General features: G+C 30.2%; 71 protein-coding genes, 3 tRNA genes, 1 rRNA gene and 2 other annotated features (1 of these 77 running past the window's edge). Of the genes, 6 read left to right on the top strand and 69 right to left on the bottom strand.

Annotated elements, in window-relative coordinates; translation table 11 throughout:
* From rpsK to KYD98_RS09645, 52 genes are all read right to left on the bottom strand, one after another.
* Window positions 1-394 carry the 5' portion of a 30S ribosomal protein S11 gene (rpsK, locus tag KYD98_RS09900; protein ID WP_169105922.1) on the bottom strand. Its footprint begins 2 nt before the window's first position, so the window shows 394 of its 396 coding nt (coding positions 1-394); its start codon is at window positions 392-394; its stop codon straddles the left edge of the window (only 1 of its three bases is visible, at window position 1).
* 19 nt (window positions 395-413) lie between these two features.
* Window positions 414-782: a 30S ribosomal protein S13 gene (rpsM, locus tag KYD98_RS09895; protein ID WP_090090837.1), complete on the bottom strand. Its 369-nt coding sequence runs from the start codon at window positions 780-782 to the stop codon at window positions 414-416.
* Between the two features lie 207 nt (window positions 783-989).
* Entirely contained in the window at window positions 990-1,103 is a 114-nt protein-coding gene (gene rpmJ, locus KYD98_RS09890) for a 50S ribosomal protein L36 (RefSeq protein ID WP_039312872.1), read from the bottom strand.
* A 54-nt stretch (window positions 1,104-1,157) separates the two neighbouring features.
* Window positions 1,158-1,376 carry a translation initiation factor IF-1 gene (gene infA / locus KYD98_RS09885; protein ID WP_002582630.1) on the bottom strand — a complete coding sequence of 73 codons (219 nt, stop codon included), beginning with the start codon at window positions 1,374-1,376 and terminating at the stop codon, window positions 1,158-1,160.
* A 7-nt stretch (window positions 1,377-1,383) separates the two neighbouring features.
* Window positions 1,384-1,665, bottom strand: a complete 282-nt coding sequence (locus tag KYD98_RS09880; protein WP_219779690.1) for a KOW domain-containing RNA-binding protein — start codon at window positions 1,663-1,665, stop codon at window positions 1,384-1,386.
* A gap of 88 nt (window positions 1,666-1,753) precedes the next feature.
* Window positions 1,754-2,503, bottom strand: coding sequence for a type I methionyl aminopeptidase (map, locus tag KYD98_RS09875; RefSeq protein WP_219779688.1), 750 nt, complete (start codon window positions 2,501-2,503; stop codon window positions 1,754-1,756).
* A 3-nt stretch (window positions 2,504-2,506) separates the two neighbouring features.
* Window positions 2,507-3,154 carry an adenylate kinase gene (locus tag KYD98_RS09870; protein ID WP_219779686.1) on the bottom strand — a complete coding sequence of 216 codons (648 nt, stop codon included), beginning with the start codon at window positions 3,152-3,154 and terminating at the stop codon, window positions 2,507-2,509.
* 24 nt (window positions 3,155-3,178) lie between these two features.
* Entirely contained in the window at window positions 3,179-4,459 is a 1,281-nt protein-coding gene (secY, locus tag KYD98_RS09865) for a preprotein translocase subunit SecY (protein WP_219779684.1), read from the bottom strand.
* A gap of 2 nt (window positions 4,460-4,461) precedes the next feature.
* Window positions 4,462-4,902 carry a 50S ribosomal protein L15 gene (gene rplO / locus KYD98_RS09860; protein ID WP_219779681.1) on the bottom strand — a complete coding sequence of 147 codons (441 nt, stop codon included), beginning with the start codon at window positions 4,900-4,902 and terminating at the stop codon, window positions 4,462-4,464.
* A gap of 21 nt (window positions 4,903-4,923) precedes the next feature.
* Window positions 4,924-5,103: a 50S ribosomal protein L30 gene (gene rpmD, locus KYD98_RS09855; RefSeq protein WP_219779679.1), complete on the bottom strand. Its 180-nt coding sequence runs from the start codon at window positions 5,101-5,103 to the stop codon at window positions 4,924-4,926.
* Between the two features lie 11 nt (window positions 5,104-5,114).
* On the bottom strand, window positions 5,115-5,612 hold the full coding sequence (gene rpsE, locus KYD98_RS09850) for a 30S ribosomal protein S5 (RefSeq protein ID WP_219779677.1): 498 nt from the start codon (window positions 5,610-5,612) through the stop codon (window positions 5,115-5,117).
* Window positions 5,613-5,631: 19 nt separating this feature from the next.
* On the bottom strand, window positions 5,632-5,991 hold the full coding sequence (rplR, locus tag KYD98_RS09845) for a 50S ribosomal protein L18 (protein ID WP_219779674.1): 360 nt from the start codon (window positions 5,989-5,991) through the stop codon (window positions 5,632-5,634).
* Between the two features lie 18 nt (window positions 5,992-6,009).
* A complete protein-coding gene (gene rplF, locus KYD98_RS09840; protein WP_219779672.1) occupies window positions 6,010-6,552 on the bottom strand; it encodes a 50S ribosomal protein L6 in 543 nt (180 codons plus the stop codon).
* Between the two features lie 78 nt (window positions 6,553-6,630).
* The gene (rpsH, locus tag KYD98_RS09835; protein ID WP_219779669.1) at window positions 6,631-7,029 is read right to left on the bottom strand and encodes a 30S ribosomal protein S8; all 399 of its coding nucleotides are present in this window, start codon (window positions 7,027-7,029) and stop codon (window positions 6,631-6,633) included.
* A 32-nt stretch (window positions 7,030-7,061) separates the two neighbouring features.
* Window positions 7,062-7,247, bottom strand: a complete 186-nt coding sequence (locus KYD98_RS09830) for a type Z 30S ribosomal protein S14 (protein WP_219779667.1) — start codon at window positions 7,245-7,247, stop codon at window positions 7,062-7,064.
* 16 nt (window positions 7,248-7,263) lie between these two features.
* On the bottom strand, window positions 7,264-7,803 hold the full coding sequence (rplE, locus tag KYD98_RS09825; RefSeq protein ID WP_219779665.1) for a 50S ribosomal protein L5: 540 nt from the start codon (window positions 7,801-7,803) through the stop codon (window positions 7,264-7,266).
* Between the two features lie 22 nt (window positions 7,804-7,825).
* Window positions 7,826-8,140: a 50S ribosomal protein L24 gene (rplX, locus tag KYD98_RS09820; RefSeq protein ID WP_219779663.1), complete on the bottom strand. Its 315-nt coding sequence runs from the start codon at window positions 8,138-8,140 to the stop codon at window positions 7,826-7,828.
* 15 nt (window positions 8,141-8,155) lie between these two features.
* Window positions 8,156-8,524 carry a 50S ribosomal protein L14 gene (gene rplN, locus KYD98_RS09815; RefSeq protein WP_090090813.1) on the bottom strand — a complete coding sequence of 123 codons (369 nt, stop codon included), beginning with the start codon at window positions 8,522-8,524 and terminating at the stop codon, window positions 8,156-8,158.
* A gap of 29 nt (window positions 8,525-8,553) precedes the next feature.
* Complete coding sequence (gene rpsQ, locus KYD98_RS09810; RefSeq protein WP_219779661.1) at window positions 8,554-8,808, bottom strand: 30S ribosomal protein S17; 255 nt, start codon at window positions 8,806-8,808, stop codon at window positions 8,554-8,556.
* Between the two features lie 21 nt (window positions 8,809-8,829).
* Window positions 8,830-9,042: a 50S ribosomal protein L29 gene (gene rpmC / locus KYD98_RS09805; RefSeq protein WP_219779659.1), complete on the bottom strand. Its 213-nt coding sequence runs from the start codon at window positions 9,040-9,042 to the stop codon at window positions 8,830-8,832.
* Window positions 9,042-9,476: a 50S ribosomal protein L16 gene (gene rplP / locus KYD98_RS09800; RefSeq protein ID WP_219779657.1), complete on the bottom strand. Its 435-nt coding sequence runs from the start codon at window positions 9,474-9,476 to the stop codon at window positions 9,042-9,044. The genes rpmC and rplP overlap by 1 nt, the downstream gene beginning before the upstream one ends.
* 17 nt (window positions 9,477-9,493) lie before the next feature.
* Complete coding sequence (rpsC, locus tag KYD98_RS09795) at window positions 9,494-10,159, bottom strand: 30S ribosomal protein S3 (protein WP_219779655.1); 666 nt, start codon at window positions 10,157-10,159, stop codon at window positions 9,494-9,496.
* A 21-nt stretch (window positions 10,160-10,180) separates the two neighbouring features.
* The gene (rplV, locus tag KYD98_RS09790) at window positions 10,181-10,516 is read right to left on the bottom strand and encodes a 50S ribosomal protein L22 (RefSeq protein WP_219779653.1); all 336 of its coding nucleotides are present in this window, start codon (window positions 10,514-10,516) and stop codon (window positions 10,181-10,183) included.
* Window positions 10,517-10,536: 20 nt separating this feature from the next.
* A complete protein-coding gene (rpsS, locus tag KYD98_RS09785) occupies window positions 10,537-10,815 on the bottom strand; it encodes a 30S ribosomal protein S19 (RefSeq protein WP_219779651.1) in 279 nt (92 codons plus the stop codon).
* 66 nt (window positions 10,816-10,881) lie between these two features.
* Window positions 10,882-11,715, bottom strand: a complete 834-nt coding sequence (gene rplB / locus KYD98_RS09780; RefSeq protein WP_219779649.1) for a 50S ribosomal protein L2 — start codon at window positions 11,713-11,715, stop codon at window positions 10,882-10,884.
* 60 nt (window positions 11,716-11,775) lie between these two features.
* The gene (gene rplW / locus KYD98_RS09775) at window positions 11,776-12,072 is read right to left on the bottom strand and encodes a 50S ribosomal protein L23 (protein WP_219779648.1); all 297 of its coding nucleotides are present in this window, start codon (window positions 12,070-12,072) and stop codon (window positions 11,776-11,778) included.
* Window positions 12,072-12,692 (bottom strand): 50S ribosomal protein L4, encoded by a 621-nt coding sequence (rplD, locus tag KYD98_RS09770; protein ID WP_219779646.1) that lies wholly within the window; start codon window positions 12,690-12,692, stop codon window positions 12,072-12,074. The genes rplW and rplD overlap by 1 nt, the downstream gene beginning before the upstream one ends.
* Before the next feature lie 25 nt (window positions 12,693-12,717).
* A complete protein-coding gene (gene rplC, locus KYD98_RS09765; RefSeq protein WP_219779644.1) occupies window positions 12,718-13,347 on the bottom strand; it encodes a 50S ribosomal protein L3 in 630 nt (209 codons plus the stop codon).
* A gap of 73 nt (window positions 13,348-13,420) precedes the next feature.
* Window positions 13,421-13,729: a 30S ribosomal protein S10 gene (gene rpsJ, locus KYD98_RS09760; RefSeq protein ID WP_002582605.1), complete on the bottom strand. Its 309-nt coding sequence runs from the start codon at window positions 13,727-13,729 to the stop codon at window positions 13,421-13,423.
* Window positions 13,730-14,211: 482 nt separating this feature from the next.
* On the bottom strand, window positions 14,212-15,405 hold the full coding sequence (tuf, locus tag KYD98_RS09755; protein WP_219779620.1) for an elongation factor Tu: 1,194 nt from the start codon (window positions 15,403-15,405) through the stop codon (window positions 14,212-14,214).
* Window positions 15,406-15,497: 92 nt separating this feature from the next.
* Entirely contained in the window at window positions 15,498-17,564 is a 2,067-nt protein-coding gene (fusA, locus tag KYD98_RS09750; RefSeq protein WP_219779642.1) for an elongation factor G, read from the bottom strand.
* A gap of 77 nt (window positions 17,565-17,641) precedes the next feature.
* Window positions 17,642-18,112 (bottom strand): 30S ribosomal protein S7, encoded by a 471-nt coding sequence (gene rpsG, locus KYD98_RS09745; protein WP_219779639.1) that lies wholly within the window; start codon window positions 18,110-18,112, stop codon window positions 17,642-17,644.
* Window positions 18,113-18,262: 150 nt separating this feature from the next.
* Window positions 18,263-18,640 (bottom strand): 30S ribosomal protein S12, encoded by a 378-nt coding sequence (gene rpsL / locus KYD98_RS09740; protein WP_219779637.1) that lies wholly within the window; start codon window positions 18,638-18,640, stop codon window positions 18,263-18,265.
* A 281-nt stretch (window positions 18,641-18,921) separates the two neighbouring features.
* Window positions 18,922-22,452, bottom strand: coding sequence for a DNA-directed RNA polymerase subunit beta' (rpoC, locus tag KYD98_RS09735; protein WP_219779635.1), 3,531 nt, complete (start codon window positions 22,450-22,452; stop codon window positions 18,922-18,924).
* 21 nt (window positions 22,453-22,473) lie between these two features.
* Window positions 22,474-26,175: a DNA-directed RNA polymerase subunit beta gene (gene rpoB, locus KYD98_RS09730; protein WP_219779634.1), complete on the bottom strand. Its 3,702-nt coding sequence runs from the start codon at window positions 26,173-26,175 to the stop codon at window positions 22,474-22,476.
* Window positions 26,176-26,528: 353 nt separating this feature from the next.
* Window positions 26,529-26,894, bottom strand: coding sequence for a 50S ribosomal protein L7/L12 (rplL, locus tag KYD98_RS09725; protein ID WP_219779632.1), 366 nt, complete (start codon window positions 26,892-26,894; stop codon window positions 26,529-26,531).
* Window positions 26,895-26,939: 45 nt separating this feature from the next.
* The gene (gene rplJ / locus KYD98_RS09720; protein ID WP_219779630.1) at window positions 26,940-27,443 is read right to left on the bottom strand and encodes a 50S ribosomal protein L10; all 504 of its coding nucleotides are present in this window, start codon (window positions 27,441-27,443) and stop codon (window positions 26,940-26,942) included.
* A gap of 37 nt (window positions 27,444-27,480) precedes the next feature.
* Window positions 27,481-27,610: a sequence feature (ribosomal protein L10 leader region), on the bottom strand.
* Between the two features lie 44 nt (window positions 27,611-27,654).
* Window positions 27,655-28,344 carry a 50S ribosomal protein L1 gene (rplA, locus tag KYD98_RS09715; RefSeq protein WP_219779627.1) on the bottom strand — a complete coding sequence of 230 codons (690 nt, stop codon included), beginning with the start codon at window positions 28,342-28,344 and terminating at the stop codon, window positions 27,655-27,657.
* A gap of 55 nt (window positions 28,345-28,399) precedes the next feature.
* The gene (gene rplK, locus KYD98_RS09710; RefSeq protein WP_219779625.1) at window positions 28,400-28,825 is read right to left on the bottom strand and encodes a 50S ribosomal protein L11; all 426 of its coding nucleotides are present in this window, start codon (window positions 28,823-28,825) and stop codon (window positions 28,400-28,402) included.
* A gap of 71 nt (window positions 28,826-28,896) precedes the next feature.
* Window positions 28,897-29,418: a transcription termination/antitermination protein NusG gene (gene nusG / locus KYD98_RS09705; protein ID WP_219779623.1), complete on the bottom strand. Its 522-nt coding sequence runs from the start codon at window positions 29,416-29,418 to the stop codon at window positions 28,897-28,899.
* A gap of 37 nt (window positions 29,419-29,455) precedes the next feature.
* On the bottom strand, window positions 29,456-29,686 hold the full coding sequence (gene secE, locus KYD98_RS09700; RefSeq protein WP_219779622.1) for a preprotein translocase subunit SecE: 231 nt from the start codon (window positions 29,684-29,686) through the stop codon (window positions 29,456-29,458).
* Window positions 29,687-29,735: 49 nt separating this feature from the next.
* On the bottom strand, window positions 29,736-29,885 hold the full coding sequence (gene rpmG / locus KYD98_RS09695; protein WP_219779621.1) for a 50S ribosomal protein L33: 150 nt from the start codon (window positions 29,883-29,885) through the stop codon (window positions 29,736-29,738).
* A gap of 178 nt (window positions 29,886-30,063) precedes the next feature.
* Window positions 30,064-31,257, bottom strand: coding sequence for an elongation factor Tu (gene tuf / locus KYD98_RS09690; protein ID WP_219779620.1), 1,194 nt, complete (start codon window positions 31,255-31,257; stop codon window positions 30,064-30,066).
* A 60-nt stretch (window positions 31,258-31,317) separates the two neighbouring features.
* Window positions 31,318-31,393 (bottom strand) — tRNA-Thr (locus tag KYD98_RS09685).
* 76 nt (window positions 31,394-31,469) lie between these two features.
* Window positions 31,470-32,090, bottom strand: a complete 621-nt coding sequence (gene sigH / locus KYD98_RS09680) for an RNA polymerase sporulation sigma factor SigH (RefSeq protein ID WP_219779619.1) — start codon at window positions 32,088-32,090, stop codon at window positions 31,470-31,472.
* A gap of 88 nt (window positions 32,091-32,178) precedes the next feature.
* Window positions 32,179-32,691 carry an NYN domain-containing protein gene (locus KYD98_RS09675; RefSeq protein WP_219779618.1) on the bottom strand — a complete coding sequence of 171 codons (513 nt, stop codon included), beginning with the start codon at window positions 32,689-32,691 and terminating at the stop codon, window positions 32,179-32,181.
* A gap of 15 nt (window positions 32,692-32,706) precedes the next feature.
* A complete protein-coding gene (gene rlmB / locus KYD98_RS09670; RefSeq protein WP_219779617.1) occupies window positions 32,707-33,516 on the bottom strand; it encodes a 23S rRNA (guanosine(2251)-2'-O)-methyltransferase RlmB in 810 nt (269 codons plus the stop codon).
* Window positions 33,517-33,521: 5 nt separating this feature from the next.
* Complete coding sequence (locus KYD98_RS09665) at window positions 33,522-33,947, bottom strand: Mini-ribonuclease 3 (protein WP_219779616.1); 426 nt, start codon at window positions 33,945-33,947, stop codon at window positions 33,522-33,524.
* A gap of 47 nt (window positions 33,948-33,994) precedes the next feature.
* Window positions 33,995-35,395: a cysteine--tRNA ligase gene (gene cysS / locus KYD98_RS09660; RefSeq protein WP_219779615.1), complete on the bottom strand. Its 1,401-nt coding sequence runs from the start codon at window positions 35,393-35,395 to the stop codon at window positions 33,995-33,997.
* 18 nt (window positions 35,396-35,413) lie between these two features.
* Window positions 35,414-37,126 carry a proline--tRNA ligase gene (locus KYD98_RS09655; protein ID WP_219779614.1) on the bottom strand — a complete coding sequence of 571 codons (1,713 nt, stop codon included), beginning with the start codon at window positions 37,124-37,126 and terminating at the stop codon, window positions 35,414-35,416.
* A 91-nt stretch (window positions 37,127-37,217) separates the two neighbouring features.
* Window positions 37,218-37,399: a binding site (T-box leader), on the bottom strand.
* 70 nt (window positions 37,400-37,469) lie between these two features.
* Window positions 37,470-38,144 (bottom strand): 2-C-methyl-D-erythritol 4-phosphate cytidylyltransferase, encoded by a 675-nt coding sequence (gene ispD / locus KYD98_RS09650; RefSeq protein ID WP_219779613.1) that lies wholly within the window; start codon window positions 38,142-38,144, stop codon window positions 37,470-37,472.
* Between the two features lie 21 nt (window positions 38,145-38,165).
* Window positions 38,166-39,260 (bottom strand): PIN/TRAM domain-containing protein, encoded by a 1,095-nt coding sequence (locus KYD98_RS09645; protein ID WP_219779612.1) that lies wholly within the window; start codon window positions 39,258-39,260, stop codon window positions 38,166-38,168.
* 262 nt (window positions 39,261-39,522) lie between these two features.
* On the opposite strand from KYD98_RS09645, the gene KYD98_RS09640 reads away from it, so the two are divergent.
* Window positions 39,523-39,921, top strand: a complete 399-nt coding sequence (locus KYD98_RS09640) for a DUF1573 domain-containing protein (RefSeq protein WP_219779611.1) — start codon at window positions 39,523-39,525, stop codon at window positions 39,919-39,921.
* A 157-nt stretch (window positions 39,922-40,078) separates the two neighbouring features.
* Here the strand turns inward: KYD98_RS09640 and disA are convergent, their stop codons facing one another.
* On the bottom strand, window positions 40,079-41,143 hold the full coding sequence (gene disA, locus KYD98_RS09635) for a DNA integrity scanning diadenylate cyclase DisA (RefSeq protein ID WP_219779610.1): 1,065 nt from the start codon (window positions 41,141-41,143) through the stop codon (window positions 40,079-40,081).
* Between the two features lie 18 nt (window positions 41,144-41,161).
* Window positions 41,162-42,529: a DNA repair protein RadA gene (radA, locus tag KYD98_RS09630; protein WP_219779609.1), complete on the bottom strand. Its 1,368-nt coding sequence runs from the start codon at window positions 42,527-42,529 to the stop codon at window positions 41,162-41,164.
* A gap of 275 nt (window positions 42,530-42,804) precedes the next feature.
* On the opposite strand from radA, the gene KYD98_RS09625 reads away from it, so the two are divergent.
* A complete protein-coding gene (locus KYD98_RS09625; protein ID WP_219779607.1) occupies window positions 42,805-42,972 on the top strand; it encodes a hypothetical protein in 168 nt (55 codons plus the stop codon).
* An 86-nt stretch (window positions 42,973-43,058) separates the two neighbouring features.
* Entirely contained in the window at window positions 43,059-43,286 is a 228-nt protein-coding gene (locus KYD98_RS09620; RefSeq protein ID WP_219779605.1) for a glutaredoxin family protein, read from the top strand.
* A gap of 131 nt (window positions 43,287-43,417) precedes the next feature.
* Here the strand turns inward: KYD98_RS09620 and KYD98_RS09615 are convergent, their stop codons facing one another.
* The 5 genes from KYD98_RS09615 to KYD98_RS09595 form a co-directional block, all read right to left on the bottom strand.
* Window positions 43,418-44,350, bottom strand: coding sequence for an NAD(P)/FAD-dependent oxidoreductase (locus KYD98_RS09615; RefSeq protein ID WP_219779603.1), 933 nt, complete (start codon window positions 44,348-44,350; stop codon window positions 43,418-43,420).
* Between the two features lie 334 nt (window positions 44,351-44,684).
* The gene (locus KYD98_RS09610; RefSeq protein WP_219779602.1) at window positions 44,685-47,123 is read right to left on the bottom strand and encodes an ATP-dependent Clp protease ATP-binding subunit; all 2,439 of its coding nucleotides are present in this window, start codon (window positions 47,121-47,123) and stop codon (window positions 44,685-44,687) included.
* 23 nt (window positions 47,124-47,146) lie between these two features.
* Window positions 47,147-48,169 carry a protein arginine kinase gene (locus KYD98_RS09605; RefSeq protein WP_219779600.1) on the bottom strand — a complete coding sequence of 341 codons (1,023 nt, stop codon included), beginning with the start codon at window positions 48,167-48,169 and terminating at the stop codon, window positions 47,147-47,149.
* Complete coding sequence (locus KYD98_RS09600) at window positions 48,153-48,728, bottom strand: UvrB/UvrC motif-containing protein (protein WP_219779598.1); 576 nt, start codon at window positions 48,726-48,728, stop codon at window positions 48,153-48,155. Before KYD98_RS09600 ends, KYD98_RS09605 begins: the two co-directional genes overlap by 17 nt.
* 16 nt (window positions 48,729-48,744) lie before the next feature.
* Window positions 48,745-49,200, bottom strand: a complete 456-nt coding sequence (locus tag KYD98_RS09595; RefSeq protein WP_219779596.1) for a CtsR family transcriptional regulator — start codon at window positions 49,198-49,200, stop codon at window positions 48,745-48,747.
* A gap of 195 nt (window positions 49,201-49,395) precedes the next feature.
* Between KYD98_RS09595 and KYD98_RS09590 the strand changes: the two genes are divergently transcribed.
* Window positions 49,396-50,040, top strand: coding sequence for an MBL fold metallo-hydrolase (locus tag KYD98_RS09590; RefSeq protein ID WP_219779594.1), 645 nt, complete (start codon window positions 49,396-49,398; stop codon window positions 50,038-50,040).
* Between the two features lie 126 nt (window positions 50,041-50,166).
* On the opposite strand, the gene fdxA is transcribed toward KYD98_RS09590, so the two are convergent.
* From fdxA to KYD98_RS09560, 6 genes are all read right to left on the bottom strand, one after another.
* Window positions 50,167-50,337 (bottom strand): 4Fe-4S ferredoxin, encoded by a 171-nt coding sequence (gene fdxA, locus KYD98_RS09585; protein ID WP_219779592.1) that lies wholly within the window; start codon window positions 50,335-50,337, stop codon window positions 50,167-50,169.
* 143 nt (window positions 50,338-50,480) lie between these two features.
* Window positions 50,481-51,389, bottom strand: coding sequence for a PSP1 domain-containing protein (locus tag KYD98_RS09580; RefSeq protein WP_219779590.1), 909 nt, complete (start codon window positions 51,387-51,389; stop codon window positions 50,481-50,483).
* A gap of 3 nt (window positions 51,390-51,392) precedes the next feature.
* Window positions 51,393-52,325, bottom strand: a complete 933-nt coding sequence (locus tag KYD98_RS09575; RefSeq protein ID WP_219779588.1) for a DNA polymerase III subunit delta' — start codon at window positions 52,323-52,325, stop codon at window positions 51,393-51,395.
* A gap of 12 nt (window positions 52,326-52,337) precedes the next feature.
* Window positions 52,338-52,670, bottom strand: coding sequence for a cyclic-di-AMP receptor (locus tag KYD98_RS09570; RefSeq protein WP_219779586.1), 333 nt, complete (start codon window positions 52,668-52,670; stop codon window positions 52,338-52,340).
* Between the two features lie 99 nt (window positions 52,671-52,769).
* On the bottom strand, window positions 52,770-53,447 hold the full coding sequence (locus KYD98_RS09565) for a dTMP kinase (protein ID WP_219779585.1): 678 nt from the start codon (window positions 53,445-53,447) through the stop codon (window positions 52,770-52,772).
* A gap of 171 nt (window positions 53,448-53,618) precedes the next feature.
* Window positions 53,619-53,792, bottom strand: a complete 174-nt coding sequence (locus KYD98_RS09560; protein ID WP_258049730.1) for a sigma factor G inhibitor Gin — start codon at window positions 53,790-53,792, stop codon at window positions 53,619-53,621.
* Window positions 53,793-53,955: 163 nt separating this feature from the next.
* Between KYD98_RS09560 and KYD98_RS09555 the strand changes: the two genes are divergently transcribed.
* The gene (locus KYD98_RS09555; RefSeq protein WP_219779581.1) at window positions 53,956-55,107 is read left to right on the top strand and encodes a zinc-binding metallopeptidase family protein; all 1,152 of its coding nucleotides are present in this window, start codon (window positions 53,956-53,958) and stop codon (window positions 55,105-55,107) included.
* Between the two features lie 109 nt (window positions 55,108-55,216).
* On the opposite strand, the gene KYD98_RS09550 is transcribed toward KYD98_RS09555, so the two are convergent.
* Window positions 55,217-55,705, bottom strand: a complete 489-nt coding sequence (locus KYD98_RS09550; protein ID WP_219779579.1) for a DUF6106 family protein — start codon at window positions 55,703-55,705, stop codon at window positions 55,217-55,219.
* A 271-nt stretch (window positions 55,706-55,976) separates the two neighbouring features.
* On the opposite strand from KYD98_RS09550, the gene KYD98_RS09545 reads away from it, so the two are divergent.
* Window positions 55,977-56,924, top strand: coding sequence for a magnesium transporter CorA family protein (locus tag KYD98_RS09545; RefSeq protein ID WP_219779576.1), 948 nt, complete (start codon window positions 55,977-55,979; stop codon window positions 56,922-56,924).
* A 190-nt stretch (window positions 56,925-57,114) separates the two neighbouring features.
* On the opposite strand, the gene KYD98_RS09540 is transcribed toward KYD98_RS09545, so the two are convergent.
* The 3 genes from KYD98_RS09540 to rrf form a co-directional block, all read right to left on the bottom strand.
* A tRNA-Cys gene (locus tag KYD98_RS09540) sits at window positions 57,115-57,188 on the bottom strand.
* A 1-nt stretch (window position 57,189) separates the two neighbouring features.
* Window positions 57,190-57,265, bottom strand: a tRNA-Phe gene (locus KYD98_RS09535).
* Window positions 57,266-57,269: 4 nt separating this feature from the next.
* Window positions 57,270-57,386 (bottom strand): 5S ribosomal RNA (gene rrf / locus KYD98_RS09530).
* Window positions 57,387-57,503: the final 117 nt, after the last annotated feature.

Genomic DNA, 57,503 nt, shown 5'->3' with positions numbered 1-57,503 from the left:
AAACTCTTCTTCTCTTTGGTGGTCTACAACCATTATGTGGAATTGGAGTAACATCTTTAATTAAAGTTACTTCTAATCCTGCTGCTTGTAAAGATCTTATAGCTGCTTCTCTTCCTGAACCAGGACCTTTAACGTAAACCTCTATACTCTTTAAGCCATGTTCCATTGCTGCTTTGGCTGCAGTTTCTGCTGCCATTTGAGCTGCGAATGGTGTACTCTTTCTTGATCCTCTAAAACCTAGTGCTCCTGCACTTGACCATGATAAAGCATTACCTGCTGCATCTGTTAAAGTAACTATTGAATTATTGAAAGTTGATTTTATGTGCGCTGCACCATGCTCAACATTCTTTCTTTCTTTTCTTCTTCTAGTCTTCTTAACTTTTTGAGCTGCCATTACCTACCTTACCTCCTTACTATTTCTTTTTATTTGCCATTGTCTTCTTAGGACCTTTTCTTGTTCTAGCATTAGTTTTAGTCTTTTGTCCTCTAACTGGAAGACCTCTTCTATGTCTAATTCCTCTATATGATCCTATTTCTACTAATCTCTTAATGTTTAAAGCAACATCTCTTCTTAAGTCACCTTCAACCATTAAGTTCTTATTTATATAAGTTCTTATTTCATTTACTTCGTCTTCTGATAAATCTTTAACTCTTGTGTCAGGATTAATTCCTGTTAAAGATAAGATTTTTTGTGAAGTTGATAGACCTATTCCATAGATATAAGTTAAACCAATTTCAACTCTTTTTTCTCTTGGTAGGTCAACACCTGATATTCTTGCCATTAAAATTTACACCTCCTGATTATTGAAATGCATAAAAGTTGATTTAAAAATTATATAATAAAATTTTAGGTCAATAGACTTACCCATTGCAGCCGCTCCTAAAATCTATTTTTTGATTAATTAAACGACTATATAATCATATTTGACTTTTAAGAAAATGTCAATATTATTTATGCTCATAATGTAAGTTTATTGTAAAATTGATCATTAACCTTGTTTTTGCTTGTGCTTAGGATTTTCACAGATAACCATTACTCTTCCTTTTCTTCTTATTACTTTGCACTTTTCGCAAATAGGCTTAACTGATGGTCTTACTTTCATAGCTAACCCTCCTCATATTTCTAGTGATAGATATAAAACTATTTATTATCTATCTTATTTTGCTCTCCATGTAATTCTTCCTCTAGTTAAGTCATATGGAGAAAGTTCCACAGTAACTTTATCCCCAGGTAGAATTCTAATGAAGTTCATTCTTAATTTTCCTGATATATGTGCTAGAATTTTATGACCACTTTCAAGTTCAACTTGAAACATAGCATTTGGTAAAGATTCTAGTACAGTACCTTGCATTTCTATAACATCATCTTTTGACATAAGGTAATCAACCCTCCTTAACAATGCTTCTAAGTTTTAAAAATCTCTTAATTTTTAAATCAGTACTTTTATCGCATAATTTTATAGATGATACTATTTCTTCATCTATAGTTTCTAAAATACTTAAATGTTTAAGATTTTTCTTTTTAGGCATATTAATTGTTTTTGCATTTCCGTTAGATAACAATACATAATCATTATCTAGCTGCCTAACAATAACATATAAATGATTAATATCTCTTCCTGCTTTTGAAAGTACTATTTTTCCAATCAAGTCATTGCTTTGCAAACTTTTCACCTCGATGATTACCTTAGTAATAAATTAACATTCAACAAATAAGTATCATGCAAATTTATAACTAAGCAACACTCTGTTTCTACTTAATAAGTGTTAATATCTCTGGTCCATCTGGCAAAATTGCAACTGTATTTTCATAGTGTGCTGATACGCTACCATCTACTGTTACAACTGTCCAACCATTTCTTAAAGTTCTTACTTTGTAAGATCCTGCATTAACCATAGGTTCTATAGCCAATACCATACCTTTAACCAACTTTGGACCTCTGCCTTCTATCCCGAAATTTGGCACTTCTGGATCTTCATGAACTTTTCTTCCGATCCCATGACCTACAAAGTCTCTTACTACTGAGAAACCTGCTGCCTCAATGTAGTTTTGTATTTCGTGTGATATACTACTTAATCTATTTCCTTCTTTGGCAAATTTTATACCTTCAAAGAAACTTTTTCTTGTTACATCGATTAATTTCTGAGCTTGTTTTGTAACTTCTCCAACCGGAAAGGTTCTTGCCGCATCTCCATGGAATCCATCAATGAATGCTCCACAGTCAACACTAACTATGTCACCATCTTTTAATTCATATCTTCCTGGTATCCCATGTACTACTTGCTCATTCACAGAAATACATAGTGACGAAGGGAAACCATACAAACCTTTAAAAGAAGGTTTCGCTCCATGCTTAGTTATAAATTCTTCTGCTACCCTGTCTAATTCTGCAGTAGTTATACCAGGTTTTACTTTTTCTTCTAGTAATAATAATGTTTCAGCAACTATTCTGCCTGATTTTCTCATTAAAGCAATTTCATTATCGTTTTTAATAACAATCATGTTTTATTGCTCCTCTAGCATTTTACAAATACTTTTGAAAACTTCATTTATAGCTTTTGTGCCATCTACTACTGAAAGTAAATTTTTATTTTTATAAAACTCAATTAGCGGCTGAGTTTGGTTTTCATATACATCTAGCCTTTCCTTTACAGTTTCAACTGTATCGTCTTTTCTTTGTATAACCTCACTTCCGCACAAGTCACATTTACCATCATTCGTTGGAGGATTAAACTTAATATGATAACTAGCTCCACATGATGGACATACTCTTCTACCTGTCATTCTTTCTAATATAAAGTCGCTAGGTACTTCTATTAATAATGAAGTATCTAATTGTTTTTCTTTATTTACAAGAAAGTCATTAAGAGCATTTGCTTGAGCTACAGTTCTTGGAAAACCATCTAATAAATATCCACCTAAACAATCCTCTTCTTGTAATCTGTCTTTAACCATGTTAATAGTGACTTCATCAGGAACTAATTGTCCGTTATCCATATATCTTTTAGCTTCTACTCCAAGTGGAGTGTTTTCAGAAATATTTTTTCTAAAAATATCACCAGTAGATATATGTGGAATTGAATATCTATTACTAATTGACTTTGCCTGTGTTCCTTTCCCGGCTCCAGGAGGACCTAGTAATACTATCTTCACGGGCTTCATCTCCATTTATTTAATCTATTTAAGAAATCCTTTATAGTGTCGCATTGTCATTTGTGATTCCACTTGTCTATTAAAATCTAATGCAACTCCTATAACAATTAAAAGTGCTGTTCCTGAAAATGATATATTTTTAAACTCTGTATAATTTTGAATTAAGACTGGTGTTACAGCTAATACTGCTGCTAATAATCCACCTATCATAGATACTCTATTAAGAATTCTTTCAAAATATTCTGTTGTTGCCTCTCCTGGTCTTACTCCTGGTATAAATCCTGTAGATTTATGCAAATTCTCAGCCATTTCATCCGGCTTAAATGTAATTTGAGTGTAAAACCAAGTAAAAAATAATGTAAGTATTGCATACAATATTAAATACATCCAACTTTCAGAATTAAAAATACAAGTTTTATTATTTAAAACCCACATAGACCAACTCTTATTTGGCATAAAAGTCGCTATAGTCTTAGGGAAATCCATAACTGACATCGCAAATATTATTGCGATAACAGCTGATCCAATAATGCTTAATGGAATATGACTTGTTTGATTCTTCATCATCTTACTTCCACCAACAGCTTTTCCAGCATATTGAACAGGGATTCTTCTTTCTGCTAATGAGAAATACAATACTGTTGCTAATAATGCAACAAAAAATACTCCAAATAACGTAACTTCTACTATACTTACATTTCCTGCTTGTTTAGAAGCAGCAATTGAAGCAATTGTCATAGGAATTCTAGATACTATATTAACAAAAATTAATATTGAAGTACCATTTCCTATTCCATTAACAGTAAGCTGATCTCCTAACCACATACAAAATGTTGAGCCTACAACTAGTGCAAAAATAACTATAAGCATTTCTACAGTACTTATTCCTGCTGTAGCACCACTGTTAGCAATAGTTGCATATATTCCAAAGGCTAATATAAATGATATACCTAGAGCTACATAACGAGTAGCATTTTGTATTTTCTTTCTTCCATCTTCACCTTCTTTAGAAAGTTGTTCTAATTGAGGTATAGCAACTGTTAATAGTTGCATTATGATAGAAGCATTAATGTACGGCATAACACCTAATGCAAATATACTAAATCTACTAAATGCGCCCCCTGAAAGTAAATCATAAAAGCCTATTAAGCCACCTGACTCAGATATCCTCTTTAGATATTCTGCATTAATTCCAGGAACAGGAATATGACTTCCCATCCTGAAAACTGCAATTAATAATAATATCCACAGGAATTTTTTCCTTAGTTCAGAAACTTTAAATGCATTACGTAAAGTTTGAAGCATTCTTAAATCACCTCAACTTTTCCTCCAGCTGCTTCGATCTTTTCTATTGCAGACTTTGAGAACTTACATCCTTTTATTGTTAAGGATTTTTCTAAATTTCCGTTTCCAAGAATCTTTACTCCATCTAATACTTTACTGATAACTCTTCTTTCAAGTAATACTTCTGGAGTTATTTCAGTACCATTTTCAAATATATTTAATCTATCTACATTAATACTAACATAGCTCTTAGCAAAAATATTTGTAAAACCTCTCTTAGGAAGTCTTCTGTATAAAGGCATTTGGCCTCCTTCGAAACCAGGTCTTACTCCACCACCTGATCTTGCGTTTTGACCTTTTTCACCTTTACCAGCATTTCTTCCTAAACCAGAACCTGTACCTCTTCCGACTCTCTTAGGAGCTTTCTTGCTACCTACTGCTGGTTTTAATTCATGAAGTTTCATATTCAGTACACCTCCTTATTATTATATTTCTTCTATCTTTAATAGGTAATCAATTTTCTTTAACATACCTTTGATTTGAGGTGTTCCCTCATGTTCTACTATTTTGTGTATCTTCTTAAGTCCAAGAGCATTTGCAGTAGCAATATGATCTTTTTTTCTACCTATTAAGCTCTTTACTAAAGTAACTCTTAATTTAGCCATTGCAATACCTCCTAACCTAATATTTCTTCAACAGATTTTCCTCTTAATTTAGCTATTTCTTCAGCTGTTCTTAAGCTTGCTAATCCGTTTATTGTTGCATTAACCATGTTCTTAGGATTGTTAGAACCTAATGACTTAGCTCTTACATCCTTTAATCCTGCTAATTCTAGTACCGCTCTTGCTGGACCTCCAGCAATAACTCCTGTACCTTCTTTAGCTGGCATTATTAGAACATTTCCAGTTCCAAATCTACCGTTTATTTCATGAGGAACAGTTGTACCTACTATAGCAACACTTACTAAGTTTTTCTTAGCATCTTCTATTCCTTTTTTGATTGCTTCTGGAATTTCAATAGATTTACCCATTCCAACTCCAACGTGGCCATTCTCATCTCCAACAACAACTAAAGCGCTGAATCTGAAGTTTCTACCACCTTTAACAACCTTAGTAACTCTGTTTATATAAACAACCTTTTCTTTAAGGTCTAGTGTACTAGGATCGATTCTCATTTATTTCCCTCCTCGTATCTTAGAATTTTAAGCCCGCTTCTCTAGCGCCTTCTGCTAATTCTTGAATTCTTCCGTGATATACGTATCCACCTCTGTCAAATACAACTTCAGTGATTCCTTTTTCTATAGCTTTTTTAGCTACAGCTTCTCCTACAAGTTTAGCACCTTCTTTATTTCCACCTTTAGCAGAAAATTCTTTATCTAAACTTGAAGCAGCTACTATTGTAACAGCATTTACGTCATCAATAATTTGTGCGTATATATTCTTTTCACTTCTGAAAACTGAAAGTCTTGGTCTTTCAGAAGTACCAAAGATTTTCTTACGAACTCTAAGGTGACGTTTTTCTCTACTTGCCTTTTTGTCTACCTTTTTAAACATAAAGCTCACTCCTTCCTATTATTTCTTACCAGTTTTACCTTCTTTACGTCTGATCACTTCATTTTCGAACTTAATACCTTTACCCTTGTATGGTTCTGGTACTCTCCATTTTCTTATATCTGCTGCAGCAGCTCCAACTTTTTCTTTGTCAATTCCCTTAACAATTACCTTAGTTGCAGCTGGAGTTTCGAATGTGATTCCATCTACAGGTTCTATTTCAACTGGATGTGAATATCCAAGGTTCATTACAAGTTTTTTGCCTTGTAATTGAGCTCTGTAACCAACACCAACTAAATCTAAACTCTTTTGGTAACCTTCGTTTACTCCGATTACCATATTATTAAGTAATGCTCTTGTTAAACCATGAAGAGCTCTGTGATTTTTTTGATCACTAGGTCTTGTAACAACTACTTCATTGTTTTCAATTGCTATATTTATGTCTTTATGCATAGCTTTAACTAATTCGCCTTTTGGACCTTTAACTGTAACAACGTTGTCTGGTGTTACAGTTACAGTTACGCCAGCAGGAATAGCTATTGGTAATCTACCAACTCTTGACATAAGTACACCTCCTGTATTATTTATAAAATTGTATCTTCTATTAAACTACAATTTCTGTTTATTATCAAAATTTAAATACTACCAAACGTAGCAAAGTACTTCGCCACCTAATCCGTTCTTTCTAGCTTCTCTGTCAACCATTAATCCCTTTGAAGTTGAAACAACAGCAACACCTAATCCATTAAGAACTTTTGGTACTTCGTCTTTTTTACAATATACTCTTAAACCTGGTTTAGAAATTCTCTTAATCCCAGTTATAACTCTTTCATTATTAGCACCGTATTTAAGAGTTATTCTTAACATTGGTACTACTCCGTCGTTATATTCATTAATTTCTTTTATATAACCCTCTTGTAATAATATATTTGCAATTGCCTTCTTAACATTTGAAGAAGGTACTTCCACCACTTCGTGTCTTACAGAATTAGCATTTCTTACACGTGTTAGTAAATCTGCTATCGGATCTGTCATAACCATTTAATGTGCCTCCTTTCATTACATTATGTCTATTACCAACTTGCTTTCTTGCAACCAGGAATTTCTCCCTTATAAGCAAGTTCTCTAAAACAAATACGGCATACTCCGTATTTTCTTAGTACAGCATGTGGTCTTCCACATATTCTACATCTTGTATAAGCTCTAGTTTTGTATTTAGGAGTTTTGCTCCATTTTTCAATAATAGCTTTACGTGCCAATATGTTTCCCTCCTTATTATTGAGCGAATGGCATTCCTAGGAATCTTAATAATTCTCTAGCTTCTTCGTCTGTATTTGCTGTTGTAACGAAGATTATATCCATTCCTCTAACTTTATCAATCTTATCATATTCTATTTCTGGGAATATTAATTGTTCTTTTATTCCTAATGAATAGTTTCCTCTACCATCAAATGCCTTAGCTGAAACTCCTCTGAAATCTCTTACTCTAGGTAATGCGATACTCATTAATTTATCAGCGAATTCGAACATTTTAGCTTTTCTTAGAGTAACCTTACATCCTAAAGCCATATTTTCTCTTATTTTAAAGTTAGCAACTGATTTTTTTGCTCTAGTTAATATTGGTTTTTGACCAGATATTAAAGTTAAATCACTAACTGCTGATTCTAAAACTTTTTGGTTTTCCTTAGCTTCTCCAACACCCATATTAATTACGATCTTTTCTAGCTTTGGAACTTCCATTATATTTTTATATCCGAACTTTTCGATCATTGCCGGAATTACTTCTTTTTGATATTTTTCTTGAAGTCTTGTCATATTGGTTACCTCCTTTCAGATTCTAGAATGTTTCTGAGCACTTCTTGCATACTCTAACTTTAGTACCATCTTCTAATATTTTGTTACTAATTCTAGTAGCATTTTTGCACTTATTACAATATAACATAACCTTTGAACTATTAATTGCAGCTTCTCTTTCAATTATAGAACTTTCAGTTTGATTTTTATTAGCTTTTTGATGCTTTTTAACTATGTTAATTCCTTGAACAAGAACTTTTCCTGTCTTAGGAAATACTTTTAAAACTTCTCCAGTTTTACCTTTATCTTTTCCAGATATAACTATAACTGTATCATTCTTTCTTACATGTACCTTCAAGTAAGACACCTCCTCTTATAGAACTTCTGGTGCTAATGATAAAATTTTATTAAATTCTTTATCTCTTAGCTCCCTAGCAACAGGTCCAAAGATACGAGTACCTCTTGGTTGTTTATCATCTTTTATGATAACTGCAGCATTTTCATCGAATTTGATATATGAACCGTCCGCTCTTCTTAATCCTTTTACTGATCTAACTACAACTGCTTTTACAACTTCACCTTTTTTAACAACTCCGCCTGGTGTTGCACTTTTAACGCTAGCTACGATAACATCACTGATATTACCAAATTTTCTTTTTGATCCACCTAATACTCTAATACACATAATTTCTTTTGCACCTGAATTATCTGCAACTTTTAGTAAAGTTTGTTGTTGTATCATTTGAATTACCCTCCTTTCAGTTTTAAAGCCTATTTAGCCTTTTCAACTATTTCAACAAGTCTCCATCTTTTATCTTTAGATAAAGGTCTAGTTTCCATTATTGATACTCTATCGTTAATTCTTGCTTCATTATTTTCATCATGAACTTTAAACTTTGTAGTTCTGTTAACTGTTTTACCATATAGTGGATGTCTAACCTTAGTTTCAACAGCAACTACGATAGTTTTATCCATTTTATCAGAAACAACTCTACCAGTTCTTTTCTTTCTTAATCCTCTTTCCATTAGGGCTACCTCCTTCCAGATTTACTGCTCTAACGCCCTTAGTTCGTCTTCTCTTAAGATGGTCTTTATTTGGGCTATAGATTTTTTTACTTCTCTAATTCTCATAGGATTTTCTAATTGTCCTGTAGCTAATTGGAATCTTAAGTTAAATAATTCAGCTTTAAGATCAGTTAGCTTAACTGCTAAATCTTGAGGATTGCTTGATTTTAATTCTTTTAATTCTCTAGCCTTCATTATTTTTCACCACCCATTTCCTCAAAATCTCTTCTTGTAACAAACTTTGTTTTTACAGGAAGTTTGTGTGATGCAAGTCTCATTGCTTCTCTTGCAACTTCTTCAGCAACTCCTGATAACTCGAATACTACTCTATTAGGTTTAACAACTGCAACCCAATATTCTGGTGATCCTTTACCAGATCCCATTCTTGTTTCAGCAGGTTTTTCTGTTACTGGTTTATCCGGGAAAATCTTTATCCAAAGTTTTCCACCTCTTTTTATATATCTATTGATAGCAATTCTGGCAGCTTCAATTTGATTACTTGTAATCCATCCACAAGTTGTTGCTTGAAGACCGAAATCTCCATAAGCTAAGAAATTACCTCTTGTAGCTTTACCTTTCATTCTACCACGTTGTACCTTACGATGTTTTACTCTTTTAGGCATTAACATGATCTATTCCTCCTTTCCTATGCGTTAGCTTCTTCCTTCTCTACTTTCTTAGTTGGAAGAACTTCTCCATTATAAACCCAAACTTTAACTCCGATTTTTCCGTATGTTGTATCTGCTTCAGCAAATCCATAGTTTATATCAGCTCTTAATGTTTGTAGTGGAATTGTTCCTTCATGATATTGTTCAGTTCTTGCTATTTCAGCTCCACCTAATCTACCAGAACAAGCAGTCTTAACACCTTTTATTCCGTGTTTCATACCTCTTTGTATTGTTTGCTTCATAGCTCTTCTGAATGAAATTCTCTTTTCTAATTGTGCAGCAATGTTTTCTGCCATTAATTGAGCATCTGATTCAGCATTTTTAACTTCTACTATGTTGATTAATATATTCTTTCCAGAAATATAACCAGTTAACTTATTTTTTAAAGCTTCTATACCAGCTCCACCTTTACCAATAACAACACCTGGTTTAGCAGTATATATATTTAATTTAACTCTTTTAGCAGCTCTTTCGATTTCTATTTTAGAAATACCAGCTGAGAAAAGTTCTTTTTTAACAAATTTTCTTATTTTGTTATCTTCTACAAGATTATCAGCAAAGTCTTTTTTATTAGCATACCACTTTGCATCCCATCCTTTGATAACGCCTACTCTAAGACCGTGAGGATGTACTTTTTGACCCACTTAAATTTCCCTCCTTCTATATTAAGCTCTTTCTTTAACAACTACTGTTATATGACTAGTTCTTTTATTGATTCTGAATGCCTTACCGTGATCCATTGGTCTGAATCTCTTAAGTATTGGACCTTCACCAACAAAAGCTTCTGAAACATATAAGTTATCAGCGTTTAATTCTAAATTATTTTCTGCATTTGCAACAGCTGATTTTAAAACTTTTTTAATTGCCACTGCTGCTTCTCTTGGAGTATATTCTAAAATAGCAAAAGCTTCTTTAACTTGTTTTCCTCTTATTAAATTAAGAACAACTCCTACTTTCATTGGAGACATTCTAATATATTTAGCTATAGCTCTAGCTTCCATTTATGTTCCTCCTTTCCAGGCTACTTTCTTTTTGATGTTTTATCTGCTACATGACCTCTGTAAGTTCTAGTTAATACGAACTCACCTAGTTTGTGTCCAACCATATCTTCTGATAAATAAACTGGAACATGTTTTCTTCCGTCATGAACTGCGATTGTATGACCAATCATTTGTGGAAAAACAGTTGAACTTCTTGACCAAGTTTTTACAACCTTCTTATCTCCACTTGCATTCATTTCTTCTATTTTCTTTAAAAGTCCTTTATGAACAAAAGGTGCTTTTTTTGTTGATCTACTCACTAACATTGCCTCCCTTCATAAATCTTACTACGATAAGCTGGAAGAGAAATTACTATTCTCTTCAAACTACTTAGCGTTTCTACCCTTGATAATAAATCTATCAGAATATTTTTTATTCTTTCTAGTTTTGTATCCAAGCGCTGGTTTACCCCATGGAGTAACTGGACTCGGTCTACCAACTGGTGATTTACCTTCTCCACCACCGTGAGGGTGATCGTTAGGGTTCATAACAGATCCTCTAACTGTAGGTCTCCAACCCATGTGTCTCTTTCTTCCTGCTTTACCAATATTAACGATATCGTTTGTTGCATTAGACACTGTTCCGATTGTTGCTCTACATTCTATTCTTACATATCTCATTTCACCTGAAGGTAATCTTAAAGTTGCGTAATCGCCTTCTTTAGCCATTAATTGTGCTGAGTTACCAGCAGCTCTAACTAATTGGCCACCTTTACCTTTTTGTAGTTCGATATTATGGATAACTGTACCAACTGGAATGTTCTTTAATGGAAGAGCATTACCTGGTTTGATATCTGCATCTGGTCCAGACACTACTACATCTCCAACATTTAAGCCTGCTGGTGCAATTATGTATCTCTTTTCTCCATCTGCATAAACAACAAGTGCAATATATGCTGATCTATTTGGATCATATTCTATACTTGCAACCTTAGCTGGAACTGAATCCTTATTTCTTTTAAAATCTATAATTCTGTATTTTCTCTTAACTCCGCCGCCACGGTGTCTTACAGTAATTTTACCTTGAGCATTTCTACCTGCTTTGCTTTTTAGTGCAACAAGAAGTGACTTTTCTGGTTGTTGTGAAGTTATTTCTTCAAATGTTGGCATAGTCATTTGTCTTCTTGCTGGTGTAATTGGGTTAAACTTTTTAACTGCCATTACAATTCCCTCCTTTTTTTCAGCTTTTCTGGTGTTTTCACCAATAATGGCCTTAATCTACTATTGTAATCCTTCGAAGAATTCAATTCCTTTGCTTTCTTCTGTTAATGTAACAATAGCTTTCTTGTAGTCAGATCTCTTTCCTACATGTACGCCCATTCTTTTAGTTTTTCCTAAACCATTTATAGTTTTAACATCTTCAACTTTAACATCAAAAACTTCTTCCACAGCTCTCTTTATTTGAGATTTATTAGCATTTACGTGAACCATGAAAGTGTACTTTTTTTCTGCCATAGCTGCCATACTCTTTTCAGTTATAACTGGCTTTCTTATTATGTCATGGCTTGTTAATTTCATTATGCGTACACCTCCTCAATTTTTGATACAGCATCTTTAGTTATGATTAATTTTTCAAATTTTAATAAATCATATACATTGATGTTGTTTACTGGGATAACATTAACCCCTTGGATGTTTCTTGCTGATTTGTATACAGCTTCATTTGATTCAGCAGTTACTATTAATGTCTTCTTAGCTTCGAAAGCTTTTAACATTTCTATAACTTGCTTAGTTTTTGGTGCTTCAAAAGCTAATGATTCTAAAACAACCATTTGACCATCATTAACCTTGCTAGTTAATGCTGATGTCATAGCAACTTTTCTCATGCTCTTTGGCACTGAAACTCTGTAATCTCTTGGCTTTGGTGCAAATACAACTCCACCCTTAATCCATTGTGGTGCTCTAATAGAACCTTGTCTTGCTCTACCAGTACCTTTTTGTCTCCAAGGCTTAATTCCGCCTCCTCTAACCTCAGTTCTTGTCTTAGCTGATTGAGTTCCTTGTCTCTTATTAGCTAATAAAGCAACTACTACTTGGTGTAATGCATGTGCATTTACTTCTGTTTCAAACACATTTGCATTTAATTCTATATCTCCAACTTGTTTTCCTTCTTGATTAAATAATCCTACTGTAGGCATTATGTTTCCTCCTTTCCTTCAGAAATTAAGCTTTAACTGCATTTCTTATTACTACTGTACCTTTATTAGGTCCTGGGATTCCACCCTTAATTAATAATAAGTTCTTTTCAGCTATTACTTTAACTACTTCTAAATTCATTACTGTTGTGTTAACAGATCCCATATGTCCTGGCATTCTTTTATTTTTGAATGTTCTTGATGGGTCTGAAGAAGCTCCCATTGATCCTGGTGCTCTATGGAATTTAGAACCGTGACTCATTGGTCCTCTTTGTTGATTCCATCTTTTTATAACACCTTGGAATCCCTTACCTTTAGAAACTCCTGATACATCAACTTTTTCTCCTGCTTCAAATACATCAGCTTTTATTTCTTGACCAACTTCGTATGCAGTTATATCTTCAAGTCTGAATTCTTTAAGAGTTCTTCTTAAAGTTACTCCTGCTTTAGCGAAATGTCCTTTAGCTGGTTTGTTAGCTAATTTTTCTCTTATTTCATCAAAACCAACTTGTATTGCTTCGTATCCATCTTTTTCTGTTGTTTTCTTTTGAACAACAACACATGGACCAGCTTCTACTACAGTTACTGGAATAACTTTTCCTGCTTCATTAAAGATTTGAGTCATTCCTATTTTTCTTCCCATTATAGCTTTTTTCATGTATCTACACCTCCTAAACTAATTAGCGGACTGTTTCCAATCATAATAGTTCGTCTTTTATTTTATTTCCAGCTTATAGTTTGATTTCTATATCCACACCAGCTGGAAGATTTAATCTCATTAATGCATCAACAGTTTTAGGTGATGGATTAACTATGTCGATCAATCTCTTATGAGTTCTGATTTCAAATTGTTCTCTTGAATCTTTGTACTTATGAACTGCTCTTAATATTGTAACAACATCTTTTTCAGTTGGTAATGGAACTGGTCCTACTACTTTAGCTCCTGATGTTTTTGCAGTTTCAACGATTTTTTCAGCTGATTGATCTAATATTGTATGATCAAATGCTTTTAATCTGATTCTTATTTTTTGCTTTGACATTTTGGTTTCCCTCCTTTTCATGTACGCTTTACTTCTAACGCACAACAGCGGCCATTCTATAAACTGCTCCGGGTGTTTCATTACTCGCCACAACTTTATAAAATCCCTGTCGTCGGATTCTAGATCCAAACTTACTCATCAAGAATTACCCGGAAGTCCGGCAACCTCTTGATTCATCGCTGTATGCTATGCAACTTCTTCATTATACTATTCTTGCTAATCTTTTTCAAGTTTTTTTTATACTTTTCTTCAAGTTTTTTATTTTATATAATCAAGATGTTTTCTCTCTTTTTATTTCTTTTATTATTCTAATTGGATTTAAGATAAATTTCAATACTTTTATTATTTTTATTTATTTCTTCTATAATTCATTACAGTGTAAATTCAACTTTTATTTTACAAAAAAAATAAGGTAGAGAATAGCGCTTTTTCCTCTACCTTATCTTGTATTCTAATTAGATTTTTTCATTTTAAGCAAGTTATTATTTAGCTATGCTAGTAACAACTCCTGAACCTACAGTTCTTCCACCTTCTCTGATAGCGAATCTTAATCCTTCATCCATAGCTACTGGAGTGATTAATTCAACTTTCATATCAATGTGATCTCCTGGCATTACCATTTCCATTCCATCTGGTAATTTTATTGATCCTGTAACGTCTGTTGTTCTGAAGTAGAATTGTGGTCTATATCCATCAAAGAATGGAGTATGTCTTCCACCTTCTTCTTTTTTAAGTACGTATACTTGACCTACAAAGTTTGTGTGTGGGTGTACTGAATTTGGTAAAGATAATACTTGACCTCTTTCGATATCAGTTCTTTGAACACCTCTTAATAATGCTCCTATATTATCTCCAGCTTGTGCTTCATCTAATAACTTTCTGAACATTTCGATTCCTGTTACTGTAGTCTTTCTCTTTTCTTCACTTAATCCTACGATTTCAACTTCGTCTCCTACGTGAAGTACTCCAGTTTCAACTCTACCAGTTGCAACTGTTCCTCTACCTGTGATTGTAAATACATCTTCGATAGGCATGATAAATGGTTTATCAGTTGCTCTTTCTGGAGTTGGAATGTAGCTATCTACTGCTTCCATTAATTCTAAGATTGGAGCTATTTTAGCTTCATCTGTTGGGTTTTCTAATGCTTGTAATGCTGAACCCTTAATTACTGGAATATCATCTCCTGGGAAGTTATATTCGCTTAATAATTCTCTAACTTCCATTTCAACTAATTCTAATAATTCTTCGTCATCTACCATATCTGCTTTGTTTAAGAATACTACGATGTAGTCAACTCCAACTCTTGATGCTAGTAGGATATGTTCTCTTGTTTGTGGCATTGGACCATCTGCTGCTGAACATACTAGGATAGCTCCATCCATTTGTGCTGCTCCTGTAATCATGTTCTTAACATAGTCAGCATGTCCTGGACAGTCAACGTGAGCATAGTGTCTGTTTTCTGTTTCGTATTCAACGTGTGCAGTATTGATTGTGATTCCTCTTTCTTTTTCTTCTGGAGCCTTATCGATATCTGCATAGTTAAATGCTTCTGCATATCCTCTGTTTGCTAAAACTGTTGTGATTGCAGCCGTTAATGTAGTCTTACCATGGTCTACGTGACCGATTGTTCCAATATTTACGTGTGGTTTACTTCTCTCAAATTTTGCTTTTGACATTGTAAAATCCTCCCTTATTATAAATTAATTTTAAAGAATCTTTTTTGTAATTATTATATTTACACTGATTCTAATATTTCAAATTTATTATATTACTTAGCTCTGTTTCCAGCAACTTGTTCTTGAATATTCTTTGGAACTTCTTCGTAGTGATCGAATACCATTGAGTAAACTCCTCTACCTTGAGTTCTAGATCTTAATGAAGTAGCATATCCGAACATTTCTGATAATGGTATAAACGCTCTAATAACTTGAGCTCCATTAACAGCTTCCATTCCTTCCATTCTACCTCTTCTTGAGTTAACGTCTCCAATAACATCTCCCATATATTCTTCTGGAACTGTTATTTCAACTTTCATCATAGGTTCTAAAAGTACTGGATTAGCTTTAGCCATAGCATTTTTAAATGCCATAGATCCGGCAATCTTAAATGCCATTTCTGATGAGTCAACATCATGGTATGAACCGTGTACTAACTTAACTTTAAAGTTAATAACATTGTATCCAGCAATAATACCATTTAAAGCTGCTTCTTGAATACCATTATCTATAGCTGGGATATATTCTTTAGGAATAGCTCCACCTACGATAGCATTTTCAAATACATATTCTCCTTCAGTTGGTTCCATTTCAATTACAGCATGACCGTATTGACCTTTACCACCTGATTGCTTAGCGTATTTAGCTTCTGCTTTGACAGCACTTCTAATTGTTTCTTTATAAGCAACTTGTGGTGCTCCAACATTACATTCAACTTTGAATTCTCTTTGTAATCTATCAACGATAATTTCTAAATGAAGCTCACCCATACCACCTATTATAGTTTGACCTGTTTCTTGATCAGTGTGAGTTTTGAATGTTGGATCTTCTTCAGCTAATTTAGCTAACGCTAATCCCATCTTTTCTTGACCTGCTTTTGTTTTTGGCTCTATAGCTACATGTATAACAGGTTCTGGGAATTCCATTGATTCAAGAATTATTGGTTCTTTTTCTGAACATAAAGTATCTCCAGTAGTTGTGTTCTTTAAACCTATTATTGCTCCTAATTCACCTGCTTCTAATGATTCAACTTCTTGTCTTGAATTAGAATGCATCTTAACAAGTCTACCGATTCTTTCTTTCTTACCCTTAGTTGAGTTAAGAACATATGAACCACTTTCCATTATACCTGAATAGATTCTTGTATATGCTAACTTACCAACGAATGGATCAGTAGCAATTTTAAATGCTAAAGCAGATAATGGTTCAGAATCTGAAGCTTCTCTATGATCTTCTTCTCCTTCTAATGTAGTTCCTGATACTGCTGGTATATCTAATGGTGATGGTAAATAAGCCACAACTCCATCGATCATTTGTTGAACACCTTTATTCTTGTATGAAGAACCACAAATACATGGATAAATTTCATTAGCTATTGTAGCTTTTCTTAAAGCAACATGTAATTCATCTGCTGTAATTTCTTCCCCATCTAAGTATTTCATCATTAATTCTTCATCAGTTTCAGCTATTGCTTCAACCATAGCACCTCTGTATTCTTCTGCTTGTTCAGCATATTCAGCAGGAATTTCTTCAGTTCTCATATCTTTTCCAAGATCATCATAATATAAAATAGCATGATTTTCTATAAGATCTATCATTCCTTTAAAGTTTTCTTCTCCACCTATTGGAATTTGAATTGGAACTGCATTAGCTTTTAATCTATCTCTTACAGTGTTAACACATCTAAAGAAATCTGCACCTGTTGCATCCATCTTATTTACATAAATCATTCTTGGAACACCGTACTTATCCGCCTGTCTCCAAACAGTTTCAGTTTGTGGTTCAACCCCACTTTTAGCATCAAGAACTGTAACTGCTCCATCAAGTACTCTTAATGATCTTTCAACTTCTACTGTGAAGTCTACGTGACCAGGAGTATCGATGATATTTAATTCATGTTCTTTCCATTCACATGTAGTAGCTGCTGAAGTAATTGTTATACCTCTTTCTTGTTCTTGAACCATCCAATCCATTGTCGCTTGACCGTCATGAACTTCTCCTATTTTATGACTCATTCCTGTATAGAATAGTATACGCTCTGTTGTTGTTGTTTTACCAGCATCAATATGAGCCATTATACCGAAATTACGAAACTTATCTAAAGTATATTTTCTAGCCATTTATTTGTCCTCCTCTCAAATAGTAAGTATAAATTTGACAAAACTGTCTTGGCACTAGCCAAAACAGTTTATATATATTAATATCTGTAATGAGCAAATGCTTTATTAGCTTCTGCCATCTTATGAGTATCTTCTCTCTTTTTAACAGCTGCTCCAGTATTATTAGATGCATCTAATAATTCTCCTGCAACTCTTTCGCACATTAGCTTTTCGCCTCTTTTTCTTGCTGCTATTAACATCCATCTAATTCCTAATGTCTGTCTTCTTTCTGGTCTAACTTCCATAGGAACTTGATATGTAGCACCACCTATTCTTCTAGCTTTAACTTCTAGTAATGGCATTACATTGTTCATAGCTTCTTCAAAAACTTCTAAAGCTTCTTTACCACTTCTTTGTGCTATTAACTCAAATGCATCGTAACAGATTTTTTGAGCTACACCTTTCTTACCATCTTCCATTATACTGTTTATAAACTTTGTAACAACTTTTGAGTTGTATACTGGATCTGGTAATACATCTCTTTTTGCGATATGTCCTTTTCTTGGCACTTTTCTTCCCTCCTTAACAATTTAAATTTAAGTTCATCGGTACTCGGTATTTTTCATACCGTAAAGCGCTCTTCCTCTTGCATCTATATAAACTAAAAATTATAAATCTATGTAAATGAGAAGATTAGCACTAAACTACTTTAAGAAATCCTATTTTTGCTTAGGTTTCTTAGCACCGTACTTTGATCTTCCTTGCATTCTGTTAGCTACTCCAGCACAATCTAATGCACCTCTTACAATATGGTATCTAACACCAGGAAGGTCCTTAACTCTACCACCTCTTATAAGAACAACACTATGTTCTTGTAAGTTATGGCCTACACCACCAATGTATGCAGTCACTTCAAATCCATTTGTAAGTCTTACTCTTGCAATTTTTCTTAACGCTGAGTTAGGCTTCTTTGGAGTTGTTGTTTTAACTACTGTACATACTCCTCTTTTTTGTGGGCACTCTTTAAGTGCTGGTGCAGTTGATTTTGCTGCTGTTGTTTTTCTGCCTTTTCTTACTAATTGGCTAATAGTTGGCATCTTTTCACCTCCCGAAATTTATTTATCTATATTTAAATTAAGATAAACACGTTTTTAATTAGACAAAAGCTAAATAAACACTTTTATCTAAATTCTTTAAAACTACTTTTTAATAATAAATGATATATTTATATAAATATACAATTTGATAAAAACTCATGAAGACAAATTAAATTTGTCTTCATGAAATACTATTAACAAAATCATTTTATATGGCTTTCTCAAACCACACAAACTGTATTTTATCATTTAAATATACTCATGTCAATAAAATTAAATTATTAGACAGTCTCAATATCATTTTCTTCTAAATTTTTATTTTTTGTATCTAAATTTAAAGCTCTGTATCTCATCATCCCAGTTCCTGCTGGAATTAACTTACCGATAATAACATTTTCCTTTAATCCAATTAATGGATCAATCTTCCCTTTTATTGCTGCTTCAGTAAGAACTCTTGTAGTTTCTTGGAATGATGCTGCTGATAAGAAACTATCAGTAGCTAATGCTGCTTTAGTTATACCTAATAGCGATTGTTCTCCTTTAGCTTCTTCTCCACCAAATTCTCTAACTCTAGCATTTTCTTCTTCAAAATCAAATATATCAATCATAGTTCCTGGTAATAATTCAGTATCACCTGACTCAGTTACTTTTACTTTTCTAGTCATTTGTCTAACAACTACTTCTAGATGTTTATCATTAATATCAACACCTTGTAATCTATATACCTTTTGAACTTCTGAAAGTAAATATCTTCTTGCTCCATCCACACCTTTAATATTCATAATATCATGAGGATTTACTGAACCTTCTGTTATTTCATCTCCAGCTTCAATGTAATCTCCATCATATACTTTTAGTCTTGAACCAAAAGGTATATCATAACTACATTCTTCAGCATCAGCACCCATAACAAATACTGTTCTCTTTTTCTTAGTTTCTTCTATTCTAACATTACCAGCAATCTCACTTACTATAGCAAGACCTTTTGGTTTTCTAGCTTCAAATAATTCTTCAACTCTAGGTAAACCTTGAGTTATATCAGCTCCTGCAACTCCTCCAGTATGGAATGTTCTCATTGTAAGCTGTGTTCCTGGTTCTCCAATTGATTGAGCTGCTATTATACCAACTGCTTCTCCGATATCTATTTTTTTAGCAGTTGCCATATTCATTCCATAGCATCTAGCACATACACCAACCTTACAGTTACATGTAAATACAGATCTAATTTTCACTTTTTTAATTCCTGCTGAGACAATTTTATCAGCTTTAGCAGAATCCATATACTCATTCTTATTAACTAATATTTCAGAAGTAGAAGGATCAACAACATCTTCAGCTGTATATCTACCTAGTAATCTTTCTCTAAGTTCTTCTATCACTTCTGAACCTTCTTTAATTTCAGATACATATATTCCTTCATCAGTTCCACAATCTTCTGATCTAACAATTACATCTTGTGATACATCAACAAGTCTTCTTGTTAAGTAACCTGAATCGGCAGTCTTTAACGCCGTATCAGCATTACCTTTTCTCGCACCATGAGTAGATATGAAGTACTCTAATACATCAAGACCTTCTCTAAATGATGCTCTGATTGGTAATTCAAGTATCTTACCTGAAGGACTCGCCATAAGTCCTCTCATACCAGCTAATTGCTTAATTTGAGACTTAGATCCTCTGGCTCCTGAATCAGCCATCATGTATATAGGATTGAATTTATCCATACTATCCATTAATGCATCTGCTACATCTTCTGTGGTCTTAGTCCATTTTTCTATAACTCTTTCATATCTTTCATCATCAGATATGAATCCTCTTTTATACATCTTTTCGATTTTATCTACTGTTTCATCCGCATCTTTTAATAAATCATACTTAGCTTGAGGTACAATCATATCTGATGCTGCAACTGTTACAGCTCCGATTGATGAATAATGATACCCTAACGCTTTTATGTTATCAAGCATTATAGATGTCTTAGTAGGACCATGTTGCATATAACATTGATCTATTATTTTTCCTAATGACTTTTTAGTAACTAAGAAATCAATTTCTAAATTAAATTTTTCATTATCATCTTCTCTATTAACTAATCCTAAATCTTGAGGAATAGATTCATTAAATATAAGCTTTCCTACTGTAGTCTTAATTATTCCTGATTCCATTACACCATTAAACTCTTTAAATAATCTAACATTAATTTGTGCATGAATTTCTATATTTTTAGATTCATAAGCCATTATAGCTTCATCTTTACTTGAGAAGACCATACCTTCACCTTTAGCTCCAGTTCTATCCATTGTTAAATAGTAAGATCCAAGAACCATATCTTGTGTAGGTACACATACTGGTTTACCATCTGACGGCTTAAGAATGTTTCCAGCTGCTAACATTAAGAATCTAGCTTCTGCTTGAGCTTCTACTGATAACGGAACGTGAACAGCCATTTGATCACCATCGAAATCGGCATTGTATGCTGTACATGCTAATGGATGAAGTTTAATTGCTCTACCTTCTACTAATACTGGTTGGAATGCTTGAATTCCTAATCTATGTAGAGTCGGAGCACGGTTAAGTAACACTGGATGATCTGTAATAACTTCTTCTAATACATCCCATACTTGTGGTAATACTCTTTCAACCATTCTCTTTGCACTCTTTATATTATGAGCAATTCCATCTTGAACTAATTTTTTCATTACAAATGGTTTAAATAGTTCTAAAGCCATTTCTTTTGGAAGACCACATTGATACATTTTAAGTTCTGGACCAACAACAATAACAGATCTACCAGAGTAATCAACTCTTTTACCAAGTAAGTTTTGTCTAAATCTACCTTGTTTACCCTTTAACATATCCGAAAGAGATTTTAAAGGTCTATTACCTGGCCCTGTTACAGGTCTACCTCTTCTACCATTATCAATAAGAGCATCTACTGCTTCTTGAAGCATTCTTTTTTCATTTCTAACAATTATATCTGGTGCTCCTAAATCTAATAGTTTCTTTAATCTATTATTTCTATTAATAACTCTTCTATATAAATCATTTAAATCAGATGTTGCAAATCTACCACCATCTAATTGAACCATAGGTCTTAAATCAGGTGGAATTACTGGTATTACATTTATAATCATCCATTTAGGATCATTACCTGATTTAGCAAAAGATTCTACAACTTCTAATCTTCTTATTATTCTTACTCTCTTTTGACCAGTGCTTTGCTTAAGTTCTTCTTTAAGTTCTTTAGCAGAAGCTTCTAAATCAATTTCTCCTAGTAATTCTTGAATAGCCTCTGCACCCATTCCAGCAATGAAGCTATCTTCTCCATATTTATCTACAGCTTCTCTATATTCTTTTTCATTAAGAAGTTGTTTCTTTAATAAAGAAGTTTCTTTAGGGTCTATTACTATATAAGATGCAAAATATAAAACTTTTTCTAAAGCTCTTGGTGACATATCCATTAACAATCCCATTCTTGATGGAATTCCTTTGAAATACCAAATGTGAGAAACTGGGGCAGCCAGTTCTATATGCCCCATTCTTTCTCTTCTTACCTTAGATTTTGTAACTTCAACTCCACATCTGTCACAAACTATACCTTTATATCTTACTCTCTTGTATTTTCCACAATGACATTCCCAGTCTTTCATAGGTCCAAATATTCTCTCACAGAAAAGACCATCTTTTTCTGGTTTTAATGTTCTGTAATTAATAGTTTCCGGTTTTTTAACTTCTCCTCTTGACCACTCTCTTATTTGTCCTGGAGATGCTAAGCCAATTTGCATGGCATCAAAATTATTTAACTCAAACAAGGGTAAATCCTCCCTTCAAAATTAGTGTTCATCATTAAAATCATCTAGTTCTAAATCATCCTCGAATTCTACTATTTCGAAATTTTCATCATAATCCATTTCCTCGGAATCTTCTTCTTTATAACCATCATCTAATTCTTCAACATTCTCAGTTGGCACAACTTCTTCTGCACCTTCTATGTTAACTTCTAAATCTGCCATTTCTTCATCAACAGTTTCTCTTAAGCTAACTTCTTGGTTATCTTCATTTAAAACTTTAACATCTAAGCATAATGCTTGAAGTTCTTTAATAAGTACTTTAAATGATTCTGGAACTCCTGGTTCTGGTATATTTTCACCTTTAACAATAGCCTCATATGTTTTAACTCTACCTACAACATCATCTGATTTAACAGTTAATATTTCTTGTAATGTATGAGCTGCTCCATAAGCTTCTAATGCCCAAACTTCCATTTCTCCAAATCTTTGACCACCAAATTGAGCTTTTCCTCCTAGTGGTTGTTGTGTAACTAATGAATATGGTCCTGTTGATCTAGCATGTATCTTATCATCAACTAAATGCGCAAGCTTTAAGATATACATTATACCAACAGTAACTGGATTATCAAATGCTTCACCAGTTCTTCCATCATATAATACAGTTTTTCCATTTGCATTATACCCTGCTTTTTCTAAGCATTCTTCTATTTCACTTTCAGTTGCTCCGTCAAATACTGGTGTTGCTATATGCCAACCTAATTGACTAGAAGCCCAACCTAAATGAACTTCAAGTACCTGACCGATATTCATACGTGAAGGTACACCTAGTGGATTTAAGCATATTTGTAACGGTCTACCATCTGGTAAGAATGGCATATCTTCTTCCGGTAATATTCTAGAGATAACCCCCTTATTACCATGACGTCCTGCCATTTTATCTCCAACTGAAATTTTTCTTTTTTGAACTATATAACATCTTACAAGTTCATTTACTCCTGGATTTAATTCATCTCCATTTTCCCTTGTAAATACTTTTATATCAACTATTATCCCAGCTTCTCCATGAGGAACTCTTAGCGAAGTATCTCTTACTTCTCTAGCTTTTTCTCCAAAGATTGCTCTTAATAATCTTTCTTCTGCTGTAAGTTCAGTTTCACCCTTTGGTGTAACCTTACCAACCAATATGTCTCCTGATCTTACTTCAGCACCTATTCTGATTATACCTCTATCATCTATATCTTTAAGTGCATCCTCACTTACATTAGGTATATCTCTTGTTATTTCTTCAGGTCCAAGTTTAGTGTCTCTAGCTTCACATTCATATTCTTCGATATGCATAGAAGTAAATACATCTTCTCTTACTAATTCTTCAGAAATAAGCATAGCATCTTCGTAGTTATAACCTTCCCAAGTTATAAAGCCCATTCTTATGTTCTTTCCTAGTGCTATTTCTCCTAAGTCAGTTGAAGGTCCATCCGAAAGAACTTGATTTTTAAATACAATTTCCCCAGTACTTACTATAGGTCTTTGATTTATGCAACTACTTTGGTTACTTCTTTTAAACTTTAATAGTCTATAAGTATCTGTTCCCCCATCTGAATCTCTCTTAACACGGATTTCATTAGCAGACACATAAGTAACAACCCCTGCATTTCTTGCTTTTGGAAGTACTCCTGAATCTACTGCTGCCTTAAACTCTATTCCTGTTCCAACAATAGGTGCTTGTGGCTTTAATAATGGAACCGCTTGACGTTGCATGTTTGATCCCATAAGTGCTCTTGATGCATCATCATTTTCTAAGAAAGGTATCATAGCTGTAGCTACTGATACTATTTGTCTAGCTGAAACATCCATTAAATCAACATCATTAGCTGGAACAACTAATACATCTTCTAAGTATCTTACCGTAACTTTTTTATCTATAAAATACCCATTTTCATCTAATGGTTCTTTTGCTTGTGCAATTAGATATTGATCTTCTTCATCAGCAGTAAAATATCTAATTTCATCTGTTGCTCTAGCATTTTCTTTATCTACAATTCTATATGGAGTTTCAATAAATCCATATTCATTAACTCTTGCAAATGTAGCTAAAGAGTTAATAAGTCCTATATTTGGACCTTCTGGTGTTTCAATAGGACACATTCTACCATAATGAGAATGGTGAACGTCTCTAACTTCAAAACCAGCCCTTTCTCTTGAAAGACCTCCTGGTCCTAATGCAGACAATCTTCTTTTATGTGTTAATTCAGATAATGGATTTGTTTGATCCATGAATTGTGATAATTGAGAACTACCAAAGAATTCTTTAATAGATGCCGCAACTGGTCTTATATTAATTAACATTTGAGGAGTAATAGATTCTTGGTCTTGAATAGTCATTCTTTCCTTAACTACTCTTTCCATTCTTGATAAACCAATTCTAAATTGATTTTGTAATAATTCTCCTACTGATCTTAATCTTCTATTACCTAAATGGTCTATATCATCAACATAACCTATTCCATAAGGCAAACCTAATTCATAACTAATAGTTGCAAATATGTCATCTCTTATAATATGTTTTGGAATAAGTCTACTTATATTCTTCTTTATTTCTTCTTTAATACTATCTTCATCAGAGAAATTATCTAATATTTCTCTTAAAGTTGGATAATGTACTAATTCTTTTATTTGTAAATCAGATACGTCAAAAGGCACTTGCTTAGTTATATCAACAAAATGATTACTGATAACTCTAACAATTTTGTCGTCAACTAATACATCAACTGTTTTAACACCAGCATTTTGAATATCTTCTGCTAATAGTCTGCTTATTTTTTGACCTTTTTCAATCATAATTTCGCCTGTTGAAGGATTTATAATATCACTTGCTGCTATTTGATTTGTAATTCTTAAATTTAATGCAAGTTTCTTATTAAATTTGTATCTTCCAACTCTAGATAAATCATATCTTTTAGCGTCAAAAAATAGTGAGTCTATTAATGATATTGCACTATCTACTGTTGGTGGCTCACCTGGTCTTAATCTCTTATATATTTCAAGTAGTGCTTCTTCTTTAGTCTTAGTATTATCCTTTTCAATACTTGCTCTAAATCTTTCATCTTCTCCAAAGAAATCTAATAATTCTTGATCACTTCCAAATCCCATAGCTCTAGCTAAAATAGTAATTGGTAGTTTTCTTGTCTTATCAATCCTTACATAAATAATATCATTAGAGTCTGTTTCATACTCTAACCACGCACCCCTATTTGGAATTACAGTAGCTGAATATAATTTTTTACCTGTTTTATCAATAGAGTAATTGTAATACACGCCTGGTGATCTTACCAATTGGCTAACAATAACTCTTTCTGCACCATTAATTATAAAAGTACCTTGTTCTGTCATTAATGGGAAATCACCCATAAAAACTTCTTGTTCCTTAATTTCACCAGTTTCATTGTTTTGTAATCTTACTGAAACTTTTAACGGTGCTGCATACGTTGAATCTCTTTCTTTACATTCTTCAACAGAATATTTGATATTATCCATATCAAGTTTGTAATCTACAAATTCTAAAACTAGATTACCAGTAAAATTTGTAATCGGATTAATATCATCAAATACTTCATGTAATCCTTCTTTTAAAAACCATTGATATGAATCTAATTGTACTTCAATCAGATTTGGCATTTCGGTAACATCTTTAACTTTACCAAAACTCATTCTTGTTCTTTTTCCAACTTGGACAGGATGTACCATCAACTTTCACCCCTTGTATAAACTAAAATAACCAAAAACATACTCTCCCTAAGGATTTATGCTTTCGGACAGCGTCTTCTTTCAGTATAACCACTTATTCGCAAATTATACTTTTTTTCCCATGAATATACACTTATCCATTATCATGGTTAAGTACATTATATGATACTATCACATAAAATTTTCATTGTCAATATTTTATTTTCAAGTTAAAAACTAAACCATACTGACATTTTTATAACTATAAAGCTATATAGAATACTCACTTTTTAAATGAACATTTTATATAGCTTTATAAAATGAGTTTAAAAAAGGTGCTATAATCAGCACCTTTTTATATTTAAGAAATTAAACTATTTAACTTCTACTTCAGCTCCAACTTCAGCTAATTTAGCTTTCATGTCTTCAGCTTCTTCTTTAGAAACAGCTTCTTTTAATGTCTTAGGAGCTCCATCAACTATTTCTTTAGCTTCTTTTAATCCTAATCCAGTTAATTCTCTTACTGCCTTGATAACTTTAATTTTGTTTGCACCAGCGTTAGCTAATACTACATCAAATTCAGTTTTTTCTTCAGCAGCACCACCTGCAACTGCACCACCTGCAACTGCAACTGGAGCAGCAGCGCTTACTCCAAATTCTTCTTCGCAAGCTTTTACTAATTCATTTAATTCTAAAACGCTCATTTCTTTTATAGCTTGAATGATATCTTCTCTTGTCATTTTAATAGCACCTCCGAAATTTTTTCATAAAATTTTATTTTTTAATTATTCTGCTGATTCAGCATCCTTACTATCTTTAATTGCACTTAATAAGTATGCAAGATTTGATAGTGGAGATTTGATACTTCCAAGAAGTTTTGCAATAAGTACTTCTTTTGAAGGTATTGTTGCAAGTTGTTTGATTTTTTCTGAATCGTAGACTTCTCCTTCTACGATACCAGCTTTTAATTCTAATTTCTTATGATCTTTAGCAAAATCATTTAAAACTCTTGCTCCAACAGTAACGTCTTCGTATCCAAATGCAATAGCTATTGGTCCTTCTAAATATTCAACAGCACCATCTAAACCTAATTCTTTAGCAGCTAAAGTAACTAAAGTATTTTTATATACTTTATATTCAACTCCAACTTCTCTTAAGTTCTTTCTAAGAAGTGTATCTTCTTCAACAGTTAATCCTTGATATTTAGCAAAAACGACAGCTTTTGATTTTTCTAACTTTTCTTTAATCTCAGCAACCTTTGCTTCTTTAAGTTGTCTGTTCTTATTCATTACTACAGTCCACCTCCTCACAGTCTTTAAACTGCTTATTTCTATTAAAAAAGATCTTCCCATAGACAGAGAAGACCTATAATAAACTTAATTACTATATATCCTCGGTAGGTAGTTATACCTTATGCTTACGCACCTACTGTCTATGGAAAAAATATTTAACTTTTCACAACAAAAAGTATTTTATCATACTTCATTAATTATGTCAATACTAATCTAATACTCTTGTAGGATTAATTTTTGCTCCAGGTCCCATTGTACTTGAAACAGTTATTGATTTTAAGTATTGTCCTTTAGCTGCTGCTGGTTTAGCTTTAACTAAAGCTTCCATTAATGTAGCAAAGTTTTCTTTTAACTTTTCAGTACCAAAAGATTTCTTTCCTATTGGGCAGTGAACTATAGCAGTTTTATCTACTCTGTACTCAACCTTACCTGCTTTAATTTCAGCAATTGCTTTAGCAACATCAAATGTTACTGTTCCTGATTTAGGGTTTGGCATTAATCCTTTAGGTCCTAAAACTCTACCAATTCTACCAACTACACCCATCATATCTGGAGTTGCAACTACAACATCATAATCAAACCAGTTTTCAGTTTGGATCTTTTGAACTAATTCCTCAGCTCCTACGAAATCTGCTCCAGCTTCTTGAGCTTCTGTAGCTTTATCTCCTTTAGCAAATACAAGAACTCTTACTGTTTTACCAGTTCCATTAGGTAATACAACTGCTCCTCTTACTTGTTGGTCTGCATGTCTTGGATCAACACCAAGTCTTACATGTAACTCAATAGTTTCATCAAAATTTGCTTTTGCAGTTTTTACAGTTAAGTCTAATGCTTCTGTTGGATTATATAAAGCACTTTTATCTATTAACTTTGCACTTTCAACATATTTCTTTCCCATAAATAAGCCTCCTCTGTGGTATTAACGGTTTTGACCTCCCACTTATTTTTACGAATTACTCTTGAATTGTTACTCCCATACTTCTTGCTGTACCTTCGATCATTCTCATAGCTGATTCGATGTTAGCAGCATTTAAGTCTGGCATTTTAGTTTCGGCAATTTTTCTTACTTGATCTTTAGTTAAACTACCTACTTTTGTTCTATTAGGCACTCCTGATCCGCTTTCTAATCCTAATTCTTTTTTGATTAGAACAGCAGCTGGAGGAGTCTTTAATATGAAACTAAAAGATCTGTCTTGGTAAACTGTTATAACTACTGGTATTATTAATCCAGCTTGATTTGCAGTTTTAGCATTAAACTCCTTACAGAATCCCATTATGTTTACACCATGTTGACCTAATGCTGGACCAACTGGTGGTGCTGGTGTTGCCTTACCTGCTTGAAGTTGAAGTTTAATCATTCCAGTTACTTTCTTAGCCATTTTTGTTATTCCTCCTATACTGTGGTATATACGGACTTCTAGTCCTCCCACTTAATTAAAATCAGTTTATATTAAACTAATTTTTCAACTTGATTAAAGTCTAATTCGGCAAGAGTCTCTCTGCCAAACATGTCTACTAAAGCCTTTATTTTTCTCTTATCTAAAATTATCTCTTGAATTTTAGCTACTGAATCTCTTAAAGGTCCAGAGATAATTCTTATACTTTCTCCTACTTCTAAGTCAATTTCAACAGGCATTTCTAAAACTCCCATCGATTCAACTTCTTCTTCAGAAAGTGGAACAGGCTTTGATCCTGGTCCTACAAATCCTGTAACTCCTCTTGTATTTCTTACAACATACCAAGATTCATCAGTCATTACCATCTTTATAAGTACATAACCAGGAAATTTTTTCTTTAATGAGACTTTTTGTTTTCCATCTTTCTCTTCAATCACTTCTTCCATTGGTACTTGCATATCATGAATTAATGATTCAAGATTTCTGTTTTCAATTGCTTTTTCGAGGTTTGCTTTAACCTTATTTTCGTATCCAGAATATGTATGTACTACATACCATCTTGCTCTATCACTCATACTTATCAGGTGAGTTAAATATCACCTAAACCTCCTTTTACTTAATATTAAAAATCATTTCAAAGAGGTTCTTGAAAATAAAATCTAATCCGCCAACTAATATAATATATATTATGCCGAATATAACCACTGCAATAAATGCTTTCTTTGTCTCATCCTTTGAAGGCCAAGTTATTCTTTTAACTTCTGCCTTAACCTCTCTAAAAAAACCAAATAAACTGCTTTTTTTAGCAGTCTCCTTAGTTTTTACACTATTACTTACTGACATAACTTCACATCCTTAAAAATTAATAAGTATATGTCGCACCTTATATTGACTACTTAGTTTCTCTATGAAGTGTGTGTTTTTTACAAAACTTACAGTATTTCTTCATTTCTAATCTATCTGGGTTATTCTTTTTATTTTTCATTGAATCGTAATTTCTTTGTTTACACTCTGTGCATGCTAAAGTTATTTTTGTTCTCACAACTGCACCTCCACTTTTATATATATTCAATAAGAGATTCAGTCTCTTATTTATTTAAGCGTTACTTTTTACACAATATCATAGAATATGTAAAATGTCAATACTCTTTGGAAAGGACCAGGTTTAAACACCTAGTCCTATTATATTTTTTTGATTTTATTTAAATTAAGTTAAGCTATTATTTAGCTATGCTAGTAACAACTCCTGAACCTACAGTTCTTCCCCCTTCTCTGATAGCGAATCTTAATCCTTCATCCATAGCTACTGGAGTGATTAATTCAACTTTCATATCAATGTGATCTCCTGGCATTACCATTTCCATTCCATCTGGTAATTTTATTGATCCTGTAACGTCTGTTGTTCTGAAGTAGAATTGTGGTCTATATCCATCAAAGAATGGAGTATGTCTTCCACCTTCTTCTTTTTTAAGTACGTATACTTGACCTACAAAGTTTGTGTGTGGGTGTACTGAATTTGGTAAAGATAATACTTGACCTCTTTCGATATCAGTTCTTTGAACACCTCTTAATAATGCTCCTATATTATCTCCAGCTTGTGCTTCATCTAATAACTTTCTGAACATTTCGATTCCTGTTACTGTAGTCTTTCTCTTTTCTTCACTTAATCCTACGATTTCAACTTCGTCTCCTACGTGAAGTACTCCAGTTTCAACTCTACCAGTTGCAACTGTTCCTCTACCTGTGATTGTAAATACATCTTCGATAGGCATGATAAATGGTTTATCAGTTGCTCTTTCTGGAGTTGGAATGTAGCTATCTACTGCTTCCATTAATTCTAAGATTGGAGCTATTTTAGCTTCATCTGTTGGGTTTTCTAATGCTTGTAATGCTGAACCCTTAATTACTGGAATATCATCTCCTGGGAAGTTATATTCGCTTAATAATTCTCTAACTTCCATTTCAACTAATTCTAATAATTCTTCGTCATCTACCATATCTGCTTTGTTTAAGAATACTACGATGTAGTCAACTCCAACTCTTGATGCTAGTAGGATATGTTCTCTTGTTTGTGGCATTGGACCATCTGCTGCTGAACATACTAGGATAGCTCCATCCATTTGTGCTGCTCCTGTAATCATGTTCTTAACATAGTCAGCATGTCCTGGACAGTCAACGTGAGCATAGTGTCTGTTTTCTGTTTCGTATTCAACGTGTGCAGTATTGATTGTGATTCCTCTTTCTTTTTCTTCTGGAGCCTTATCGATATCTGCATAGTTAAATGCTTCTGCATATCCTCTGTTTGCTAAAACTGTTGTGATTGCAGCCGTTAATGTAGTCTTACCATGGTCTACGTGACCGATTGTTCCAATATTTACGTGTGGTTTACTTCTCTCAAATTTTGCTTTTGACATTGTAAAATCCTCCTCTTATCCTTTAATAAACCTTGCCTAGTGTTTTTTATTTTTTATAATTGGAGCTCACGATCGGGATTGAACCGACGACCTCCGCCTTACCAAGGCGACGCTCTACCTACTGAGCTACGTGAGCACTCAAACTCACGATTTTCTTGATATACCAATTATAAAGTTTACTATTATTCGTTTTGTTTGTCAATATAAATTAATTACTTTATATTTAAGCATTTTTCTAGCTTTCTTTTAACTCTCTGTAAAGCATTATCAATTGATTTTGAATGTCTATCTAAATCACATGCAATCTCTTGATAAGACTTCCCATCTAAATAAGACATAAGAACCTCTAATTCCAAATCTGATAAAACTTTTGCTATAGCTGCTTCAATATCGTCCATATGTTCTTTACTTATAACTAACTCTTCTGGATCCGAAATTTTTATTCCAGCTAAAACATCTAACAATGTTCTTTCAGACTCTTCTTCATATATAGGCTTATTTAGTGAAATATATGTGTTCAATGGAATATGTTTTTGCCTTGTAGCAGTTTTAATTGCTGTTATGATTTGTCTAGTCACACATAATTCTGCAAAGGCTTTAAATGATGTTAATTTATCAGGCTTAAAGTCTCTTATTGCTTTATATAATCCTATCATACCTTCTTGATAAATATCCTCTTTATCTGCACCTATCAAGAAATAAGACTTCGCCTTCGACTTTACAAAATTTTCATATTTTGAAATTAAGTACTCTTGTGCTCTAGTATTACCTTTTTTAGCTTCTAGTACTATTTCTTCATCTAATTTTTCTTTAAACTCTAAAAATTCACCCAATATCCACTCTCAACTTTCTCCTTTTATAATAATGTGTAACTTTATGTAAACAATTATACCCTAGCAAAAATACGTTAGTCAATGTATTTTACTGACTTCTCCTGATTTTTTCTAATTTTTTCAAAACATCTAACTCTATATTATCACTCAAACTATTTCTATCTAATGGTTTATTGTTATTTGTTTTATTCCTTATTGATTTTTCAACATTTATAACTTCATTATAAAACTCTAAAGATGACATTCTAACTGCCCCTCTTTGGAAAATAGTTTGTTGTTCTAAGCAATCAGAAGTTACAACAATAACTTCATATTTTCTACCTAAATAATTCACTTCTTTTTCTATATAGCTATCTGCAGTTTCTCCATCTTTAGTAAAAACTATTTCTAAATTCTTATTAAGATTTTCTACTTTTTTAATACTGCCAGCTACCTTATGTGCATCAAAAACCACTATAACTTTGCAATCATTATACACTCCATAGTTATGCATAGCATCTATTAAAGATTTTCTAGCACCATCAAAACTATATTCTTTTTTTATTTTTAAATCTGGCCAACTGTTTATAACATTATACCCATCAACAAAAATAATTTTCACAATAGTACCTCTCTCTTATCTTAAACGCCCTTTTAATACTTCATACATCATTATACCACCTGCTACTGAAGCATTTAAAGAATTAATCTTACCAACCATAGGTATTTTTATTAACTTATCACATTTTTTTAGTGTTAACTTAGATATTCCTTTTCCTTCATTTCCAATGATAAGTGCACATGGTCCACTAAAATCTGTTTGATAACTATATTCTTCCGCTCTAATATCTGCACCATATATCCAAATACCTTTTTCTTTTAATTCATCTATTACAGCATTTAAATTTGTGACTTTTGCAACCTTAACATGTTCTATTGCTCCAACTGAAGATTTATATACCATTGTACTAACTGAAGCACTTCTTCTTTTAGGTATAATAATACCATGAACTCCAAACAATTCTGCTGTTCTTATAATTGATCCTAAATTATGAGGATCTTCTACTTCATCTAAAATAACTATAAAAGGTTTCTCTCCTCTTTCTTCTGCTAAAGATAATATATCTGACACTTCCGCATATTTATAAGGAGTTACTTTAGCAATAACACCTTGATGTACTGCCCCATTACATAAACTATCTAATTTCTTTTTATCAACTTCTTTAATTAAAATCTTCTTTTCTTTTGCTAATTTAACAATAGCATTTATTGAACCTTCAAGTTTAGAATTAGCTAAATATAAGACTTCTATATTTCTATCTGTTTTTAAAGCTTCAATTACTGCATTTCTACCAATTACTAAGTCTTCTCTTTCTTCTACTTCTGGTTTATTAAATATTTTATCTTTGTTATGTATTCTTTTTGAGCCTCTTGCTTTTTCTTTCATTAGTTCTACACCTCTTTTTCATTTAAAACTTCTATACTTTTGCTTAAAATAAATTCTAATCTTTCTTTATTACCAATAAGATATAAATATCCAACTAATGCCTCAAATCCTGTTGCCATTCTATAATCTCTTACATCTGCATTCTTTGGTACAGTTGGAGATTTAGCATTTCTCCCTCTTTTATATACACCAAGCTCTTCCTCTGTTAACAAACTTTCTATATTGTGCATTATAAGTGCTTGACCTTGAGCCTTCACATATCTAATTGCTTTTTTATGCATCTTATTTGCATTTAATGATTCATTTTCTGATAAAATATAAGTCCTTATAAAAATTTCATATACACCATCGCCTATTAATGCCAATTGAAGTGGATTAAGCATTCGTGCTTTATCTTTACTAAATTCTTTTACTTTTAAGTCATCTAACATATTAGTTCTCCTTTAAATTAAGGGCTGCAAATTGCAGCCCTATACATCTAATCTACCTTTTTCCATCTAACACCTTGAGGAGTATCTTCTAAAACAATTCCTCTATTTTTTAAATCATCTCTTATCTTATCTGCTAAAGCAAAATCTCTATCTTTTCTAGCTTGTTGTCTTTGATCAACTAATGCTTGTATTTCAGAATCTAAATCTTGCTTTGTAGATTTTTGAAGTATACCAAGAGGTTTACCTAATTCTCTAATTACTAATAAAGATTTTTCGCATAATTCTTTTGATGAATTAATTCCAACATTGCTGTTTATATCTTTAGTTAAATCAAATAATACTGAGATTGCATCTGCTGTATTAAAATCATCATCCATTTTTTCAATAAATTTATCTCTATATTTATCTAATGATTTTAAATATACTACTTCTTCTTCACTAATTTTATTCTCATTTACTTCATCAATTAAGTTTTCTAAGTTATTTATGCAATTATATAATCTTTCAATTGACGCTTTAGCTGATTCTAATAAATCTTGGCTAAAATTTATTTGGATTCTATAATGTCCAGATAACATTAAGAATCTTACTACATCAGCATCATATTTTTCAAGTATTTCTCTAGCAGTAAAAAAGTTATTTAATGATTTTGACATTTTTTTATTATCTACATTAACAAATGCTGAGTGCATCCAATAATTAGCTAAATTTTCACCTGTTAGAGCTTCACTTTGTGCTATTTCATTTTCATGATGTGGGAATGCTAAATCCATTCCACCTCCATGTATATCAATAGTTTCTCCTAATATTTTTTTAGCCATACAAGAACATTCAATATGCCATCCTGGTCTTCCAAGTCCCCATGGACTTTCCCATGCTGGTTCACCTAGCTTTTGTGCTTTCCATATTGCAAAATCCATCGGATCATTCTTTCTTTCATCTACATTAATTCTAGCACCTGCTTGTAAATCATCTAAATTTTGACCTGACAACTTACCATATTCATTAAACTTTTTAGTGCTAAAATATACATCTCCGTTAATTTCATAAGCAAATCCTCTATTCACTAACGATTTAACAAATTCTATAATGTCTGTAATATATTCAGTTGCTCTAGGATTTACTGTAGCTCTTTCTATATTAAGCCTATCAGCATCTTTATAATATTCTTCAATATATTTGTCTCCAATATTTTTTACAGTTGTTTCTTCTTCATTAGCTTTTTTAATCATTTTATCATCTATATCGGTAAAATTTTGAACAAATGAAACTTCATATCCTCTGTATTCAAAATATCTTCTAATAGTATCAAATACTATAAATGTTCTTCCGTTTCCTATATGAAAAAAATTATATACCGTAGGTCCACAAACATACATTTTAACTTTCCCTTCAGTAATAGGGATAAATTCTTCTTTTTTTCTCGTTAAAGTATTAAATATCTTCATTTATTCTTGCCTCCTACATTATTTTAATTTTAAATTATTTTTATCAAATTCTCCTTTTACTCTTTGACAAACTTCTTCTATTTTTATTACTTCCATTTCAGCATTTCTAAGTTTAAATTCTACTTCTCCCTCTGTAATTTTCTTTCCTACTGTTACTCTCATAGGAATTCCCATTATTTCCGAATCCTTAAATTTAACTCCGGCTCTTTCATTTCTATCATCTAATAATGCTTCAACACCCAATCTTAGCAATTGATCATAAAGATCATTAGCAATTTTAACTTGTTGTTCATCTTTTACATTTACAGGTATTACCGAAATATGGTATGGAGCAACAGACAATGGCCATATTATTCCATTTTCATCGTTATGTTGTTCAATTATAGATGCCATTGTTCTTGTAACTCCAATTCCATAGCATCCCATTATAAATGGTTTTTCCTTACCATTTTCATCGATAAATTTAGCATCCATAGCTTCTGAGTATTTAGTTCCTAATTTAAAAATATGTCCTACTTCTGTACCTCTAGCTATTGTAACTTTTTCTCCACAAATCGGACAAGATTCACCTTCTTCTACATTTCTATAATCTCCAACTACACCTTCAAAGTCACGTCCATAATTTACATTTTTAATATGATATCCTGTTTCATTTGCTCCTGTTACAAAGTTATACATATTCTTTACTTCTTCATCTACTAATATTAAATCAGCCTTTATACCTATTGGTCCAGCAAATCCAATATCACAACCTGTTGCATTTTTGTACTCTTCATGAGAAGCCATTTCTATATCTCCTGAAGCCTTTGAAGCGTTAGCAACTTTAACTTCATTAACTTCTCTATCTCCTCTTACAAATACAGCAATAATTTTCCCATCAACATTATATAATAAAGTTTTAACTGTCTTTTTAGAAGATATATTTAAAAATTCTGATACTTCATCTATCCCTCTGCTATCAGGAGTAGATAGTTTTTCTAACTCCATTAGTTCCTCTTTTTGAACTTCTCCTAATTTTGTAGTTGCCTTTTCAATATTAGCAGCATAGTCACATTTACTACAAAAAACAATATCATCTTCTCCAACTTCTGATTTAACCATAAATTCTGCTGAATTTGATCCACCGATTGCTCCTGAGTCTGCTTCAACACATTTTGCATCTAAACCACATCTATTGAATATTTTAACATATGCCTCATACATCTTATTATATGAAACATCTAATCCTTCTTGATCTTTATCAAAGCTATAAGCATCTTTCATTATAAATTCTCTTGATCTCATAACTCCAAATCTAGGTCTACGTTCATCTCTATATTTAGTTTGAATTTGATATAAATTTACTGGTAATTGCTTATATGATTTAATTTCATTTTTTGCCATATCAGTAAATACTTCTTCATGAGTTGGTCCTAAACAAAAATCTCTTTCGTTTCTATCTTTTAATCTAAACATTTCTGCACCATAAGCATCCCATCTTCCAGATGATTGCCATAACTCTGCTGGAATCATAGCCGATGCTAAAAATTCTTGTGCACCTGCAAAATTCATTTCTTCTCTTATTATATCCTCGATTTTTTTAAGAGCTTTAAGTCCTAAAGGCATATAATTATATACACCTGAAGCCATCTTTCTTATCATTCCTGATCTAAGCATAAGTTTATGACTATCAATTTCTGCTTCAGCTGGAACCTCTCTTAATGTAGATATTAGCATATTAGACATTTTCATAATTACATTTCCTCCAAATAAATAGTTTTAGACACTTTAATGTGCCTTATATAAAGTGATTTTTAAGAAACAAAAAAAGCCCACCCTATATGATTAGGGCGAACTTATACTCGCGGTACCACCTAAATTTGTTCTCTAATAATGATAACGGTATTAAACCGATAGTTTTTTCCTATTACTCCGAAGCTGGTTCAAAATCTAGTTGAAAATCTTACAGCCAAGGATTTTCTCTCTGCAAAAATGATTTTTACTATTCTTCATCAACGTTTATATTGATATTCTTATAATTAACTTAATTCATTATAACTTTTTGTAAATTAGCTGTCAACACATTGTATAATGACTATCTTGATATAAAATATTCTCCAATAACTAAATCTTCCGGCGTTGTTATTTTTATATTAGTATACTCACCCTCATAAAGATAAACTTTATTTCCAAAATGTTCAACAACCATAGTATCATCAGTTACTAAAACATTTTCTGTTCTTATTCTTTTGTGACAATCATAAATTAGATCAAACTTAAATGATTGTGGGGTTTGAACTGCTACTAAATCACTTCTATTTAGAGTATTTATCGAAAATTGATTTTTATCTTTAAGTTTTATAGTATCTTTAGGCATAACACCAGGTGCTGCAGCTCCATATCTTTCAGCATATTTTATTGCTTGTTCTATTATACTATCTGATACAAAAGGTCTTACTCCATCATGAATCAATACAACATCTGAACCTTTTGCTTCAATTAATCCATTAAATACTGAATCGTTTCTTTCTTTTCCTCCTGCTACTATTTTATTAACTTTTAATAAATTAGATTCTAAAATTTCTTTTTTACAATATTCTATTTCATCTGCTGGCACTACTAAAATAATATTATCTATTAACTTACTTTCTAAGAATTTTTTAATAGTATAATAAAGAATGGGCTTGCCATTCAAATCAATATATTGTTTGCTTTGAACAGTGCCCATTCTTTTACCTCTTCCACCAGCTACTACTATCGCACTAACCATTTAGAAAAGTCTCCTTATCTTTTAATTTTCTTTAGGCTTTGCAAAAATCATTCTTCCTGCTGCCGTTTGTAAAACTGATGTAACTATAACAGTAATTGTCTCTCCAATGTATTTCTTTCCGCCTTCTACAACTATCATCGTTCCATCATCTAAATAGCCGACACCTTGTGTTGACTCTTTTCCATCTTTAATCATATCGACTACCATTTCTTCTCCTGGTAGCACTACCGTCTTTATAGCATTTGATAATTCGTTTATATTTAATACAGGTACTCCCTGAACTTCTGCTACTTTATTTAAATTATAATCATTAGTTATAACTTTTCCGTTTAAAGTTTGTGCAAGCTTTAACAACTTACTATCAACTTCATTTATCTTAGGAAAATCTCCCTCCCAGATTTGTGTTTCAATAGAGAGTTCTTTTTGTATTTTATTTAATATATCAAGCCCTCTTCGTCCTCTATTTCTTTTTAAAGAATCTGAAGAATCTGATATATGTCTTAACTCATCTAATACAAAATTTGGTATTACTAATGGTCCTTCTATAAACCCAGTTTCACAAATATCAAATATTCTTCCATCAATTATAACTGATGTATCTAAAACTTTTGCTATCCCTTTAACTGGATTACTTTTAGATTTCTTTTCTTTAACTACTGGTTTTTTTATATTCGCAAGAAGTCCTATCATATCATCTTTTTTCTTTATTAATATATCCGCACCTATTATGGCTGCTACTAAATTTAATAATATAAATAAAATAGGCCCAAAAAATTCATGAATTCCATTTATAGGATTAGCTATAAAAGTCATTAATATTAGTGCTATAACAGCACCTAATGCTCCACAAATAATTTCAGTTAATGTTAATTTTTGAATATTCTTTTCAACATATTCAACTACATTAGAAATAGATTTATATATAGACGGTGAAATAATAAATAATATAATTCCAAATAATAACGAAATAATCACAAGAAATACTATTGATCCAGTTACTGTTGATAAATATTTTATTTCTCTAATATCAGGTATCTTTAATAAAGAGCTTGCTATAATATAACCAATCATTAACCCTATGGCAGAAAAAATCCCTCTTACTATCCTTTTTAACAAATAAGTCACCCCTTCCTAAATTGCTCGGTAAATATTTAATATTAATGTATTCTTTGTATTAACTGCTATTAATTATATCATACTATATCTTTATCTAAAATGAATAATTTATTAAGTTTATTAAAATCCCCCTATTAATTAATATAATTCTTTTGTATTATATACATGTATTCTAGTTCTTAATCCATTATTGACAAAATAGTCTGAAAATATTTATAATTACCTTACAGTAATATTAAATTATATCAAGGAGTTGAGGCGTATGAAAGATATAATATTTGACGATTTTCAAAATTCCGTAAATGATTCTTTGTTAAGACATAAAAGTATTTTAGATATACTTACAAAATATAGTGAATCTAGTGCTAGAGTGAATAGAGCTATTGCAAAAGCAGTTACTAATTGTGGGTGTATGGAAATTAATGCTTCTAAACAGTCTTTACCTAATGAAGACGATTCCCTAGATAATTTGAGTAATTGTCTAAATACTCATATAACTGGAGAACTTTGTGAAAGTTGCCGTGAAATTATAGAAAGAGAGATGGGTAATAATCTTTTCTACTTAACATCATTATGTAATGATTTAGATATAAATTTATATGATGTGTTAATTAAAGAATACAATAAGATAAATACTCTGGGTAAATTTACTTTTAGATAATAATTTAAATAAAAAAATCGGCTTACTTTAATAATAACGCCGATTTTTTTGTATTAATAATGCCATTTTTTATTTTATTAATATAAGGCCTATAAAATAACAGATTAAATAAACTAGCATACTAGTCTATTATTTTTTTAATGTGTCTAAACTTCTCTTATATCTCTTTATTTAAAAATATTTGCTCTTTTATTCTTTTTAACCCATTTTTAATAGCTTTTGCTCTAGCTTCACCTATACCCTCTACATTATCAAGTTCATCAGTATCTGCTTCTATTACACTATTTAATTCTCTAAATTCTTTAATTAAATTATCTATTACATTTGATGGTATTCTTGGAACCTTACTTAATATTCTATAACCTTTAGGAGATATAAGTGTATCAATAAGTGGAACTCCTGCATAACCTAATACCCTTGCAATAGAATCTAAATCTAGAATCTCTATCGCACTTAATTTTTGTATTTGTTCATATACTTCGCTATATGTAGACTCTTCTTTACAATAGTCTCTAATCAATAATATTCCATCACGTTCTATATGTTTAATTAATTCACTAAGTTGCATAGAAATAAGTCTACCTTCATTACCTAGTTCTAAAATATACATATTAATTTCTTCAACAATTCTCATAACCATTTCTGTTCTCTGAATTGCTGTAACTACATCAAAAAGAGTAGTTAAATCTTGAAATTCTAATAAATTTAAGTTATTAATAACGCGTTCTAATACAGCTACATATTTTTCTAATGTTTGAATAGCTTGATTTGCTCTAGCTAAAATTATACTGCTTTCCTTTAACACATATTTTATATCACCTTTATAAATGGTTATTATGTTTCTTCTTTGAGATATAGCAATTACTATATTGTTAGTTTGTTTTGCAATTCTTTGTGCAGTTCTATGACGTGTTCCTGTTTCATATGTCATTATAGATGCATCCGGTATTAACTGTGCATTTGCACATACAATTCTTTTTAAATCTTCACTTATTACAATTGCCCCGTCCATCTTAGCTAATTCGTATACATAAGAAGGACTGTAATCTGAATTGATAGTAAACCCACCATCTACTGTACTCATTACTTCTTTACTATCTCCAATTACAATTAATCCACCAGTTTTGGCCCTTAATATATTTTCAAGTCCTTCTCTTAGCTGAGTGCCTGGGCACATCATCTTTAATGTATCTTTTATTTTCATTCCCTTTTCTATTCTCATACACTCACCTATTCTTCTTTAAAATATCTTACTTATTACTTCCTTTAAATGTCCAACTCCTATTACATTTATACTATCAGTTTTTACCTTTTCTTTATTTCTTTCTGGAATAATTACATTTCTAAATCCTAATTTTTCAGCTTCTTTAACTAGTCTTTCGGTTGATGATATCGGCCTTATTTCCCCCGTTAATCCTACTTCACCAACAATAAGTGTTTTTTCTAATTTAAAGTTTCTTGACTTGGCACTAGATAACAATGCTAATGCTAAACCTAAATCAGCCGCTGTCCCATCTATGCTAAATCCTCCTACTACATTTACATAAACATCCTTGTTATAAAAAGGTAGCTTTAATTTCTTTTCTAAAACCGCTAAAATTAGACTTAATCTTTGATTATCAATTCCTACTGCTGTTCTCCTTGGCATTGGTGCATTAGTTTCAGTTACTAGTGCTTGGATTTCTACTAATATAGGTCTAGTCCCCTCCATAATACCAATTACTACTGAACCTTCTTGATTAAAGCTTGTGTCTTCCAAAAATATTTTAGAAGGATCAAATACCTCTATTAACCCTTCTTGCTCCATTTCAAAAACCCCTATTTCACTGGTAGTTCCAAAACGATTTTTCATAGTTCTTAGAATTCTATATTCTTCTGTTCGCTCACCTTCAAAATATAATACAGTATCTACCATATGTTCTAAGACTCTTGGACCTGCTAATTCCCCTTGTTTTGTTACATGTGCAACTAAAAAGAATGGTACATTACTTTTCTTACACATTCTCATAATAGTATTAGAACATTCTTTAACTTGTGAAACACTTCCTGGCGCTGATGAAATATTATCTTTAAATATAGTTTGAATTGAATCTATAATAACAAATTTAGGATTCAGCTGTTCAATATATACGGAAATAGCCTCTAAGTTAGTTTCGGATACTATAAATAAATCTGAACTATTTACTCCCAATCTATCTCCTCTGATTTTTATCTGCTCCTCTGATTCTTCTCCTGAAACATAAAGTACCTTTCCATATTTTAGAGAAATGTTATTTGCAGTTTGTAATAATAATGTTGACTTTCCTATTCCAGGGTCTCCTGATATTAATGTTAAAGAACCTTTAACCAATCCTCCACCTAAAACTCTATTAAGTTCATTAATTCCAGTATCATAACGTTCTTTTTCTCCTGATTGTATTTCAGTAATAGTTTTAGGAGAATTATTTTGCACTATACTATTAACTTTTAATGCAGAAATTGCTTTATCATTATTTTTTAATTCTTCATTAAATGTATTCCAACTGCTACATGAAGGACATTTTCCTAGCCATTTAGGAGATTCATATCCACATTGTTGACAAATGTATACAGACTTTATTTTAGCCATATATTTTCCTTTCTTTATCATAAGATTCAAAATTACTATATATATAATTAATAATTTTATAATAACATAAACTTTTATATTAATTATACCATTTAATAAAAATTATCAGCAAAAACAAGTGCTTTATCTCCAAGTAAATATTATATTAAAATAAAAATTTATCCATATATAAAATTAATTTCATTAAATATACTCTGTATCTTAGTTCATGTATCTTTGTATAAATATTTTGTTTATTAGAGAAACTATTTATATAACTTTAAGGAGATGATTATATGTTAAATAAAGATTATTTTGAAAATATTAATATTTCTGGTAAAAATATATTAAGAAGTAACCAACAAAATACCTTAAATAATAATTTCAACAATATTTATTCACAAAATGAATTCTCTAACATGATTCTAAATTCAAATCTCGAAAATGGTAATTTAATAAAATAAAACTTATAATACATACTATTGAGATATAACTTATAAAACGTTATAATAATTAAATAATAATTATTATTATTTAAGGAGGTTTTTTTATGATCAAAATTTATACTACAGAATCTTGTCCTTGGTGTGTTAAGGTAAAGGATTATCTAAAATCTAAAAATGTTGAATTTAAAGAATTTAATGTCCAAGATGATATGATTGCCCGAGAAGAAATGATAAATAAATCTAAACAAATGGGAGTGCCCGTTTTAGATATTGATAATCATATTATTATTGGTTTTGATAAAATTGCTATTAATAAAGCTATTTCTAAATAAATTCCAACAATATTATAGTCATAAATCTAGGCCTGAAAATAATAGAATAATGTTATTTTCAGACCTATATTTATTAATATTGTCTATATTCTAATATTATTCATCTTCAAACTTTCTAAACTAGATTGATATTATTTATTTTGAAATATATATTTTTCTGCATTTAAAAGTGCTATTGTCCCATCAGCTACAGCTGTTGTAATTTGTCTATATTTTTTTTCACGAACATCTCCGATTGCATATACTCCTTTTATGTTTGTTTCCATATCTTCATTTGTAAGTATATAACCATGATCACTTAATTTTATGGAATCATCTAACCCTAAGGTTTTTGGTTCAGTTCCAATATATCCAAAAATAGCATCTAAATCTAACTCTGTAACTTCACCAGTGTTAACATTTTTAAGTATCACCTTCTCTAAAAAATTTCCTCCTTTTAGTTCAATAAGGTCTTCATTAAACTTAACTTCAATTTTAGGATGATTCATCACCTCTTCTATTAAAGCTTTTTCTCCATTAAAATAATCATGTCTCCTAATTATAATAACTTTTTTCGCAAATTTTGTTAAAAAGATCGCTTCTTCTAATGCAGCATTTCCTCCACCGACAACTCCTATTTCTTTATTTTGATATATCGCTCCATCGCATACAGCACAATAATGAACACCTCTTCCTTCATACTTATCTGCATGCTTAGCAGGCAACTTTTTAGGTGATGCTCCAGTTGCAATTATTATTGTTTTAGGTTTATAAATGTAATTTTCTGTTTCTATTATTTTTTCTTTATCTGATAACTTTATAGTTTTAATTAAATCAAATTCATCTATATTAATATTTAAGGATTCTGCATGTTTTTTTAAAAGTTTTGCTAGGTCTTGACCACTTATCTTTGGAAATCCCGGATAATTTTCTATAGTATAACTATTATTTATCTGACCTCCTATAATTTTTTCTTCTAATAATATCATTTTTAACTTAGCTCTAGCTCCATAAATTGCTGCAGTAAGACCTGATGGTCCCCCTCCGATTATAACTAAATCTAATTCTTTTATTTCCTTTTCCATATATATTCTCCTCTCTTCAGCTTGTTTTATTATTTAATAATTATTATTTACAAATAATATATCATATTAATAATTAAATATAAACTTATTCTCTAAAAATCACCTTAATATACTCTATAATTATTATCACTAAAATTTATTTAATAAATACATATGAAATAGAATTCTAAGTTAAATTTTCTATTATAATCATTACTTCAAAATACAAATATCCCCAAACTATAATCTTTAGTCTTTAAAAATATTTAATATAAAAAATGAAGATATAATATATTTTAAATAATAGTTATATCTCCATTCATACTCTATATAATTAATCTAAACTATATTACAGTTATTCTATTTTATTAAAAACTAGATTATTATCATATTCCTTTACTTTAAGTCTATCACCAATTTTTATATTTCCTAAAAGAATTTCTTCACTTAATTTATCTTCTACTTCTTTGGTAATTAATCTTCTTAACGGTCTTGCACCATAATTTAAATCAGTTCTCTTATTAAGTAAAAACTTTTTACTATCCTTTTCAAAATCTAAATGTATATTCTTATTTTCAAGTCTCTTGCTAATAGATTTTAGCATTAAATCAACAATAGATAATAAGTCTTCTTCTCTTAATTTATGGAATACTATTGTATCATCAATTCTATTTAAAAATTCTGGTTTAAAACTTTTCTTTAATTCTTCAAGAACATTTTCTTTCATCTTTTCATATTCAGAATTTTCATCGAAACTTGCATTAAATCCGATTACTTTTTGTTTCTTTATTTGGTGTGCCCCTACGTTTGAAGTCATAATAACTATAGTATTTTTGAAATTTACAACCTTGCCATGACCATCAGTAAGTCTTCCTTCATCCATAATTTGAAGTAATATATTAAATATATCTTGGTGAGCTTTTTCAATTTCATCTAATAAAATAACTGAATAAGGTTTTCTTCTAACAGCTTCTGTCAATTGTCCTCCCTCTTCATATCCTACATATCCTGGAGGTGCTCCTATAAGCCTTGCTACTGAACTACTCTCCATATACTCTGACATATCAATCCTTATAATACTATTTTCATCACCAAACATAGTTTCAGCTAAAGCCTTTGAAAGTTCAGTTTTACCAACCCCAGTGGGGCCTAAAAAGATAAATGTTCCTATTGGTCTATTTGGATCTTTAATCCCCACTCTAGCTCTTCTAACAGCCTTTGATATAGCTTTTACTGCTTCATTTTGTCCTATAACCCTTTTGTGTAAAATTTCTTCAAGTTTAAGTAGTTTTTCACTTTCTTTCTCTGTAAGTTTTTTTGCAGGAATTTTGGTCCAAGAAGATACTACTTCAGCTATATCATCTTCATCAACAATTAATTCATGTATTGAATTTTGATTACTCCATTCTTTTCTCATATTTTCTAATTGTTCTTTTAATCTGTTTTCTGTATCTCTCATATTTGCAGCTTTTTCAAAATCTTCAATTCTAATACATTCTTCTTTTTCTTTTATTATATTATTGATTTTATCTTCTATAGACTTTAAATCATTAGGGGGAACTAAATTTTTAATTCTTACCTTTGCTGCTGCCTCATCTATTAAATCAATAGCCTTATCAGGCATAAATCTATCCGCTATATATCTATCAGCTAAGTCAACAGCCGATTCTAAAGCTGTATTTGTAATCTTAACTCTATGATGAGATTCATATTTATCTCTTAGACCTTTCAATATGCTTAATGTTTCATCCTTCGATGGTTCTCCAACATTTACAGGTTGAAATCTCCTCTCTAAGGCAGGATCTTTTTCAATATGTTTTCTGTACTCATCTATTGTGGTTGCTCCTATACACTGGATTTCTCCTCTAGCTAACGCAGGTTTTAATATATTTGAGGCATCAATAGCGCCCTCTGCTGCACCTGCTCCTATTATTGTATGAATTTCATCTATAAAAATTATTACACTCTTATCTTTTTCAATTTCACTCATTATCTTTTTTAATCTATCTTCAAATTCTCCCCTATACTTAGCACCAGCAAGTATAGCTGTTAGATCTAGCGAAATTACTCTTTTATTTTTTAATAGTTCTGGAATATTTCCATCTATTATTCTTTGAGCTAACCCTTCTATTACAGCTGTTTTACCTACTCCTGGTTCACCTATCAAACAAGGATTATTTTTTATTCTTCTACATAATATTTCTAGAACACGTTGATTTTCATTTTCCCTTCCAATAACTGGATCTAAAACTCCATCTTCTGCTAACTGAGTTAAATCTCTTCCATATTTATCTAACATAGGCGTTTTTGTTTTTTTAGATTTTTCTTGCAAACTTTCATCTAAATTATCATCATATTTACCACTTAAAAATGATATTAAATCATTCTTTAAACTTTTAAATTCTAACTTTAAGTTTTTTAATATTGTATAAGCCATACCTTCTTCTTGTTTTATTAATGCTATTAATATGTGTTCAGGACTAACATACTTATGTTTTAAATTCTTAGCTTCTATAAAACTTTCATCTAATAATCTTTTTGCTCTTGGGGTTAATAAAATATCCTCTTCTGGCATTTGTATTTCACCATAACCTAAATATCTTCTAACCATATCTCTTACAATATCTACATTGATGCCATATTCTCCTAATAATTTAACTTGATATCCATCTTCTTTTAATAAACCTAATAATATATGTTCGGTACCAACATATCCATGTTTAAAATCTTGTGATTCACTTTGAGCTTCTAATATTACTGATTGAGCTCTTTGAGTAAACCTATTATACTCCATTTTAAATCCCTCCTTTAAACTCACTAAATTACTGCTAATATGCTTCTCACAATTTTAGCTCTTTCATAATTAAGTTCAGTGCCTGAAAGTTTTTTACCTAAATAATTTTGAAGTGAAGAATCTCTTGTAAATACTAGTAATTTATTCAATTTACTACTTTCAATATCTATTAATGAAAGTTCAACTCCCATTCTTACACTAGATAATAGCTCTGTAGCTTCTTGTTCACCTAAAAGAACTGCTGATTTTAATAATCCATATGCTCTATAAATTTTATCTTCTACTTCATATTTACATTTAGATAATAAGACCTCTCTAAATTTTTTTTCTTCACTAATTACACTCATTACTGCACCTTTTAAATTTTCAATTATTTCTTCTTCTGTAAGTCCTAATGTAACTTGATTAGAAATTTTATAAATATTACCATAAGTATTTTTATTGTCTTCAAAAATACATTTTATAGACATTCCAATTTGGGTTAATCCCTTCCCAAAGTTTTCAATTTCATTATTAAAAGTTAATGCTGGTAAATGTACATTTACTGATACTTTCATTCCTGTGCCTAAATTAGTTGGATGTGTTGTTAAATAACCTAAACTTTCATCAAAAGCATAATGTACATTTTTCTCTATTTTATCATCAATTTTTGTAAGTACATTAAAAGACTCTTGTAAATCTAAACCAGAACCTACACATTGTAATTTTATGTGGTCCTCTTCATTTATCATAATGCTAAGAGTTTCATCTTTATTTAAAATAAATGCTGTTTTATCACTATTTTTAATTAATTCTTTTGTTATTAATTGTTTATCTAAATAGCTCTTTATCAATAACTTATCTTCATTCCAGATTTCATAAAGATTAGGTTCTTCATCAAGTATTTCATTTTTTAATATATTATAAATCAATCCTATATTTTTTCTTGCCTCTGTTGGCGTTAATCTATTAGAAAAAGGCACTTCTTTTAAATTTCTAGATAAACATATTGAATTACTTATAACTATATTATTGTTATTACATTCGCCATTAATCCAGTTTTTCATTGTCCTTTTCCTCCTTTACAGTAAAGATTTTATCACTTATATCTTCTTTAAATATAAATGTTTCCATTTCTTTTATCTCATCTCTTATAACTGCAGCTTTTTCATATTCTTCTAATTTAATAGCTTTTTGTAAATCTTGTTTTAGTCTTATAATCTTTCTTTTCTTAATTAAAGTTTCACCATCAAATTTTGGTATTTTACCTACATGTTTTACATTACCATATATTCTTTTCACAATAGGTTTTATATATTCTGAAAATACATTATAGCATTCACCACAACCTAACTTTCCTTGTTTTTCAAATTCTGAATATTTCATTTTACATTTTGGACAAACAAGTTCTTTGGATTTTGTTTTATTTGCGCTTATATTATTTAAAAGTCCTGTTAATATATTTTCAAATTGTAACCCACTTATTTCATTTATAGAATTTATAAATGGAATATCTGATATATTCTTTGCACAATTTTCACATAACCAAATTTCATTTTTCTCTCCATTTACTACTTTAACTAAATTAATTCTTGCTTCATTTTTTTTACATTTTTCACATAACATATAAATCCCCCACTTTTTAAGATAAACTAACCATAATCATAGCTTTAAGAATTTCTGCTCTTACTTTATTTCTGTTTTCTGTTAAAATTAAAGTTCTATCATTTATAGCTATCTTCATTAATTCACATTCTCTATCTGTAATTATATTTGATTCATATAAATTTTCTATTATATCTACAGCATTATGATATGTTATTGAATTTCCTATACTTTGATTTATTATTGTTTCTCTTTCATTAGAACCTTCATGATTTAATTGTTTTATAACTATGTGCCCACCACCGCCACGCTTACTTTCAATCAAATATCCTTTATTATAAGTAAATCTTGTTGTTAATACATAATTTATTTGTGATGGTGCACAACTAAATTGATCTGCTAATTCATTTCTTTGTATTAAAATTATATTATTATTACTATCATTAAACATTTCTTTTATAAATTCTTCTATTATATCTGAAAGTTTTGCCATAACTTCACCTACCTAAACATCAGTTCACTTTTTTGTTTTTGACTTACTTTGACCTTATATTATTATACTATTTTATATTATTATTTTAAATAGTATAATTAATTCTATTCTTAAACTGAATATTTTTTAATTTAATTGTTAAAAATATTATTTAAATTATTATATGTTATTTAAATTAAGAAGGGAACCATTTTTATGAAACTAACTTGGTATGGACACTCTTGTTTCTTGATAACTACATCAAGTGGAAAAAGAATATTAATAGATCCATTTAATCAATCTATAGGTTATAATAATAATTTTCCTAAATCCGATATTGTAACATTAAGTCATAATCATTTTGATCACTCTTTTTTAGATAATATTAACGATAATGCAGAAATTATTAATGAAACAGGCTTATTTAAATTTGATTTTATTGAAATTGAGGGTATAAAATCATTTCATGATAAATGTAATGGAATAAAAAGAGGTCCTAATATAATATATATTTTTAGATTGGAAAATTTAAAGATTTGTCATTTAGGTGATTTAGGGCATATTCCATCAAAATTAATTTTAAATAAATTAGATAACATTGATATTTTACTTATTCCTGTTGGTGGACATATTACCTTAAATGGAGAAGAAGCTTCAAAGATAAGTAAAATTATTTCCCCTAAATATATAATTCCTATTCATTATAAAACATTTCGTTCTTCACTTTATTTAGATGATGCAAAACATTTTTTAATATCTATGAAAAATATAACTAAAATTAAATCAAATGTAGTGGACCTTAATAGTTTAAATTTTTATTCTAAAAATAACGTATTATTTTTATCTCCTCCATTAGATTAAATTTTACTATTTTATTATAAGAATCTAATAATACAAAAATAAATTTTTATATTTATATGATTTAAAACTCTATATTTGAAAACTTGTCCAAATAAAAAAAGATCGTCATAAGACGATCTTTTTCTACTATTCTTGAACTGGAGCACCAACTGGACAAACATTAGCACAGTTTCCACAATCAATACAAGTATCTGCATCGATAACGTAGTATGCATCTCCTTGACTTATAGCATTAACTGGACATTCTCCAGCACATGCTCCACAACTAACACATGAATCATTAATTACAAATGCCATCTAAAACACCTCCTATAATTGTATCATAATTAACCCTCTACATTCTATCATGTATTTTAATGTTTTAAAAGTACTTTATCAATAAAGTACTTTTTTATAGGCTATTTTTTTTACCAATTTAAGAGATTTTTCTTTGTTTTTCTTTATTTTTCTTCATTAATTAATTCTTTCAATAATTTTTTATCTTCTTCAGATTCAATTTCCAATTTTATATCTGAATCCTCTACTGAATCTTCATAACTTCCTGATATTAACTTTACAGTTTCAATTTTATACATATTTATTATTTCTTCATCGCCTAGTTTCAATTTAACTTTTACACTTTCTTTAACAGTTAAATTTTCAACTACCTCACCAGTTCCGTCTATTGTTTCAACTATAGAACCTACTTTAGGAAGCCTTTTTCTTATATCTTCATATGTACTCTGCTCATAGTTTAAACAACACATAAGTCTTCCACATATTCCTGAAATTTTAGTCGGATTTAAAGAAAGATTCTGTTCTTTTGCCATCTTTATTGATACTGATGCAAAATCTCCCAAAAAGCTAGAACAGCACATAGGTCTACCACAAGGTCCTAATCCACCTATCATTTTAGCTTCATCTCTAACACCTATTTGTCTTAATTCTATTCTAGTCTTAAATATTGTTGCCAAATCTTTAACTAGCTCTCTAAAATCAATTCTTCCATCTGCTGTGAAGTAAAATATTACTTTGTGATTATCAAATGTATATTCAACATCTATTAATTTCATCTTAAGATTATGCTCTTGTATTTTCTTTAAACATATATCCAATGCTTGTTGTTCTTTGCTTTTATTTTCTTTATGTTTTTGAATATCTTTTTCATCTGCTATCCTTATAACTGGTTTTAATGGTGATATTATTTCATCATCTCTTATCTCTTTTATTCCTATAACACATTCACCAAATTCTATACCTCTAGCAGTTTCAACTATTACATAGTTCCCTTTTTGAACAGAAAAATCTACAGGATCAAAGTAATAAATTTTACCTGCTTTTTTAAATCTCACTCCAACAACTTTTATCATAAATTATACCTCCGCAAATCCCATAAGTAATACAGTTATGGCCATTGAATAATTTGTATTACTATTTAAATTAACCCTCGCTTCTCTAATGTATTCTAACATACAATTAAGTTTTTTATAAGATATTCCTAATGAGATATCCTTTATTTCATATAAACTATCAAAATTTATAATTAAATCTTCATTATCTAATTCTTTTAAAAACATAATATCCCTTATATAAGAAATTAATATATTTAATAAATCTTCAGGACTTTCCTTCGCAATAATTAACGATTCTTTATATTTTAAGACTAGATCTTTATTTTTTTCCACAACATCTTTTAATAACTCTAGTAATAAAACTCTTAAAATCTTTAACTTTTCATCTTTAATAAATTTATCTATTTTCCCAGGTATTCCCTCACTATATGCTAAAGCAGATCTTATATCCTTTTCATCTAAATTACTATAATTATATTTTATATATTCTAACATTTCTTCCTTAGATAATGGAGTTAGTTTATATATTTGACAACGTGATTTTATAGTATCTAAAATTAATTCTAATGATTCACTTAATAATATAAGAAATACTCCTTTTGGTGGTTCTTCAATAGTTTTTAATAAAGCATTTTGAGCTGATATAGTTAATTTATTACACTTATGTAATATTAGAACTTTCCTCTCCCCTTCATAAGGCTTTTTATTAGTCTCATCTATAATAGCTCTTATATCATCTACACCAAATGAACTAAGTGAAGGATAGTAATTTATAATATCTACATATTCTCTATCATAAGTTACACCCAAAATATTATTGGCAAGATAATTTGCTAACATACTCTTGCCAATTCCATCATCACCAATTATTAAATTAGCATGAGAAAAAGAATCATTTATTTTTCTTTTATTAAATCCATTAATAATTTTTTTATGTCCAATGATTTCTCTCAATGCTTACTCTCCTTATATCTTTATAAATTTATCTACATCAACAACAAATATAGTGGCTCCACCTACATTAATTTGCATAGGACATTGTTGAATATATCCTCCATCATTACCTGTTAATGGTGTAGGTGATACTACGATCTCTTTTCGCTTTTTACATATATCTTTTACTATATCAATTACTTGATCTAATTTATCCTCTTCTACCCCTACCATCAAAGTAGTATTTCCTGCTTTTAAAAAACCACCTGTAGTAGCAAGTTTGGTAACTCTAAAGTCTTTATCTGTTAATGAATCTAGTACATCTGGAGCATCTTCATCTTGAACAATAGCAATAACTAATTTCATTTATTATTCCCCCTAAAGTAATATACTATTATTATATAATTCTAACATAAATATGTAATCATTTTTTTACTTTAAATATTTAATTATAAAATTTATATTTTAAATATATTTTTTTAATTTATTATAAATTTCATTATGAATTTCATCTATACTTTTTAATCTATTACCATTATTACACTTTATTTTATTCCAACTATATTTTTCAGCTATTTTTAAAGAATTATTATATGAATTTATTAGATACTGTTTATCTTTTTCATGTATATCTTTTTCCTTTTCTCCTGTAAATTTATTAGCTCTATCTTTCATAAGTTCTTGACTTATTTCTGGTGGTACATCAAGAAATATTACACAATCTGGTATAGGCAATTTATATAAATTAAATTCTAATTCATATAACCAATTTAAAAATTTATCTTTTTCTTCTTCTTCCATTTTAACTGCTTGATGAACCATATTAGATGTTGTATATCTATCTGCAATTATTATTCCACCATTTTTATAAAACTCTTCCCATTCAGTTTTATATGAAGCAAATCTATCAACAGCATAAAATGTTGATGCTACATAAGCATTTACATCTTCTGGTTTTTTCCCAAAATCACCATTTAAATACATTTTAACTGGCATACAAGCAGGGCTTTCATAATTAGGGAAAGTTATTTTTCTAACTTTATATTCTTCTCTTAATAATCTTTCATACAATTTTTGTGCTTGTGTTGCTTTTCCTGATGCATCAGAACCACTTTCTATTATAATTAATTTACCTTTTTCCATAAAAAAATTCCCCCATGTTAATAATACTATATAAAAAAGACAATAAATAATATCCTATAAATTTATACGATATTATTTATATTTAATTTTATAATAAAAATTAGCCGTATATAAAAATACAGCTATCAATATACATTATTAATTTAATAAAAATCTGACTACTACATAATTTTATAAATCTTTTTTAAACAAAATAGCCTTTATCTTATTTTTATAATAATTATATTCAGGATTTATAATAGACAGATTTATAATTTCATTTTCACATCTATTACAAATTTTTTTCCCGTTTAATATTATACCATTATCATCAAACTTACTACATACAAAACATTTTTTATTCATCAAATTTATTCCCCCTTAATAGTTTCCTTTAGTTTTAATATTGACTTAAGTAAAACTTTTTAATCCACTTTTTAAGGTTATAGTTAATATTTCATTATAATATATAAATATTTTTTTAATTATTAGAAAAAATAATATTAAATGATTATGGGAGGGTTGATTTATGAAACAAGAAATCATTTCATTTTTATCTACTTGTAATAATGAGCTAGATGAATTAAGACATTACTTATATAATAATCCTGAAACAAGTTATAATGAGATTAAATGTTCTAAATATATTTGCAATCTATTAAAAAAATATAATTTTAACATATCTGAAAACTTTTTAAATATACCTAATGCATTTATATGTAAAAAAGGTAATGGTCATCCTAAAATCTGTTATTTATGTGAATACGATGCTGTAGAAGGATATGGACATATTACAGGACATAATATATTAAGTACTATTTCTGTAGGAGCTGCCTTATGTTTAGGCCATATAATAGATAAAATTGGTGGATCAGTTATTATTATAGGCTGTCCTGGCGAATATCTAGGTGGTAGTAAAGCTATTATGAGTAAGCAAGGTGTTTTTGATGATATTGATGTTGTAATGGTTGCTCATCCAGATATATCAACAAGTGAAAGTGGATCTTCATCAGCAATAATTCCATTAAGTATAGAATATAAAGGAACAGATGGTTTAAGTTTTTTAAATAAAAATACATATACAGCTCTGGATGCCGTTTTATTAAATTTTAATATATTAAATTCTCTTATAAAAGGATTTCCTAAAAACTTAGAAATAAACTATATTTTATCTAAAGGTGGATATACTCCATTATTATTACCAGCAGAGGCAGAAGCGAAATTTTACATTAGAAGTGACAATTACAAAACTGCAGAACTTATTGATAACAAACTTAGAACTATAGCTGAATCTGTATCTAGTTTAACTGGAATAAATCATACCATTTCCTTGTATGAACCTTCTAACAAAGAACTAATAACTAATAGAACACTTAATAGATTATTTAGTCATAATCTAAAAGAAAATGGAATAATAGATATTGCTTCTTCTAAAGATGTATATGCAGGATTAAGCTTAGGTGATGTTAGCCATAAAGTACCTTGTATTCATCCATATATATCTATAATAAATAATAGTAATATCAAATATGGTTCTAATGAGTTTGCACAAGCTACACTGTCAGAATTCGCATTTAAACAAGCCAAAATTGCTGCACTTTCTCTAGCCTTTACAGGAATGGATCTAATAGAAAATCAAAACTTATTAAAAGAAGTAAAAGAAGACTTTTTTATTAAATAATATAAATAATTTTTATATTATTTACCTTTTTACAAATTGTTTAAATAATAAAAAAATTCTACTAAAATATTGCTTTAGTAGAATTTCTTTGTTTATATAAATATAATATCTATGCCTTTATTTTATTATTTGTATTTAACCTTTGTATTAGTTTATCACTTGGATTAAAACTAAATTTATAATATTGATCTTGTTTTTTGTATATGCAGCAATAACTTTTAGTATTAATTACTTCACAAAAATAATTACCTTTGTTCTTTGCAACATATTCTTTTGGTATATAATATTTTTTACCTATGTATACAATCTCTGATAAACTTATACTTTCTAAATTTTTTTCCTGATTCGAAATAATTTTGTTAATAATAAGTTTATTTGCAATTATAGAATATTTATATGCTATTTTACATCTTGCTAGTTGTAAAAATACTATACTAACAGTTAACATAATAATTAAACTATTTATTGCCTTAATAATTATTATATTATTTATCTGTAAGTTACTTATTCCTTGATATAAATATAACATTATAGTAATAACAAGTATTAATGTAGCTATAACAGGTGCTTTTTTCCTTACAACTACCTCTCTATGCATTTATATTTCCCCCATATATTAAAATTAAAATAACATTATGATTATACTAAGGTTTTGTATATAAATCTATACTTAAAATCTTCTCGATTTAGTTATATTCTATTATATTCCCTATTAATTTAAAAATAACACTAGATTTTAAAATTTAACAACCTTTTACTTTATTTTAGTAAGTTTTTTATATTTAAAATTTAATTTTTAAACAGTATTAGTAGCGAATTATTTATATTCAGATTATAATAGTATAATATATGTTAGGAGGTGGTTTACATTGATTCAAATTTATAAAAGTGTAAGTGAATCTAATCCAACTTTAAAAATTATAGATACTATTGAAAATGGTTGCTGGATAAATATAGTTGCACCCTCTGATGAAGAATTAATACTAATCTCTAAAAAAACTGGTGTATCTCTTGATTTTTTAAAAGCTCCATTGGACGATGAAGAAACTTCTAGAATTGATATTGAAAATGATGCTATATTAGTTATTGTGGACATTCCGTTTACAGAAATGGAGGATAATTCACTAACATATGATACTTATCCTTTAGCAATAATACATACTAGCAAACAATTAATCACTATTTGCCTTAAAAATAGTAAAATAATCACTGATTTTGCTAATTGTAGAATAAAATCATTCTTTACATTTAAAAAATCCAGATTTATACTTCAAATATTAAATAGAATATCTACTTATTATTTATTATATTTAAGACAAATTGATAAAAAAAGCTTAATGATAGAAAAAAGATTGCATAAATCAATGAAAAATAGAGAACTTATTCAACTGCACTCATTAGAAAAATCTCTTGTTTATTTTTCTACATCATTAAAAGCAAATGAAATTACTTTAGAAAAAATGCTAAAATTAGAAATAATGCAAAAATATGATGATGATAAGGATGTTTTAGAGGATGTAATTATAGAAAATAAACAGGCTATAGAAATGACTGAAATATATAGTAATATATTAGCTAGTACAATGGACTTTTTTGCATCAGTTATTTCAAATAATTTAAATATAGTAATGAAAGTTTTAGCTTCAGTAACTATACTTATGGCAATTCCTACAATTATAAGTGGAATATTTGGTATGAATATTATTCTACCACTATCAGATAAAAATCCTAATGCATTTTCAATAGTTATGGGGTTAACCTTCAGCATCTGTGCTTTAGTTGCATTTGTCTTATATAAAAAAGATATGTTTAATTAAAATAGAGAGTAAATACTCTCTATTTTAATATTTATTCACAATAAATTATTTAAATATTAACAAAAAGTATATATTTTGTGGATAAGTTGTTATCTTTATTTATCTTTTGTGGATATTTTTTTAATTACTATTTATAATCTTATATTTCTCAAAACAAAAAAACCTTGAAACTTATGTTCAAGGTTTTTTTTGGAGGCGCCACCCAGATTTGAACTGGGGATAAAGGTTTTGCAGACCTCTGCCTTACCACTTGGCTATAGCGCCATGGTGGCTCGAACTGGAATCGAACCAGTGACACGAGGATTTTCAGTCCTCTGCTCTACCGACTGAGCTATCGAGCCGCTAACCTGGCAACGTCCTAATCTCCCACACAGTCTCCCATGCAGTACCTTCGGCGCTATAGATCTTAACTTTCCTGTTCGGAATGGGAAGGAGTGTTACTTCTATGCCATCATCACCAGATTTACTTTGAAAGATTTGTTCTTTCAAAATTGCACATATTTTGTATATACTTAATTATTATTGGTCAAGCCCTCGACCTATTAGTATCAGTCAGCTAAATATGTTACCACACTTACA

Origin of the sequence: Clostridium weizhouense, assembly GCF_019431045.1 — a bacterium.
GTDB classification, from domain to species: domain Bacteria; phylum Bacillota; class Clostridia; order Clostridiales; family Clostridiaceae; genus Clostridium; species Clostridium weizhouense.
The sequence above is the reverse complement of the archived record's forward strand: the minus strand, read 5'-3'. Positions and strand labels throughout refer to the sequence as shown.

Coding starts and splice junctions, on each gene's coding strand:
- map (WP_219779688.1), bottom strand. CDS start 2,503: ATGATTGTTATTAAAAACGATAATGAAATTGCTTTAATGAGAAAATCA.
- rplV (WP_219779653.1), bottom strand. CDS start 10,516: ATGGAAGCTAGAGCTATAGCTAAATATATTAGAATGTCTCCAATGAAA.
- rlmB (WP_219779617.1), bottom strand. CDS start 33,516: ATGAAAGAAAAAGCAAGAGGCTCAAAAAGAATACATAACAAAGATAAA.
- KYD98_RS09595 (WP_219779596.1), bottom strand. CDS start 49,200: ATGGCAAAACTTTCAGATATAATAGAAGAATTTATAAAAGAAATGTTT.
- infA (WP_002582630.1), bottom strand. CDS start 1,376: ATGTCAAAAGATGATGTTATAGAAATGCAAGGTACTGTACTAGAATCT.
- rplW (WP_219779648.1), bottom strand. CDS start 12,072: ATGAAATTAACAAGCCATGACATAATAAGAAAGCCAGTTATAACTGAA.
- KYD98_RS09625 (WP_219779607.1), top strand. CDS start 42,805: ATGTTAAATAAAGATTATTTTGAAAATATTAATATTTCTGGTAAAAAT.
- KYD98_RS09615 (WP_219779603.1), bottom strand. CDS start 44,350: ATGGAAAAGGAAATAAAAGAATTAGATTTAGTTATAATCGGAGGGGGA.
- rplE (WP_219779665.1), bottom strand. CDS start 7,803: ATGACAAGACTTCAAGAAAAATATCAAAAAGAAGTAATTCCGGCAATG.
- fdxA (WP_219779592.1), bottom strand. CDS start 50,337: ATGGCATTTGTAATTAATGATTCATGTGTTAGTTGTGGAGCATGTGCT.
- KYD98_RS09665 (WP_219779616.1), bottom strand. CDS start 33,947: ATGTTAGATGACTTAAAAGTAAAAGAATTTAGTAAAGATAAAGCACGA.
- radA (WP_219779609.1), bottom strand. CDS start 42,529: ATGGCTAAAATAAAGTCTGTATACATTTGTCAACAATGTGGATATGAA.
- KYD98_RS09555 (WP_219779581.1), top strand. CDS start 53,956: ATGAAACAAGAAATCATTTCATTTTTATCTACTTGTAATAATGAGCTA.
- rplK (WP_219779625.1), bottom strand. CDS start 28,825: ATGGCTAAGAAAGTAACTGGAATGATTAAACTTCAACTTCAAGCAGGT.
- rplD (WP_219779646.1), bottom strand. CDS start 12,692: ATGCCTACAGTAGGATTATTTAATCAAGAAGGAAAACAAGTTGGAGAT.
- disA (WP_219779610.1), bottom strand. CDS start 41,143: ATGAGAATAGAAAAGGGAATGAAAATAAAAGATACATTAAAGATGATG.
- rpmJ (WP_039312872.1), bottom strand. CDS start 1,103: ATGAAAGTAAGACCATCAGTTAAGCCTATTTGCGAAAAGTGCAAAGTA.
- rplO (WP_219779681.1), bottom strand. CDS start 4,902: ATGAAACTTCATGAATTAAAACCAGCAGTAGGTAGCAAGAAAGCTCCT.
- rplA (WP_219779627.1), bottom strand. CDS start 28,344: ATGGGAAAGAAATATGTTGAAAGTGCAAAGTTAATAGATAAAAGTGCT.
- tuf (WP_219779620.1), bottom strand. CDS start 31,257: ATGTCAAAAGCAAAATTTGAGAGAAGTAAACCACACGTAAATATTGGA.
- rpsJ (WP_002582605.1), bottom strand. CDS start 13,729: ATGTCAAAGCAAAAAATAAGAATCAGATTAAAAGCATTTGATCATACA.
- secY (WP_219779684.1), bottom strand. CDS start 4,459: ATGCTTCAAACTTTACGTAATGCATTTAAAGTTTCTGAACTAAGGAAA.
- rpmC (WP_219779659.1), bottom strand. CDS start 9,042: ATGAAGGCTAGAGAATTAAAAGAATTAAAATCAAGCAATCCTCAAGAT.
- rplJ (WP_219779630.1), bottom strand. CDS start 27,443: ATGAATAAGAACAGACAACTTAAAGAAGCAAAGGTTGCTGAGATTAAA.
- KYD98_RS09600 (WP_219779598.1), bottom strand. CDS start 48,728: ATGTTATGTGAAAAATGTAAAAAAAATGAAGCAAGAATTAATTTAGTT.
- rpsL (WP_219779637.1), bottom strand. CDS start 18,640: ATGCCAACTATTAGCCAATTAGTAAGAAAAGGCAGAAAAACAACAGCA.
- fusA (WP_219779642.1), bottom strand. CDS start 17,564: ATGGCTAGAAAATATACTTTAGATAAGTTTCGTAATTTCGGTATAATG.
- rplL (WP_219779632.1), bottom strand. CDS start 26,894: ATGACAAGAGAAGATATCATTCAAGCTATAAAAGAAATGAGCGTTTTA.
- cysS (WP_219779615.1), bottom strand. CDS start 35,395: ATGAAGATATTTAATACTTTAACGAGAAAAAAAGAAGAATTTATCCCT.
- KYD98_RS09605 (WP_219779600.1), bottom strand. CDS start 48,169: ATGAAAAACTGGATTAATGGCGAATGTAATAACAATAATATAGTTATA.
- rplR (WP_219779674.1), bottom strand. CDS start 5,991: ATGTTTAAAAAGGTAGACAAAAAGGCAAGTAGAGAAAAACGTCACCTT.
- nusG (WP_219779623.1), bottom strand. CDS start 29,418: ATGAGTGATAGAGCAAGATGGTATGTAGTACATACATATTCTGGATAC.
- rplN (WP_090090813.1), bottom strand. CDS start 8,524: ATGATACAACAACAAACTTTACTAAAAGTTGCAGATAATTCAGGTGCA.
- tuf (WP_219779620.1), bottom strand. CDS start 15,405: ATGTCAAAAGCAAAATTTGAGAGAAGTAAACCACACGTAAATATTGGA.
- rpsE (WP_219779677.1), bottom strand. CDS start 5,612: ATGAGAATCGATCCTAGTACACTAGACCTTAAAGAAAAGGTTGTTTAT.
- rplC (WP_219779644.1), bottom strand. CDS start 13,347: ATGAAAAAAGCTATAATGGGAAGAAAAATAGGAATGACTCAAATCTTT.
- rpsQ (WP_219779661.1), bottom strand. CDS start 8,808: ATGGAAAGAGGATTAAGAAAGAAAAGAACTGGTAGAGTTGTTTCTGAT.
- rplB (WP_219779649.1), bottom strand. CDS start 11,715: ATGGCAGTTAAAAAGTTTAACCCAATTACACCAGCAAGAAGACAAATG.
- KYD98_RS09565 (WP_219779585.1), bottom strand. CDS start 53,447: ATGGAAAAAGGTAAATTAATTATAATAGAAAGTGGTTCTGATGCATCA.
- secE (WP_219779622.1), bottom strand. CDS start 29,686: ATGTCAGTAAGTAATAGTGTAAAAACTAAGGAGACTGCTAAAAAAAGC.
- ispD (WP_219779613.1), bottom strand. CDS start 38,144: ATGGTTAGTGCGATAGTAGTAGCTGGTGGAAGAGGTAAAAGAATGGGC.
- KYD98_RS09620 (WP_219779605.1), top strand. CDS start 43,059: ATGATCAAAATTTATACTACAGAATCTTGTCCTTGGTGTGTTAAGGTA.
- KYD98_RS09590 (WP_219779594.1), top strand. CDS start 49,396: ATGAAACTAACTTGGTATGGACACTCTTGTTTCTTGATAACTACATCA.
- KYD98_RS09610 (WP_219779602.1), bottom strand. CDS start 47,123: ATGGAGTATAATAGGTTTACTCAAAGAGCTCAATCAGTAATATTAGAA.
- KYD98_RS09550 (WP_219779579.1), bottom strand. CDS start 55,705: ATGCATAGAGAGGTAGTTGTAAGGAAAAAAGCACCTGTTATAGCTACA.
- KYD98_RS09570 (WP_219779586.1), bottom strand. CDS start 52,670: ATGAAATTAGTTATTGCTATTGTTCAAGATGAAGATGCTCCAGATGTA.
- rpsH (WP_219779669.1), bottom strand. CDS start 7,029: ATGGTTATGACAGATCCGATAGCAGATTTACTAACACGTGTAAGAAAT.
- rpsM (WP_090090837.1), bottom strand. CDS start 782: ATGGCAAGAATATCAGGTGTTGACCTACCAAGAGAAAAAAGAGTTGAA.
- rplF (WP_219779672.1), bottom strand. CDS start 6,552: ATGTCAAGAGTTGGTAGATTACCAATAGCTATTCCTGCTGGCGTAACT.
- rpmD (WP_219779679.1), bottom strand. CDS start 5,103: ATGGCTAAATTAAGAGTTACTTTAGTAAAGAGCTTAATAGGTAGAAAA.
- KYD98_RS09560 (WP_258049730.1), bottom strand. CDS start 53,792: ATGAATAAAAAATGTTTTGTATGTAGTAAGTTTGATGATAATGGTATA.
- KYD98_RS09580 (WP_219779590.1), bottom strand. CDS start 51,389: ATGATAAAAGTTGTTGGAGTGAGATTTAAAAAAGCAGGTAAAATTTAT.
- rplP (WP_219779657.1), bottom strand. CDS start 9,476: ATGTTAATGCCTAAAAGAGTAAAACATCGTAAGGTACAACGTGGTAGA.
- KYD98_RS09640 (WP_219779611.1), top strand. CDS start 39,523: ATGAAAGATATAATATTTGACGATTTTCAAAATTCCGTAAATGATTCT.
- KYD98_RS09655 (WP_219779614.1), bottom strand. CDS start 37,126: ATGAAAATGTCTAATATGCTAATATCTACATTAAGAGAGGTTCCAGCT.
- rpoB (WP_219779634.1), bottom strand. CDS start 26,175: ATGGTACATCCTGTCCAAGTTGGAAAAAGAACAAGAATGAGTTTTGGT.